Here is a 57239-nt window from a genome sequence, read left to right as displayed (position 1 = left end):
AGGTATTCGAAGTCGTCACCGGCGCCGGCCCGCTTGACCTCGAAGTCCAGGCCCTTGGTCCAGTCCTCGCGGGTGTTCGGCGGCGCACCCCACGGGTTGCCCTTGTTCTCCAGGTTGCGCAGCATCACGCCGGCCTCGGACGGGAACGACGACTCGATCAGCACCTGGTAGCGGCGCATGTCGACGATGTGGTCCACGTGCTCGATGTCGACCGGGCACTGCTCGACACACGCACCGCAGGTCGTGCACGACCACAGCACGTCCGGGTCGATGACGCCGCCGTCGGACGCGCCGCCGATCAACGGCCGGTCCGCCTCGGCCATGGCCAGCACGTCGACCCCGGCCAACTGCTCCTTGCTGGCCTTCTCCTCGCCGCTCAGGTCCTTGCCACCGCCGGCCAGCAGGTAGGGCGCCTTGGCATAGGCGTGGTCACGCAGCGAGAGCACCAGCAGCTTCGGCGACAGCGGCTTGCCGGTGTTCCACGCCGGGCACTGCGACTGGCAACGGCCGCACTCCGTACACGTGGAGAAATCGAGCAGACCCTTCCAGGTGAACTGCTCCACCTGCGCCACGCCGAACTGGTCCTTCTCCGGGTCGGCCTCCTCGAAATCGAGCAGCTGCCCGTTGGAGGTCATCGGCCGCAACGCGCCCAGACCCGAACCCGCCGGCTTGGCCGGGTCACGCTTGAAGAAGATGTTCGGGAACGCCAGGAAACGGTGCCAGGCCACACCCATCGTCACGTTCAGCGAGATCACGATCAGCCACGTCATCGAAATGACGATCTTGATCGCGGCGACCACCGGCGCGCCGGCCTCCCACGCCGGCAACACCGACCCCAGACCGTGCGACAACGGCGCCGCCCAGGTCGGGAAGTCCAGATGATCGTTGGCGGCCTTGAACCCGCGGATCAGGAACCCGCAGACCAGCACACCGACGATGACCCACTCGACGAAATAGCCCTGCCACATCGTCGAACCAGTGAACCGGGACAGCCCACGCCCCCGGCCCGGACGGTTCCGCAACCGCACCGAGATCAGATAGAGGATCCCCACGATGCCGAGGATCCCGATGATCTCCGTGACGAAACCGAAAACCACCCAACCCGACAGCCACGGGATCCCGCCCGCCGGCGAGGCCACCTCGAAATAGGCCTCCAGCACCAGCAACGACAGCACGACGAACGCGACCATCACGAACCAGTGCGCCGCACCCACCGCGGACCACTTCAACATCCGGGTATGCCCGGCCGTCTCCGTGAGCATCACCCTGGTCCGGGCGCCCCACGAGCCCAGCCGGGCCGGGTCGGGCTGCCCCTGCCGGACCACGGCGAGCATCCGCGTGACAGCGCGGGCCGCCAACGCCACAGCAACGAGCGTGATCAGACCAGCGATGGTCGTACAGATGATCTCGACGACGCCCATGCGCGCAGCCTCCGTTGGCCTAGGTGTGGCTGAGGTCCAGGCTACGGCACAGGTTACTGCTCAGTAACGTGAGGTGTGCCGCACCCGGGTCTCCCAGGTCACCTTAGTCAACAGATCATCAACGCCAGCGGCTGAACACCGCGAGCGAGGCGACCATCGCACCGAAGCCGATCGCGAGGTTCCAGTAGGTCCACGACGCCACCGGGTAGTCGGTGTCGGAGAGGTAGTAGACCACCAGCCATGCGATGCCGAACACGATGAGTGCGACGCCGGTCACAGGGAGCCAGCGCGGGCTCGGCTTGCGGCTCGCGGCCACCGACGACGGGCGTACGTCGGTAGGAGGGGTGTAGACCTTCTTCTTGCGAACCTGCGACTTGGGCACGACGCTCTCTCCTGGTTGTGGTCCTCGCTCGGGCCTGTCAACCGGCGACGGTCCATGGCCAATAATGTTCGCCAGCTAGCGTAATCAACGCGGCGCGTCGCGGCCATGGACGGGCGGCATCGGGTTGTGGGAATAATCCCGACCACCGGATTTGACCAGCTCGCACGGAGGAGGAGCCAGGTGCCCGACTCGACCTTCTGGCGGGCCGCACTGCGCCGGGCCGCGCGGGTCCGCAAGCCGCGTAATGCCTGGTCGGCGCTGGTGCCGTTGATCGCCTTGGCGGCCGGCCTGCTGTTCACCACGACGGCCAGGACCGCCGACGGCACAGCTCTGCGCGAAGATCGCCGGCCGCGGCTCGCTCAGGTGGTCAACGAGGAGCGCGATCGGGTGACGGCCAGCCAGCAGCGCGCCCGCGAGCTGGCCGACGCGGTCCGGAGCCAGACCGAGCAGCTGGCCCGCACCGACGGCCCCATCCGCGCCGAGAGCGAGCGGGCCAAGGGCATGGAGCCGGCCGCCGGGTTCACCGCCGTGCACGGGCCCGGGCTGACCGTCCGGCTCGACGACGCACCACAGCGCGCCGGCGACCGCCCCGACGGTGTCCGCCCCGACGACCTGGTCGTGCACCAGGGCGACGTGCAGGCCGCGGTCAACGCGCTCTGGGCCGGCGGTGCCGAGGCAATGTCGATCATGGGGGTCCGCGTGTTGTCCACCAGCGCGGTACGCTGCGTCGGCAACACCTTGCTCCTGCACGGACGTGTCTACTCTCCACCGTTCGTGATCACGGCGATCGGTGATCCCACCGCGATGCAACGGGCGTTGGGCGAATCCGACGGCGTACGTCTCTTCAAAGACGCTGTCGATCACTTCCAGCTCGGATATCAAGAGACGGTGGAGAAGGACGTGACGATACCCGCGTTCGAGGGGTCCAGTGCCCTCCGATCAGCGAAGGTGACTTCATGAGGCTTTCGCCGTCATGACGCGCGACCAGAACGGGCGGCATCGGGCGCCTGATGCCGAAGACGCGACCGCGGTCATACCGCGCGTGGCCGACGCGACCGCACGCCGGCCGCATCCGCGGCCACTCGAGTTCCAGGGCACCCGTCCCCAGCCGCCGGCGGCGACCGTGCACGACGTCCCGGTGACGCCGGGTCTGATGCTGCGACCGCCGGCGCCCGAGGCCGACAGCACGGCGATCATCCCCAAGGCGGTCGACACCACGGCCGTGATCCCGAAGGTCGCCGCGCCGACGCCCGACCAGACCGCGGTGATCCCCAAGGTCCCGACGCCCGGCCCGGCACCGGTGCCGCCCAAACCGGCGGCCGACGTGACCACGGTGATGGGCGCGGTGCCGCCGGCGCCGGAGAAGGTGGACCCGTCGGAGCTGCCGCCTCCGCCGAAGCCCCGCCGGGGTGAGCGGGTGGTGCGACTGCGGGCGGAGAACGTCGGCGACGACTACCGCAGCGTCTACTCCGAGCTGACCCGGCCCACCGTCTGGTCGCGGATCCGCACCGGCATCCGGGTCGGCGGCGAGCTGATGATCACCTTCGGCCTCGTGGTGCTGCTCTTCGCGGCTTACGAGGTCTGGGGCGTCGGCGTCGTCCAGGGCGGCAAGCAGGACGCGCTGGCCGGCGCGCTCGAACAGCAGTGGGCCAACGAGCCGGGCGACGACCCGACCGTCGGGCCGACCGCCGGCACCGGTGGGCTCGGCTCCAAGATCCACGGCATCGCGAAGCTCTACATCCCGGCCCTCGGCCAGCAGTGGGTGGTGGTCGAAGGGGTCACCCAGGCCGACATCCGCTACGCGCCCGGGCACTACCCGGACACCGCGCAGCCCGGCCAGGTCGGCAACTTCTCCGTCGCCGGCCACCGCAACCGGGCCACCTTCTGGCGGCTGGACGAGCTCAACAACGGCGACGCGATCGTCGTCGAGGACAAGTCCAACTGGTACGTCTACAAGGTCGTGAAGACCCGGATCGTGCTGCCCACGCAGGTCGAGGTGGTGGCGCCGGTGCCGATGCTGCCGGGGTCCAAGCCGACCAAGGCGATGGTCACGCTGACCACCTGCAACCCGAAGTTCGACAACTACCAGCGCCTGATCGTGCACGGTGAGCTGGCCCGGACCCAGCCGAAGTCGCAGGGCGACCCGGCCGAGCTGGGAGGCTGACCGATGTACGCGTGGATCTGGCGCAAGTTGCCGTTCGACGGCGTCGTGGGCAAGCTGCTGACCTCGCTCGTGCTGATCACGGGCATATTGGCACTGTTCTGGTTCGTCGTGTTTCCTTGGGCGGAGCCGCTGCTGCCGTTCGACGACGTCCAGGTGACGCAGGACGGCGGCGTCCCGGGGGCTCCGGGCGGCGCGGGCGTGGACGACCCCGGTGTCGGCACCGGGACGCCCGACCCGCGCGAGTCCGGGCTGGGCGACCACGACCTGCCGTACTCGACCACGACCGACAACCCGCTTCCGAGGTAACCACCGTGCGCGTGCTGGTGATCGACAACTACGACTCGTTCGTCTTCAACCTGGTGCAGTACCTGGGCCAGTTGGGGGTCGAGTGCGACGTGCGGCGCAACGACGAGATCGACGTCGCCGCCGTCGGCCGATCCGGAGCCGCGGGCGTCCTGCTCTCACCCGGCCCGGGTACGCCCGAGCGCGCCGGCATCTGCCTCGACGTGATCAAGGCGTACGCCGGTGAGCTGCCGATCTTCGGGGTGTGCCTGGGGCACCAGGCGATCGGTGCGGCGTTCGGTGCCACCGTGACCCGGGCGCCGGAACTGCTGCACGGCAAGACGTCGCTCGTGCACCACCGCGGCGCGGGTGTGCTCGGCGGGCTGCCCGATCCGTTCACGGCCACCCGCTACCACTCGCTGGCCGTGCTGCCAGAGACGCTGCCCGACGAGATCGAGGTCACCGGCACCACCGAGTCCGGTGTGGTGATGGCCATGCGGCACCGGACGCTGCCGATCGAGGGCGTGCAGTTCCACCCGGAGTCGGTGCTGACCGAGGGCGGCCACCTCATGCTCGCCAACTGGCTGGCGGCGTGCGGCCACACCGAGGCCCTGGAGCGCGCTCCGGAGCTGTCGGCCGAGGTCGACGCCCGGCGGCTGGCCGCTTTCGCCGCCGCCTGACGTCAGCTCTTGTGTGACCGGTCGTCGCCGACGATCGGGCGGCCGCCGCCGATGCCCGGGATGATGTCGCCGATCCCACCGTTGTTGCCGCCGGGCGGCTCTGAGGTCGGGTCACCCGTGGGCTCTTCGTCGGGCTCCTGGAAGACCGTCACCGTGATGGTGACCGTGGAGTCCACCTCGGCTTCCTTCTTGCCGTCCGGATCCTGCGAGGTGACCCGGTTGGCGAGGTTCTCGCTCTGGACGACCTGACCCTCCTCGACCTCCACGTCGAAGCCCGCCGCGCGGAGTACGGCTTCAGCCTCCACCCGCGTCTGGCCTACGACGTTCGGGACCTCCTTCAGCTTGCCGTTGGAGACTTGGACCTTGATCACGGTGTTGGGCTTCACCGAGCTGCCGGCCTTGTCGACGGCAAGCACGATGCCCTTGCGCTCCGAGCTGTTGACCTCGACGAAGTTTGGCTTGAGCCTCGCGTCCACGAGCGCCTTCTCGGCCGCATCGCGGGTCTGGCCCTTGAGGTCGGGCACCTCGACCGTGCCGGGGCCGGCGCACACGGTCAGCGCGACCGTGCTCGCCTTGGCCGCCTTGGACCCGCCCTCCGGGCTCTGCTCGATGACCGTGTTCTCCGCGCAGTCGTCGGCTTCCTTGCGGGTCGTCTCGACCCCGAAGCCCGCGGTGACGAGCGTCTGCTGCGCCTCCGCCACCGGCCTGCCGACGACCGAGACGACGTCGACCTTCTCGCCCCGGGCGTTCTGCACGAGCAGCCCGGCGACCAGCGCGATCACGGCGAGGACGCCGAGCACGCTCAGCACGGCCAGCACCCAGTTGGAGCGCTTGCGCCGCTGCGCGTCGCCCACCCGGGCGGCCGGGATCGCGCGCGTCGGCGGGCCGCTCTGCGGCCGCCGCACCGTGGCGGTGGCCGCGTTCGCCGCGCCCATCGGCATGGTCTCCTGGTCGCGCATCACCGGCGTGGCCATCACGGGCCGGCCGGTGGCCGCGCGGAGCAGGTCGGCGCGCATCTCGCCGGCGCTCTGGTAGCGGTTGAGCGGGTTCTTGGACAGCGCCTTGAGCACGATCGCGTCGATCGGCGGCGTCACGTCGCGGTTGATCTCGCTCGGCGCCCGCGGGTCTTCCCGGACATGCTGGTAGGCGACGCTGACCGGGCTGTCGCCGACGAACGGCGGATGGCCGCAGAGGAGCTCGAACAGCACGCAGCCGGCGGCGTAGACGTCGGACCGGGCGTCGACCGCCTCGCCGCGGGCCTGCTCCGGCGACAGGTACTGCGCCGTGCCGATCACCGCGCTGGTCTGCGTCATCGTGGTCGCGCCGCTGGCCAGGGCCCGGGCGATGCCGAAGTCCATGACCTTGACCTGGCCGTTCTGCGTGAGCATCACGTTGCCGGGCTTGATGTCGCGGTGGATGATGCCGTGCCGGTGGCTGAACTCCAGCGCGGCGCAGATGTCGGCCGTGATCTCGAGGGCGCGGCGCGGCATCAGCCGACCCTCGGCGGCCAGCACCTCCTTGAGGGTGCGGCCGTTGACGAACTCCATGACGATGAACGGCAGGGTCTCGCCGGTGGGCGCGATCTCCTCGCCGGTGTCGTAGACGGCGACGATCGCCGGGTGGTTGAGCGAGGCGGCGTTCTGGGCTTCGCGCCGGAACCGCATCTGGAACGTCGCGTCGCGGGCCAGGTCGGTGCGGAGCATCTTGATCGCGACGTCCCGGCCGAGCCGGAGGTCGCGGCCGCGGTGCACCTCGGCCATGCCGCCGTATCCGAGCAGCTCGCCGACCTGGTACCTGCCACCCAGCAGGCGGGCCTGCGTCATCTCGTCAACATTCCTTCGCTCGTCATCCCGATGTGGAGGATTCGCTCTCCAAGACGGTACGGGGCGATCGTCGCCTCGGTTCCACCGACGGGTAGATGAAGCGCGGTCGTTACCTTCCCCACGGGAGCCATGGAGGACGAACCGCCGCCGCCGTTGTTTCCGTCACTGTTGCGCAGACTGAGCATGTAGGAGATGACCCCGGCGCAGACGAGCACCAGCACGCCGAGTATCACTGCCAACACGACCAGTAACCGCCGCCCCCCGCCACCGGATTCGGCTGCGGACGGCACCGACGCATAACCGTATCCTGCGGGCGCCGGTGGCCGATTTGCCGGCGCGCTCGGATAGCCGCCCCGCGGCACCGGGTTACCCACGACGGGTGGCGGCTGCGGCGGACGGGCACCGGCTCGGGGCGGCGCCGGGTTGATCGGACCCTGCACCGTGGCCCGCCCGCTCGGCGCGAGCGCGGGCGACGCGGGGGCGCCCGAGATCGGCCCGGCCTTGGGCGGGATGGTCGGCGAGAGCGGCCGGTGGGGCATGACCGGCCCGGCCGTCGCCAGGGTCGCCGCGGCCTGCCGCGACACGGCCGAGAAGGCCGACGCCGTGGGCCAGCGGGCACCCGGGTCCTTGGCCATCGCCCGCTCGACGATCGACCTGATCGCCGGCGGGATGTCGCCCGGAAGTGGGCGAGCCGTCTCCCGCACGTGCTTCATGGCGATCTCGAGCGGGTTGTCGCCCTCGAACGGCCGGCGCCCGGACAGGCACTGGTAGGCGACCACGCCCAGGGCGTACACGTCGGAGGACGGTGTGGCGATGGCGCCGGCCGCCTGCTCCGGCGAGATGTATGAGGCGGTGCCGAGCACCGAGCCGGCCGCGGTGAGCTGGCCGACGATGTCCGAGCGGGCGATGCCGAAGTCGGTCAGCACCAGCGTGCCGTTGGGGCGCACCAGCAGGTTGCCGGGCTTGACGTCGCGGTGGACGATGCCCTTCTCGTGCGCCGCCTGCAGCGCGTCGGCCGCCTGGGCGACCAGGGCCATGGTCCGCGCCGGGGTGAGCCGGCCGACCCGGCCCAGCGTGCGGGAGAGCGCGTCGCCCTCGACGTACTCCATGACCAGGAACGCGATCTGCTGGTCGCTGCCGTAGTCGTAGACGTCGACCACACCGGGGTGGTTGATCGTGGCCATCGTGCGCGCCTCGCCGCGGAACCGCTCCGCGAACCCGGGCTCGTCGAGCAGCGCGGGCAGCAGGATCTTCACCGCCACCGTGCGGCCCAGCACCTCGTCGGTGCCGCGCCAGACGTCGCCCATGCCGCCGCCGGCGATGCGCTCGTCGAGGCGGTAGCGGCCGCCGAGCATGACCCCCGGGCTGATCACCTCAGCTGCCCTCCGCGTCGGTGACGACCGCCCGCATGATCTGGCCACCGATCCGGGCGGCCTCGCTGCTGCCGCCGGGGCCCGCCTCCTGGAGGAAGACGGCGACGGCGCTGACCGGCTGGCCGTTCTTGATCGCGAAGCCGATGAACCAACCGTGGTCCTTGCGGTCCGGCGCGGACTGGGCGGTGCCGGTCTTGCCGCCGACCTCGACGTCGTCGATCTGCGCGTTGCGGCCGGTGCCGTTCTCGACGACGTTGATCATCATGTCGCGCAGGTCGCCGGCCACCTGGCGGCTGACCACCGCGCCGTTGAGCTCCTTCGGCGTGGCGGTGTAGTGCGAGGTCGTGCGGTCCGGCCCGAGCAGCTTCTGCACGAGGTAGGGGCGCATCTGCCGGCCGTCGTTGGCGACCGCCGCGGCGATCAGCGCGCCCTGCATCGGGGTCATCCGGACGTTGTTCTGGCCGATGCCGCTCTGCGCGAGCGCGGCCGGGTCGTCGCCGCCGTCCGGGTTCTTGATGTCACCGGTCTCGCTCGGCGCGACCGGAATGCCCTCGGCGTTGAGCCGCCCGCAGGTGAGGTCGGTGTTGCCGAAGCCGAACTTGCGGGCTTCTTCCTTGATCTTGTCGGCGCCGAGCGCGACCGCGAGCTTCGCGAAGCCCGTGTTGCACGACTCGGTCAACGCCTCGCGGAGGGTGACCTGGCTCTCCGGGCAGATCGAGTCGGCCGCGTTGCGGATGTCGGTGCCGGAGGTCGGCGGCGTGTACGACGAGCCCGCCGAGATCTGGGTCTGCTGGGTGTAGCCGCTCTCCAGCGCCGCCGCCGCGTCGATCACCTTGAACGTCGAGCCGGGCGGGTACGTCTCGCTCAGCGCCCGGTTGACCAGCGGCTTGTCGGGATCGCGGTCGAGCTTGTCGTACGCGGACGAGGCCGCGTCGGTGTCGTGGCTGACCAGCGGGTTGGGGTCGAAGCTCGGCATCGAGACCAGCGCCTGCACCGCGCCGGTCTGCGGGTTGATCGCCACCGCCGCGCCCTTCTCGGCGCCCACCCGGTTGTTGCTCAGCTCCTTGTAGCCCGTCTCCTGAGCCCGCTTCGAGAGGCTCAGCAGCACGCTGCCGCCGGGCGTCTTCTCGCCGGTCCACAGGTCGGAGATGCGGTCGGCGACCAGCGCGTCGGCGGTGCCCGCGAGGAACTCGTCCTCGGTGCGCTCGATGCCGGTGGCCGCCAGGTTGACCGGGTTGTAGCCGACGACGTGCGCGTACGCCTCCGGGTTCGGGTACTGCCGGATGTACTTGAGCTCGCCGTCGGTCGGCTTGCTGGTCGCCAGCGCGGTGCGCCCGGCCTCGATGACGCCGCGCTCGCGCTCGTACTCGGCGACCTGGACCCGGCCGTTGTAGTCGCTGTTGCGATATTCGTCGGCCTTGTAGGCCTGCACCCAGTTCAGGTTGGCGAACAGCAGCGCGAAGAGCACCAGGACGACGACGCCGACCCGGCGCAGGGGTGCGTTCACGGCTTGATCACCTCCGTGGGCGCCCCGTGCAGCTGCGCGGGGGCACTTGCTGTCGCGCCGCCGCTCGGCCGGGCCGAGGCCGACCCGTCGACCGGCCGCCGGGCCGCGTCGGAGACCCGGAGCAACACCGCGATCAGCATCCAGTTGGCCATCAGCGACGAACCACCGGCGGACAGGAACGGCGTGGTCTGCCCGGTCAGCGGAATCAGCCGGCTGATGCCACCCACGATGACGAACACCTGCAAGGCCAGCGTGAACGCGAGGCCGCCGGCCAGCAGCTTGCCGAAGGAGTCCCGCACCGCGAGGCCCGCGCGCAGGCCGCGCTGGACGATGACCAGGTAGATGATCAGGAGCGCGGAGAGCCCGAAGAGGCCGATCTCCTCACCGATGCCGGCGAAGATGAAGTCGTTGTGCACCTCGGGGATCTTGGTCGGCTGCCCGCCGCCCGGCCCGGCTCCGAACAGCCCGCCGCTGCCCAACCCGAGCAGTGACTGGACGAGTTGGTAGCCGCGCTCGTACGGGTCGGAGAACGGGTCGAGCCAGATCTCGGCGCGCTGGTAGAAGTTGGCGAACGGGCCGCCGACCGAGGCGCCGAGCAGGTACGCGGCGTACGCACCGCCGAAGAACAGCAGCAGACCGATGATCAGCCAGCTCACCCGCTCGGTGGCGATATAGAGCGTGACCACGAACATGCCGAAGTAGAGCAGCGAGGTGCCGAGGTCCTTCTCGAAGATCAGGACCAGCAGCGAGACCGCCCAGACCGCGAGCACCGGGCCGAGGTCGCGGCCGCGCGGGAAGTCGACGCCGAGCACCCGGCGGCTGGCCAGCGAGAGCACTTCCCGCTTGCGCACCAGGTAGTAGGCGAAGAAGGCGAGCAGTGCCAGCTTGGCGAACTCACCCGGCTGGATCTGGAAGCCACCGATCTTGATCCACAGCTTGGCGCCGTTGATCTCGGAGAACTGACCGGGCAACAGGGCTGGGATCAGCACCAGGACGATGCCGCCGAGCCCCAGGGTGTACGCGTACCGGGAGATCGCCCGGTGGTCCTTGACCACGAGGAGCACCAGCGCGGCGAAGACGACCGCGATCAGCGTCCAGGCGAGCTGGCGGCCGCCCGTACCCGCGAAGATCGGGTAGTTGAGGCGCTCGGCGGCCGGCGCCTCCGCCAGGTCGAGCCGGCGTAGGAAGCCCACGCCGATGCCGTTGAGCAGGGCGACGGCCGGGATCAGGGCCGGGTCGGCGTACGGCGCCGCGTACCGGACCACCAGGTGCAGCCCGAGGAAGAGCGCGCTGAGCACGGCCGCCGGCACCCAGAAGTTGCCGGTGATCGTGTCGAACATGGTGAGCTGGATCGTCGCGCTGTACGCCGCGACGAGCAGCATGGCGAAGCCGAGCAGCGCCAGCTCGGCGTTGCGCCGCGTCTGCACGTCTCGGACGCGCGGCAGCTCACCCGTCGCTGCGGGTGTGTTAACCGGACCGGCCTGCGAACTCACGATGTCAGTCGGACGGCCGGCAGTCCGCCGGGTCGATGACCGGCGGCACGGTGTCGGTTGGCGGCGCGTCAGGCCCCGAGGTCGGCGTGCCGACGCCGGTCGCGGGCGCGCTCGGGGTCGCGGTGGCGGTCGCCGTCGGGCCCACCGACGGTGGGTTCGTCGGCGTCCCGGTCGGGTCGGCGACCGGGGTCGGGCTCGCCGGGCAGGCCGGCTTCAGGTTCGGGTTCGTGGGGTCGTCGGTGGTCAGCTCCGCGAGGCGGCGTTGGGCGTCGGCCTCGCTGTCGGCCTGGATGCCCTGCTTGACCCGCTCCTGCGCGACGGCCGTGAGGTCCTCGAGCGTGGTCGGGCTGGTCGACTGGACGCTCGACAGGTCGACGCCCGCGATCTGGCCCGGCACGCCGCGGAACACCGCGAGCTGGCCTTCCTCGGTGGCACCGACGTAGAACTGCTGCTGCGTCACCCGCCACCCGGCCCACAGGCCGCCGCCGAGGATGATCAGCAGGACGCCGAGGAGCACCGCGGTGCGCAGCGGCCGCCGGCGGCGCCGGTCGGACTCGTCCTCGTGCGCCCCACCCCGGCCGTTCGCGTCGGCCGGCAGGTTCTGGTCGGGCACCGGCGCGCGCGGGCCGGCGAGCGCCGCGGACGCCCGGGCGGCCGGCGTGTCCGGGCTGGCCGAGGTGCTGTTGCCCCGGTCGCGGGCCGCCGCGCCGCCGACGATCGGCGCCGCCTCGACGATGTCCTGGTCGGTCGCGTCGGCGACGACCACGGTGATGTTGTCGGGGCCGCCGCCGCGCAGGGCGAGCGCGACCAGGCGTTCGACGCACTGCTGCGGGTCGGCGAAGTCCCGCAGCGACTCGGCGATGGTCTCGGCGCTGACCACGCCGGAGAGCCCGTCGCTGCAGATCAGGTAGCGGTCACCGCGGAGCACCTGGCGCACGGAGTATTCGGGGTCGATGTCGCGCCCGTCGAGCGCGCGGGTGAGCAGCGACCGCTGCGGGTGGCTGCTCGCCTCCTCCGCGCTGATCCGGCCCTCGTCGACCAGCATCTGTACGTAGGTGTCGTCCTTGGTGATCTGCGCGAACTCGCCGTCGCGCAGCATGTAGGCCCGCGAGTCGCCGATGTGCACCATGCCGATCTTGCTGCCCGAGAACAGGATGGCGGTGAGCGTGGTGCCCATGCCCTCGAGCTGCGGATTGGCGTCGACGGTGTCGCGGAGCTGTTGGTTGGCGGTATCGACGGCCGTGCGCAGCGCGTCGACGAGGGCGTCGCCAGGGACGTCCTCGTCGAGCGGGGCCATGGCGCCGATGACGATGTTGCTCGCGACGTCACCGGCGGCCATGCCGCCCATTCCGTCGGCAACGGCGAGCAGCCGCGGTCCGGCGTAGACGGAGTCTTGGTTTCCGTCCCGGATCAGACCGCGGTCACTGCGGGCCGCGTAACGCAGTGTCAGTGTCATGGCCGTAACTCGAGTGAAGTGCGGCCGATGCGGATCGGCACGCCGAGGGGGACGGGGGTCGGTCCGGTGACCTTAGCGCGATCGAGATACGTCCCGTTCGTCGAGCCCAGGTCTTCCACGAACCACTGCCCTGACCTGGGAACAAGCCGGGCGTGACGCGCCGACGCGTAATCGTCGGTGATCACCAGTGTCGAGTCCTCGGCGCGGCCGATCGTGATCTGGCCGTCACCGAGCGTGATTCGCGTGCCGGCGAGCTGACCCGCGGTCACCACCAACTGGTGTGCCGCGCGGCCCCGCTTCACCTTGGCCGGCCGCTGTTGGCCGGTCGACGCACCAACCCCCCGTGGTGCGGCGACCAGCCGGCTGGATCGGGCCCCGGCGAAGAGGTCACGCCGGATCACACCCACCACCGTGAATACGAAGATCCACAGCAGAATGATGAATCCGATCCGGGCGACTTCGACGACGAAATCTCCGGCCAACGGGCTAACCGTCCACGCGGAACGTCAGCGTCGTCGTGCCGAGCTGGATCATGTCACCGGGGTTGAGGGCGACGGCCGAGACGCGCTGGCCGTTGACCATCGTGCCGTTGGTCGAGCCGAGGTCGGTGAGCACGACCTGCGCACCGTCGAAGTCGAGCCGGGCGTGGCGCCGCGAGATCCCGACGTCGGGCAGCCGCAGGTTGGCCTGGTCGCCCCGGCCGATCACGGTCGAACCCATCTGCAGCGGGTACGTCCGGCCGTCGCCGGAGACCAGGCGGATGTTGCGCCCGCCGGGACCACCGCCACCGCCGTGCATGGGCGGCTGGCCGTATCCCTGGTCGTAGGGCTGCTGCTGCTGGTAGCCGCCGCCCTGGTCGTATCCCTGCGGGACGGGCGCGACGTCGCCGCCCGTGTAGACCTCGGCCGTGACCCGGAACATGCCGGTGTCGAGGCCGTCGCCGCGCTCGATCTCGACGATCACGTCGCCGTAGACCGTCCACGCCTGCTCACCGATGAACTCGGCCTGCGACTGCGCGAGCTCCTGGGCGAGCGCGGCCGCGTACGGCGCGAGCCGGCTGTGGTCATAGGGGGATAGGTCGATCACGTAGCGGTTAGGCACCAGAGTCCGCCCGCCGGCCAGGATAGCCTTGTGCGCCTCCGCCTCCCGCTGCATGGCGTTGAGGATCTCCACAGGGTGGACGACCCCCTTGAACACCTTCGCGAAGGCCCCTTCGACCAGGCCTTCCAAACGCTTCTCGAAGCGTTGCAGCACGCTCACCGGCTCCTCCTCGGGTTCCGAGGCCATGATGGTATCCGGCCGGGGCACCTGCAGTCCGCATGGCGACCGGCCGACGGTCAATACCGGTCTCCGTGGAACGCCGTGGGAGCGCTGCCGCACGTGACGACTGGGAGACCGACGCCCGCCACCGGAGTGGCGGAAACGCCGTGTTAGTCTTCCCAGGCGCCGCGAGCGGCAACCGCCCACGGCCACCGGCAGGGATAGCGTAATATGTGCCGGCAGCTGTTCCCGGGGAAGTGGCGGAATGGCAGACGCGCACGGTTCAGGTCCGTGTGCCCGAAAGGGCGTGGGGGTTCAACTCCCCCCTTCCCCACCATGACGTTGGGCTCCGCGACTAGCGGAGCCCTAACGTTATGCCCACCCGTCGCCGAGCAGCCCTGGAGTAGATGCGTGTCCGTCGCGTTGGTGACCGGTTCCGGAGGCTTGATCGGCTCGGAGGCCAGCCGGCATTTCGCCGGCCTCGGCCTGGAGGTCGTGGGCATCGACAACGACATGCGGCGCTACTTCTACGGCGAGGACGGCTCGACCGCCTGGAGTGTCGCGCAGCTCGGCGCCGACCTCGGCACCGCCTACACGCACTACGACACCGACATCCGGGACCGTGCGGGGCTCGAGCAGATCTTCAAGAAGTACGGCTCCGACATCGCGGTGGTGATCCACACCGCCGGACAGCCCTCGCACGACTGGGCCGCCAAGGAGCCGTTCACCGACTTCGACGTCAACGCCGTCGGCACGCTCAACGTGCTGGAGAACACCCGGCACCACGCGATCGAAGCCCCGTTCATCTTCTGCTCGACCAACAAGGTCTACGGCGACCGGCCCAACAGCCTGCCGCTGGTCGAGCAGGAGACCCGTTACGAGATCGCTCCCGACCACCCCTACGCGCAGGGCGTGACCGAGGACATGTCGATCGACGACTGCCTCCACTCGATCTTCGGGGTGAGCAAGGTCGCCGGCGACGTGATGGTCCAGGAGTACGGCCGCTACTTCGGCATGAAGACCGCCGCGTTCCGGGGCGGCACGCTGACCGGCCCGGCCCACTCGGCCGCCGAGCTGCACGGCTTCCTCGGCTACGTGATGCGCTGCGTGATGGAGGAGCGCACCTACAACCTCTACGGCTACAAGGGCAAGATGGTCCGCGACGCGATCCACTCGCACGACGTGCTGACCGCGTTCGAGGCGTTCTTCCGGGCACCCCGCTCCGGCCAGATCTACAACCTGGGCGGCGGCCGGCACTCGAACACCTCGCACATCGAGGCCTTCGCCCTGGCCAAGGAGATCTCGGGCCGCGAGCCGAAGATCAACTATGTCGAGCAGGCCCGGATCGGCGACCACCAGTGGTGGATCAGCAGCATGGCCCGCTTCCAGGAGCACTACCCGCAGTGGAAGCAGACCTACGACGTACCGATGATCCTGCGGGAGATCTACGAGGCGAACGTCGACCGCTGGGTGCCCGGGTCGTGATCGACAAGGGCCGGCACAGCGTCCTCGGCGTCCTGGTCGACGCCGTCGACTACGAGACCGCGACCGCCCGCGTGATCGAGGCGGCACACGAACGCCGGCCGCTCGCGCTGACCGCGCTGGCCGTGCACGGGGTCATGACCGGCGTGCTCGACCCGCCGCACAACGCCCGGCTCAACTCGTTCGACCTGGTCACCCCCGACGGGCAGCCCGTGCGCTGGGGGCTCAACCTGCTGCACGGCACCGCGCTCACCGACCGGGTCTACGGCCCGACGCTGACCCTGCGGGTGCTGGCCCGGTGCGCGGACGAGGGCCTGCCGGTCTATCTCTACGGCTCGACCGACGAGACGCTCGGCCGGCTCGTGCCGGCGCTGGAGAAGATGTTCCCGGCCCTCAAGTTCGCCGGCTGGGAGTCGTCGAAGTTCCGCACCGCCCGGCCCGGCGAGGCTGTGGAGATCGCCGACCGGATCCGGGCCTCCGGCGCCCGCGTGGTGCTGGTCGGGCTCGGCTGCCCACGGCAGGAGATTTTCGCGTACGCCATGCGCCCGTTGCTCGACATGCCCCAACTGGCCGTCGGCGCCGCCTTCGACTACCACGCCGGGCTGCTCCGCAAGCCGCCGTCGTGGATGCAGAAGCGCGGCCTGGAGTGGCTCTGGCGGCTCGGGCTGGAACCGCGCAGGCTGTGGCGCCGCTACGTGATCCTGAATCCCGCCTACGCGTCGCGCCTGCTCGCGCAGCGCACGGGGATGTGGAAAGCGGCCCCGCCGCCACCGGCGACGGAGCCGCTCACCGAGTTCCCGGTCTAGAGGGTCAGGCTCCACGTGTTGATGTAGCCCGTGTCCGTGCTGTAGACGTCCCGGACCCGGAGCTGCCAGTTGCCGTTGGCCGACTCGCCCGACAGGTTGACCGTGTAGGTCGCGTTGACGTTGTCGGCGCTGTCGAGGGCGCTGCTGTTCTTGAGCCGGAAGGCGGTGCCGTCCGGCGCGACGAGGTCGATGACCAGGTCGCCGCGGTACGTGTGCACGATGTTGACGGCCACGGTCGACGAGCTCGACGGCGCGCGCCCGCAGCCCGCGATCGCGATCGTGCTGGCGATGTTGGTGTTGTTGTCCGGAATGGCGACGTCGGTCCCGTTGGTGCCCGCGCAGCCGCCGCCCGTGCCGCCGGTGACGGTCAACGAGTAGGTGGCCGAGCGGGTGCCGGACGCGCCGGTCCCGTTGACGCTCACCGCGTAGGTCCCGGACGGGGTCGACGCCGACGTGCTGATCGTCATCGTCGACGAGCCGCCCGACGTGACGGTCGCCGGGCTGAAGCTGGCCGTCGCACCGGACGGCAGTCCGCTCGCGGTCAGTGACACCGACTGGGCCGACCCGGACGTGGTGCTGGTGCTGACGCTGGCCGTCGCGGCCGAGCCCGCGGTGACGGAACCGCTGGCCGGCGAGACCGATACGGCGAAGTCGTTCGCCGGCGGTGTGCCGTCGTTGACCACGAAGAGCAGCCGGTTCGGGGTCCCGGTGCCAGGGTTGGTCACGACGTTCGGCGTCGCGTTGTTGACCAGGTAGTCGCGGACCTGCTGGTTGCTCCAGCCCGGGTTGGCCGAGAGCACCAGCGCGGCCACGCCGGCCACGTGCGGCGTCGCCATCGACGTGCCGCTGATGGTGTTGGTCGCGGTGTTGCTGCTGTACCAGGCCGAGGTGATGTTGACGCCCGGGCCCAGGATGTCGACGCAGGTGCCGAAGTTCGAGAACGAGGCCGCGGCGTCGTTGTTCTGGGTGGCGCCGACGGTGATCGCGTTGGGCACCCGGGCCGGCGAGTAGTTGCAGGCGTTCTGCCGCTGCCCGAGGATGTTGCCGTTGCCCGCCGCGATGGCGAACGTGACGCCGGAGTTGATGGCGTTGTTCACCGCGTTGTCGATCGCGGTGTTGGCGCCGCCGCCGAGGCTCATGTTGGCCACGGCCGGCTTGATCGCGTTGGCGGTCACCCAGTCGATGCCGCCGATCACCTGAGCGTTGGTGCCGCTGCCCTGGCAGTTGAGCACCCGGACCGCGACGAGTTGCACGCCCTTGGCCACGCCGTACGCGTTGCCGCCGACCGTTCCGGCAACGTGCGTGCCGTGCCCGTTGCAGTCGTCCGCCGCGCCGCCGTCGACGGCGTCGAAGCCGCTGGTCGCCCGCCCACCGAAGTCCTGGTGGGTGGTCCGGATCCCGGTGTCGACGATGTACGCGTGCACGTTAGGGGCCGTGTTCGGGTACGTGTACGACTGGTTGAGCGGCAGGTTGCGCTGGTCGATGCGGTCCAACCCCCAGGACGGCGGGTTGGTCTGCGTGCCGAGCGCGTGCACGGTGTGGTTCTGCTCGACGTACGCGACGTTCGGGTGCGCCGCGATCCGGGCCGCCTGCGCGGCGGTGGCCCGCAGCTCGAACCCGCGCAGCGCGGTGCGGTAGGTGCGGACCACCTTGCCGCCGTGCCGGCCGGCCAGCGTCGTCGCGCTGCCGTCGACCGCGGACCGGGCGACCGCGCTGTCCTTGAAGACGACGATGTAGCTGTCGGCGACGGCGGTCTCGCCGCCGGCGCTCAGGACGGTCCCGGACGGTTCGGCTGCCGCCGCGGGTGCGGCGAACGCGAACGCGGTCAGCGCGGCGACACCGACCAGGATGGACTTTCGTGGGAGCTTCATCTCCCTCCTCCCCTCCGATCGGTGGACCCGCCGTCCCGTTCGTGACGGGATATCGGCGTCCACCGATCTTTGGGTGAGGCTATGCCGCGTGGGGAGATGTGAATAGATGTCGAATTTTCTATATCACCCGCCTGCCCCCTACGGGTGACCTATGCGGGTGTGACCGGGGGCGGCCCGGATGTGCTGGGGTGGTTCGCCGGCGAACCATGTATCCCATGGGGACCGATCTGGCACTGACCGCCGCCATCGCCGCCGCCGCGCTCGCCGCGGCCGGGCTCGTCGACCTACTGCCGCGCGCCACCACCGCCGCACAGCTGCGCCGCCGCGCGGCACGGCTCCAACTGTTGGTGGTGGGTCTGCTCGTGGTCCTGGCCGCGATCGGCCTCGCGGGACTGGCCGGTTACGACGACCTCATGCCCGCGGTGCTGCCGCTGTGGGTGCCGGCCCTGGCGGTGGCCGCGGTCTCGGCGCGCCGGCTGGGCCGGGTGCGGCGCGGAGCCGCCGCCTTCGCGACGGCGCCGCACACTCCCGCGCCGCCCGGTCTGCGCGCCGCGGCCGCGCATCCGTTGCTCGCCCTGCCGATCCAGGTCACCGCGCTGGCCGGGGTGGCGGCCGTGCTGGCCGCCGCCGGCCTGGTCGCGCTGACCGTGCCCGCGGTGCTCGGTGTGGTGCTCACGGCGGCCGGGCTGATGGTCACCGGCATCGGTGTGCGCGACGCGCTGCGGCACAGCCGTCTCGCCGAGGGTGCCGTGGCCCAGCCGGAACGCCTCCGCCTAGCGCGGCCGGTTGGCGTCCTGCAGGTATAGCAGCTCCAGGATGGAGCGCGCGGCCTCGAACCAGCGGTCCAGCCAGCCGGCGGTGGGGATGCTCCCCTTCGGCGGCAGCTCCAGCAGCAGGCCGCGGAGCAGCGGGTGATCCGCGATCAGGGCCTCCTGCTCCGGGTTGGCCCACTGCACCGGGTAGACCGGCTCGAGGGACGGCAGCGCCGGCCGCTCCCCCGCGCCGTTGCCGGCACTGAGGTCCGACGGCAGGCCCTGGCGGACGACCCGCTCGGGCTCACGCTCCGCCGGCGCCTCGATGGTCAGGGAGGCTTCGCGCCGGGTCTTGCGGTACGGGCCGGTGAAGCGCTCCTGCGTCGCCGAACCGTTTCCGAGATTGTCGGGCATGGTCATTCCTTGTCGCCTGCCTGCTCGTTCGGATTAACCCGCTCGGCGGGTTGACCTGGCGTCTGCCGTGTCTTCTGGTACAACGACGGTGCCGGGTTCCCTGTAACGAACCAGGCGCCCTCCGGGGCTGGAGAGCGCCTGGCGCAGGTCGAATCGGGGCTTTTTCGTACTGACTTACAGGTCGAACTCGCCGTCCTTGGCACCGCCGACGAAGGCGTCCCACTCGTCGATGGTGAACAGCAACGCCGGGCCGGTCGGGTTCTTCGAATCCCGCACGGCTACGGCACCGGGCACGAAGGCGACCTCGACGCAGTTGTCGCAGTTGGGCCCGCTACGCGTGCTCTTCTGCCAGACCGCGCCGGTCAGGTCGACAGCAAACCCCTTGGTCTCGCCTTCCACAGTGGCTCCTTAGCTAGCTTTTCGATGTAGGCGACCGACTCCTCGGGGCGGAGTGCGGCCGCACGGATGTGGTCGAAGATGAAGACGTACTTCCGCAACTCGTCGCTCTTCTCGATGAAGAGGCCCCCGGTGGCGTTCTCCGCGTAGACCACCTCGGGGTCACTCGGCTCGGGGAACTCCAGAATGGCGAACGTGCCGTCCATGCCGGCGTGAGCACCTGCCTCGAACGGCAGGATCTGCAAGGTCACATTTGGAAACTCTGCCGCCTTCACAAGCCTTTCGAGTTGGGCCCGCATGACGGCGTCACCGCCTACAGGCCGGCTCACCACAGCCTCATCCAGAACGAACCACAGGTCGATCGGGTCGTCCTCGTTCAATAACGACTGACGTGCGCGACGGACACTCACCCGACGGTCTACATCATCTGCCGTGAAGTCGGGTCGCGCAGCGCGGATCATCGCCTTGGCATAGTCCTCGGTCTGCAGGAGGCCGGGCACGACCTGGTGTTCGTACGCGCGGATCGAATGGGCGGCGGCCTCGAGGCCGACATAGGCGCCGGCGAGCACCGCGCCGTACGGATGCCACCAGCCTTTCTGTCTCGCCTCACGGGCGATCTGCACCAGCTCTTCGCATTCCGGGCCGGTGATGCCATAGATGGCCAGCATGTCCCGGACATCGCGCGGGGTCGCCGACGTGTGGCCGGTCTCGATCCGCGAGATCTTCGACGCGGAACATTCCAGCCGGTCAGCGACCCCGTCGATGGTGACGCCCGCCGCCTCGCGGCGGCGACGTAGCTCGGCGCCTAGCCGCCGGCGGCGGATGGTCGGGCTCCGGCGTTCGGTCACCGGGTCACCTCCGGACAGGTGCGGATTTGGGTAGCGTCCGCACCCGCCGCAGGAACGGACCAAATCGGACGAACGCGGCGAGTTGCGCGATTGCGACGGTCGCTGAGTGATGCAACCTCAGTCTGACGCGCTGATCGGTCGGACATCAAGGACCATTGCGGCCGCAAGAGGCCACGAAAGCACTACCAAAGTGCAACTTGCATTGATCATGTTGTTGGTGCACTCTCTACGTATGCCGCGGGTTACTCAGCGTTTCTGAAAGATCAGCTCTGCCCCGGCGGTCCTTTTCTGAGTCCTCCCGATCATTCGGCTTCGGAACAGGAGTAGATGTGCTTCCCCGCTCCGGTGACGTGCTGCACGTGACGCGCGCGGCGAGCGTCCAGTTCATCGACCCGCTTCTCTTCCGCGTGATCCGCGTGCACGACTGGCCGACGTACGACGGCTGGGTCTGGCTCGACGGCTACGAGCTCAACGCGGCCGGCGACGCGGTCGAGCGGCGCTCGATCTTCGTCCAGGTCAACGGCCTCCGGCAGCTGCGCTCGCCGAATGACCTACGCGCGGCGCCCCGCCGCATCGGTGCGCCGGTGCCGGCGCGGGTGGGCTGACGCTTTCGCGTTCCGGGCCTGCGCGCAGCCGCGCGGGCCTAGAGTGGACATACCCACCGAACAGTTCTTCCCGGGCGTGACCAGGACCCCTATTCCTGGGGGTCACACATGGTCAAGCCACCGGCGCGACCGCTGATCCGCTGTGTCCAGGTGCATCTCGCGGCCGCCGCTTTCATCATCGGCGGCGTCGTTTTGCCCGGCGCCGCTCTGCCTGGCGTCGCGCTCGCCACCGCCCGCGCCGCGGCGGAGCCGGTCGTGCCCGGCACGCTGCCGGGCATCGCGGGCGTGCCCGATGTGGAGAGCCTGGCGCCGCCGGTGACCTCGCTGCTCCCGTCGCCGGCCTGGCGCTACCTGGACCCGCTGCGTCCGGTCGCGGTGCCCGGGCTGCCCGCGACGGGGCTGGTCAGGCAGCCGGTCGACCCAGGCGGGTGGTACGACCCTGAAGAGCCGGACGAGCCGGCCCCCGACGATCCCCGACCCGGCGACGAGCCCGCACCGGCCGAGCCGGCGCCGGGCGTGGAGGCGCCCGGCGGTGCCGCGCCCGTGCCGCCCGGCGGTGCGGCACCCGTGCCGCCCATGGTGCCGGCGCCACCGACCATCGCTCCGCCACCACCGACCGCCGTCGCGCCGGAGCCCCAGCCGCGGCCGGCATCGCCGTCGCCGTCGCCGACGATGCGGCATCGCCGGACACCGACGCCGTCGCCGGCGGACACCAGGGGTTTGGACGAGCTGTTCCCGGACCGTCCGTCGACGGCCGCGACACCGGGCGCGGGTGTGCCGGCCGGCGCGACGACCGACCCAGAGCCGGTCGCTTATGCCCAGCCGCTGATCTACTCGGGAATCGTCGGCATGCTTATCTCCGCGATCGGCATCGCGGTAGTCCTCAACCGCCGCCGCGGCTGGTAACCCAGGGGTGTCTCGCCGTCCGGGGCGCCCGTCCGGCGAGGCACGCGGTCGTGGCGACCCGGACGAATCCCGCGGTCCGGGGAACGCTCGTGCGATCCGCGCGGGGGGCGGGGCGACCCGAGCAAGTGCGGCCATCCTGCACACCGCTTCCGGCAACGCGCGCTGTCCTCGCGACCCAAGCGACTCCCGCCGTCCGAGGCAGCGCTCGTGCCAGGGTTACGCGAGGGCGCGGCGACCCGAGCGAGTGCGGCCATCCCGCACCGCTCCGGCAACGCGCGCGAGGCAACGCTCCCGCCAGGCTCGCTCGGTCGGCATTCCAAGCGAGTCCCGGGCATCTGAGCCGACGAATCCTCGCGGTCGTGGTCCCACCACCCGAGGCAGCGCTCCCACCACATCCGCGCAGTCGTGGCTTTCGACCCGGTATCCGGTGTGTATGTGCGTCGTGGCGCCAGGCCCGATCGTGGGTCGGCGGAGTGGCCGCGCGCGACCAGGAGTGGCCCGCGCTGCTAATCGAACTGCGCATACTGCCGCAAGGTTCGACGTCCCTGTGGCAGGGCTGGCGCCCGCGGCGCGCAGGCTAGCGAGCAGGTCGACCGCCGACGGGTCGCGCACCATCCGACCCTGGGCTGGGCCGATCGGACCGGGACCTGTTACGGACCGGGCGGGATGCTCGGGGAAGAGGTCAGGGTCGGGTTCACCGTCGGCGACGGTGGCTCCGTGGTCGGGCGCGGGCCCGACGAGACGTCCATGGTGACCGCCGTGCCGCTCGGGACCTGGGCGTTGGGTGCCGGGTTTGACCCGACGACCGTGCCGGCCGGGCGGTTGGAGTCGACGTAGTTCAGTCGCGCCGACAAGCCCAGCGCGGAGAGGCGCTGGGTCGCCTCCTCGACGGTCAGCCCTTCGAGGATCGGCACGGTCACCGCCGCCGGTGTGGTCGCGGTCGGTGTGGGCGCCGGCGTTGTCGGGGCCGCGGTGGTCGGGGCCGGCGTGGTCGCGGCCGGGGTCGTGCGGGTCGGCTCCGAGGCCGGCGTGTCGTCGCCGCGCAGGATCAGCCAGAGGCCGAACGCGAGCACGCCGAGCAGGACCAGCGCGATGATGCCGATCAGGATCGGCATCCACCAGCGGGAGCCGCCGCCGGGCGCGGCCGGTTCGTAGCCGTCGGGTGGTCCGTCGTCGGGCGGCTCGCCCGGACCGCCGCGCTCCGGCACGCCGGCGCGACCGGCCCAGGCCGGGTCCTCCGGCGGCGTCGCGTTGCGCGGTGTCGACTGCTGGATCCGGGTGGTGCGGTCGTCCTCGGGTGGCACCCCGCGGTCGACCGGCGACATCTGCGTGGTGCGGTCGTCGGCGGTGGGCTCGATCCGCGCGGTGCGGTCGGGATCGTCCGGCAGCCGCTGGGTCTCCGCGGCCGCGTCGTCGGTCCGGCCGTCCGTGGCCGGCTCGTCGTCGTCGCGGATCGGGTCGAACGGTGCTGTCCGGTCGAGCGGCTGATCCTGGTCGTCCGAGCCGGCACCACGCCGCGCGGGCGGGTCCTCGGGCTGGTCGGCCATGCTCGATCCCTTCGCCGCCGGGTCCTGTCCGGCACAGACCCTAGCCTGCCGGGTGCGAACCCGCCTCCTGCTGGCCCCGGGGGCCAGCCAAGACTCGCCCACCATGCGGGTGGACGCTACGCTGCCCCGCATGGCCGTACGAGGCTGGGGAGGATCGATCGCCGCGGCGATCGGCGTTGCCGCCTGCGCCGGCGCCGCGCAGCTCGGCCTCGGCTACGGCCTGGGCATCATCACCTGGCTGCCGGCGTCCGACCGGGTCGGCGAAGCAGCCTGGGCGGCGAGCCTCGCCTGGGCGGCGTGGATCGCGGCGACCTCGACCGTCGCTGGCGCGATCGGTGCACACCGGCTCACCGAGGAGGCCGATGCCGAGGGCGAGCCGCCCACGGCCGCGTTCCTCGGTCGCCTGTCGCTGGTCGTCGCCGCCGCGGTCGGTGCGCTGGTCACCGTCGCGCTGGTGGCCGTGCCGGCCCGCGCCGCCGTGCGCGCCGACACGTTCTCGCCGCAGACCATCGCCGCGGGCTACGCGGTGATCGGTGTCCTGCTCGGCCTCATCTTCGCGCTCTGGTCGCTGTCGTCGCGCGCGGCCGCCCGCAACGTCATCGCGACGGTCGGCTGGCTCTGGCTGCTGGCGGTGGTCTCGGTGATCGAGGGGGTGGTCTCGGGCGGCGACCAGCCGCCGGCCCAACTCGGCGTCTGGCAGATCACCAGCGGCAGCGAGGCCTTCTGGTTCCGCGACTACCTCTACTGGCCCGGTGCGGCGCTCGCACTGGGCGCCGCGTTCGTGATCGGCGCGCTGGTCGCCCGAGGCCCGGCGCGCGACCCGTTCCACCGCGTCGGCGCGGCCGTTTCCGGCATCGCGGGCCCGCTGGTCGTGGCGGCGGCCTACTTCCTGGCGGCACCAAGGCTGGCCGGCATCCGGCCGGAACAGATGTCGGCACACCTGCTGGCGCCGTACGCGGTGCTGGCGGGCCTGGCCGGTTCGGTGCTGGTCACCACCCTCGCGCAGCGGGCCGACCGCACCGGGGTCACGGTGCCGGCCCAACGCGACAGCGCCGCCGACGACAGCCCGGGCGAGCCCAGCTACAAAACCCACGCGGCGGCAAGCGACGAGGACGACCTGGCGCGCACCCCCGTCGCCACTCCACTGTGGCCGGAGGGCACCGCGCCGGGCGAGACCCCGGCGCCGAAGCCGGAACGCAAGCGCCGCTTCGGGCGCCGCAACGAAGAGGAAACGACCAGCTAGTCGATCGGCCAGGTGTGCACCGGATCGTTGGTGCGCTGTAGCTCACCGTAGCGGGTGAGCATGTGGTGCAGGGCCGTCGTGCGGTCGAGACCGCGCTTGCGTTCGGCCGCGCGGACCATCGCCGTCTGCCAGGCCGCGCCGTTCTGCCCGGTGCGACACCGCTCCGCGATGACGGTCAGCAGCTGGTCACGGTAGTGCGGGGCCACGCCGAACCGGTCGAGCCCGGCCGCCGCCCGCGGCAGGAGCACGTCCGGCACGAGGTCGGCGATGCGGACCTCGCCGTGCCGCGGCCAGTAGACCCGGGCGTCGAGGCCACGCCGGGCCGCCGCGTGGAAGTTCTCCTCGGCCTTAGTGAACGGCAGTTGGCTCCAAATCGGACGGTCGGCCTCGGCCAGGTCGCGGACGAGTCCGAAGTAGAACGCCGCGTTGGCCAGCATGTCGACCACGGTCGGGCCGGCCGGCAGCACGCGGTTCTCCACCCGCAGGTGCGGGCGACCGTTGGTGATGTCGTAGACGGGGCGGTTCCAGCGATAGACGGTGCCGTTGTGTAGCCGCAGCTCGCCGAGCCGGGGCACACCGCCGTTGTGGAGCACCTCGACCGGGTCCTCGTCGTCGGTGATCGGCAGCAACGGTGGAAAGTAGCGCACGTTCTCCTCGAACAGGTCGAAGATGGACGTGATCCACCGCTCACCGAACCACACCCGCGGGCGTACACCCTGTGATTTCAGCTCGTCCGGACGCGTGTCGGTGGCCTGCTCGAACAGCGCGATCCGGGTCTCCGCCCAGAGCTGCTTCCCGTAGAGATAAGGGGAATTGGCCCCGATCCCGACCTGGATGCCGGCGATCGACTGCGCGGCGTTCCAGTAGTCGGCGAACGTGTCCGGCGCGACCTGCAGGTGGAACTGCACGCTGGTGCACGCCGACTCCGGCGCGATGGAGTCCGTGAACGTCTGTAACCGTTCGACACCACGGATGTCGAGCCCGATGTCCTCACCGCGGGCCGCGACGATCTGCTCGTTGAGCGCCCAGTAGCGCTCGTTGCTGGACAGGTTGCCGAGCACCAGGTGGCGCGGTGTGAGCGTGGGCAGGATCCCGATCAGCACGATGGTCGCGTCGGCCTTGTTGGCCCGGTCCTCCGCGCGTCCGATGCTCGCCTGGATGTCGTGCTGGTAGTCGGCGAAACCGTCGCCCTCGATCAGTCGCGGCCGGGCGTTCAACTCCAAATTGAACTGTCCGAGCTCGGTCTGGAACGTCGGATCCGCCAGGTTGGCGAGGATCTCCGCGTTGCGCATGGCTGGCTCGGCGTCTTTGTCGACCAGGTTGAGCTCGATCTCCAGACCCGTCGTCGGCCGTTCGGCGTCGAACTCGAAGTCGTCGAGCATCAGCGCGAAGACATCGAGACACCGCCTAACTTTCTGCCGATACCGGACGCGGTCCTCGCGAGAGAAAGGAACCGGCGACACATCCTTGCCCATGTGCCCTCCCCGGCGCACGGCCCCGTTTGACTGGCGACTGGACCCTTCACGGTAGGAGGGCCGAGAGCGCTCGGCCAGGGACAAAACAGATACTTATCACCCTTTGTAAGCGGATCAAAGCGTTCAGTTCACGATACGCCAAGGCCCCGGCGCCTGTGATCAGCGCCGGGGCCTTTGTGAATGTGGTTCAGCTAACGCGTCACGCCTGGCGGACGGCCTCGCCCTCGAGCTCGATGCGGACCTTCTTGCCGACCAGCACGCCACCCGTCTCCAGGTTGACGTTCCAGGTCAGGCCGAACTCCTCGCGGTCGATCTCGGTGCTCGCCGAGAAACCGAAGATGTCCATGCCGTACGGGTTGCGGCCGGCACCCTCGAACTCGACCTTCAGGTCGACCTTGCGGGTCACGCCGCGGATGGTCAGCTCGCCCGGCAGCACGAACTCGTTGCCGTTGACCTCCTTCACGCCACCGAGGCTCTGGAACTCGATGGTCGGAAACTCCTCGGTCTTGAGGAAGTCGGGGCTGCGGAGGTGGTTGTCGCGGTCCGCGACGCCGGTGGTGATGCTGGCGGCCTTGATGCTCGCGGTGACGGAGGACTCGAGCGGGTTCTCGCCAACCGTGATGGTGGCCGTCGCTTCCTCGAAGTGACCACGGACCTTCGCGACCATCATGTGCCGAGCGACGAAACCGACCAGCTTGTGCGCCGGGTCCATCTCGTAGGTGCCGGCGGTCGGGATGGTCAGGCCGTTCCAGACCCGGGTGTTGTTGGTGGCGGTGTCGGTCATTGGAGCTAGCTCCTTTGGGAGGGTGGACGGTTTTCCGTACTCGGTTGCGTAAGCAACTATATCTCCAGCAATATTCCGCGTGTCAAGGACTGCTACACTCGATCTCGTGGCTGAGCTGCACGAAGATCAACGGATCACCGCTGTCGGGTTGCTCGCCGAGACGTTCACCGGACTCTCGGCGCGCTTCGCCGCGCAGTTGGCTGGGCACAAGCTTTCCGCGGTCGAGTTCGAGGTGCTGATGCGACTCGTCCGCTCACCGGGGCACGAGTTGCGGATGACCGACCTCGCGGCCCAGACGTCCCTGTCGACCAGCGGCGTCACTCGGGTCGTCGACCGGATGGAGCGCGACGGCCTGCTCCGGCGCCGGGCCTGCCCGACGGACCGGCGCAGCTCCTACGCGGGCGTCACCAGTGCCGGCGTGACCAGGCTCACCGAGACGCTGCCGGGCCACCTCGAGCTGATCGAGCAGTGGTTCACCGGCCAGCTGGCCCCGGCCGAGCTGGAGCAGTTCCTCGACTACCTGCGGCGGATCCGGGACGCGGTCAACCCCTGCGCCACCGCCGGCGCGGACGGGGACGCGGATGTCGACCCGGACGCCGAGCCCGTCAGCGCCTGACCACTTCGCCCACGACGGTGGCACCGGCAGAAAGACCGGCAGAACCGTCTGCGCTCCTCGCCAAAAGCCACATTTGGTACGCCCAGCGCGCGACCCCCGATACGGTACTCATGAGCAACGATCCACGGGGGAAGAAAGCGAAAGCGCCACGGGGGCGCGACGCGGACATTTACCGAAGGTCCGTCGGGGGGCGGGCTGGTCCGCGTCGAGCGGGGGTGGAAGGCAGCCGGTGCTGACTGGTTTGGGAGGGCGGTCAGCGCCGGCTGTCTTCATGTTCAGCCCTGGCCCGCTCTGACGGCAGCAGCGTGATCCCGCCTTCCTTGCACACCGCGTCGAGCCGCTCGATCACCGCCGCGCGGTTGACCGGGTCGTCCGTCGCCGACGCCAGTCCCACCAGCGCCTCGGCCACGTCCCGCAGGTCCCGCCCGCCGGCGTAGGACTGCACCGCGACACCGAACCACTCCGCGGCCAGCACGCGGTCGCCGCGCCGGAACGCCAGCGTCGCCTCGATCATCGCGCTCGGCCCCTGCACGTCGTTGACCGGCGCCTCACCGACGCCCGGGTCGGCGCCCGCCGCCAGCGAGCGCAGCTGGGCCAGCACCCGGAGTGCCTCGTCGGACCGGTCGGCCAGGGCCAGCGCGAGGCCGATCGTGCCGAGCACCCGCGCCCGGTGGCCCGGGTCGCCCAGCCGCTCCAGCGGCGTGATCGCGCGGCGACCCATCTTGACCGCGTCCTCGTAGCGGCCGTCGAGCCGGTTGACCTCGGCCACGTTGGCCAGCGCCAGCGCGCGCAGCCGGTCCTCGCCGCACTGTGCCGCGAGCCGGTCGACAGCGGCCATCCGTCGCCGGGCGGCGGCCAGGTCGCCGGCCCGGATCTCGTGCCAGGCGAGGTTGCTCTGCGCCACCGCCATGTCCCGGGTGCGCCCGGTGCGGGTCGCCAGCGACAGCGCCGCGGCACCGTGCCGGCGGGCCTCGTCGTAGCCGCCGGTCGACATCCACAGTCCCGACAGCTGGTTGCGGGCGGCCAGCTCGCCGGTGACGTCGCCCTGCTCCCGGAAGGTCGCCAGGGCCGCCTCCGCGGCGGGCAGCTCGGTCGACGCGGCGCTGTGCTCGGCGGCGAGCTGGGCCACGCCGAGCTGGGCCCACGCCCGCAGCACCGGGTCGGCGTCGGCACTGCGCGGATCGTCAAGCAGCCGGCGCAGCCACTGCCGGCCCGCCGCGTCGCGGCCTCGGAACCGCCACCAGCGCGGCAGGTTGGCGGCCAGCAGCAGCGCCGTGTGCGGGTCGTCGATCGCCGAGTACGCGAGCGCGCCCCACAGGTCGCTGCTCACCTCGTCGAGCCGGGCGACCGCGCCGGGCAGGGTGCCGCCCGCCAGGTCCGGCGCGACCCGGGCGGCGAAGCGGGCCATCACCAGCGCGTGCCGGCGCCGGATCGCGGCCAGCTCACCCTCGGCCGCGGCCTGCTCCTCCGCGTAGTCGCGGACGACGTCGAGCAGCCGGAACCGCATGGAGCCGGAGCCGCGCATGCCGAGCAGGCCGAGCGCGACGAGCCGGTCGAGCAGCGGGACGGGGTCGCCGTCCAGGGCGCCGCCCGGCGTGGCGGTGTCGGCCAGCATCGCCTCGCCCAGCTCGACGGACCAGCGGTTGCGGAACGGCGAGAGCCGGCGCACGGCCACCTGCTCGTCGGGATCGAGCAGCCGGTAGCTCGCCGCGACCGCGTCGCGCAGGGTCACCGTGTCCGGTGCGCTGCCGGGTGTGGTCTCCGGGCCGGCCAGGTCGAGGAGGCGGTGGCCGTAGCGGTCGAGGATCTGGTTCATGTCGAGGACGCGGCCGCGGGCGGCGGCCAGCTCGATGGCCAGCGGCAGGCCCCCAAGCCGGCGCACGAGCCGGACCAGCGCCCCCACCTCGCCGGGCTCGAGCGGGTCGCGGCGGACCCGGCGCAGGCGGTCGAGGAACAGCGCGACCGCGGGGAACTTCGACACCGAGGACAGGTCGAGGTCGTCGTGCGGCGGCACCTCGAGCGGCACGACCGGCCAGACGCGCTCGCCGGGCAGCCCGACCGGGTGGCGGCCGGTGGCCAGGATGCGCAGTGACGGCGCGACGCTGACCAGCCGGTGCAGCGCCTCGGCGACCGCGCCCGGCGCCCGCTCGACGGCGTCGACCAGCAGCAGGCTCGGTGCGCCGGAGAGCCGGCCGGCCAGCTCGTCGGAGCGGGCCACGCCCAGCACGGTCGCGGCGGCGGTGAGCACGTCGCTCTCGGTCGAGCCTTCGGTGATCACGATGCCGGCCACGCCGGCCGGGTGGCGCTCCTTGACCCGCTCGATGACGGCGAGCGCGACGCTGGTCTTGCCGACGCCGGCGAGCCCGACGAGGCTGACCAGCCCGTCGCCGCGGAGCAGGGTCAACGCCACCTCGGCCACGTCGAGGTCGCGGCCGACCAGCGGACCGGGCGGTGGGAGGCCGCGGCCGCGGCTCGCGGCCACCGAGGCCGGTGTCAGCGGGGTGAACGCGGGCACCGCCGGCCGCTCGTCGGTGGCGGCGGGTGCGGTGATGCCGCGGGCGACCGCGGCGAACTCGGCACGGGCGGCGCCGGCCAGGTGCAATGCGTCGGCCAGCAGGTCGACAGTGGTGCGCTGCGGCCGGGACGCCCGGCCGCGCTCGAGGTCACGAACCGTCCGGACGCCCACACCGGCCCGGGTCGCCAGCTCGTGCTGGGTCAGCCCGGCCTCCCGGCGGTGGGCTTTGAGCAGGGCGTCGAAACCCTGGTCAGCGCCGTGATCCGCGGTCATGGCCACGAAGATTACGCAGCGTCGGGCCCGACCGGGACCTCAACGTCGCGTCACTGACCGGTGAACGCCGGATTCCCGACAGACGCCTGAATGTTTGTTAGGTCGAAATCGTTTCCGTCGGTACGGCCGCGGTCGCCTTGACCGGAGCCCCGCTGGCGGTGGCGAACCAGCGCTGGTGCAGCCGACGCAGTGGGGCGGGAGCCCACCAGTTCCACTCGCCGAGCAGGCTCATCAGCGCCGGCAGCAGGAGGCCGCGGACGACGGTCACGTCGAGGACGATCGCGACCACCATGCCGAAGCCGATCTCCTTGACCGCGGTGAGGCCGCCGATCAGGAAGCCGAGGAAGACGACCGAGATGGCGAGTGCGGCCGTGGTGACCACCGGGCCGGTCTTCGTGATGCCGGCGAGCACCGCGCGGTCACTCGCGGCCGCGTCGTCACCGTGCCGGCGGCGGCGTACCCGGCGGTCCCATTCCTCTTTGATCCTGGCCAGCAGGAAGACCTCGTAGTCCATCGAGAGCCCGAAGATGAACACGAAGAGCAGCACCGGCGTCGTCACGTCGACGGCACCCCAGGAGTCGAAGCCGAGCAGCACGTCGCCGACGCCCCACTGGAAGACCACGACCAGCACGCCGAGGGTGCCGAGCAGGGTGAGTGCGTTCATGAGCAGGGCCTTGACCGGAATGACCAGCGAGCCGGTGAGGATGAAGAGCAGGATCGCGGTGGCCAGGAAGAGCACGAGCACCGCGATCGGCAGCCGGCTCGCGACCGAGGCCTGGTAGTCGACCCGCTCGGCGGCGGGACCGCCGACCAGCAGCGGGACCGGGGTGTTGAGGGCGCGGATCCGGCGCACCAGATCGCGCGAGGTCTCGTCGCCGGTCGCGCCGGTGGGCGTGACGTCGATGACCGCCGCCTGCCCGGTGATGTCGGGCCGCGGCTGCATCAGCACGACGCCCGGCATGGTGTTGAGCTGGTTGAGCAGGTCACGGACGGCGGCGGTGGCGGGGTCGGCGTCGACCACGACGACGACGGGCTCGGCGCGGCCGACGTTGAAGTCGCGCTGGACCGTCTCGTAGAGCTGGCGGGCCTCCGCGCTGGCGGGCAGCGCCCGGGCGTCGGAGTTGGCCAGGTTGGCGCCGAGGACGAACGGCAGCGAGAGGACGACCAGGCCGACGGAGACGGCGAGGGCGACCGGGCCGGGCTTGCGTTGGGCGGTTTGCGCGAGCCTGGGCAACAGGGCCGTCCTGGCCCGCGGCAGGAGTCTGATCCCGTGTTCGCCGATCCGTCGGTGAGCCACGGCGATCAGTGCCGGGACGGCGGTGAGCCCGGCCGCGGTGGCGAGCACGACGACGACCGCGCCGCCCAGCGCCATGCTGGCGAGCAGGGGCTCGGCGAACGCGAACAGCCCGAGCATGGCCGCGGCGACGGCGAGCCCGGAGATCAGCACGGTCCGCCCGGCGGTCGTCGTGGTCCGGGCGAGCAGTTCGTCGAGGCGGGCATCGCCGTCGGCCGCGCGCTCCTCCCGGAAGCGGGCGATCAGCAGCAGGGCGTAGTCGACGGCGAGGCCGATGCCGAGCAGGGTGACCACGTTGACCGTGAACTCGCCGACGTCGCCGAGCGCGGTGAGCAGCAGGAGCCCCAGCAGGGTCGCGGCGACGGACGCGAGCGCGGCGACGAGCGGGATGAGGCCGGCGACGAACCCACCGAGGATGACGACGAGCACGAGGAGGAGTACGCCGAGCGCGATGCTCTCGCCGATCGCGGCGTCCTTGATGGCCTGGTCGGCGAACTCCCGCTCGGCCAGTTTCTCGCCACCGACGAGCACCTGGGGCGCGTCGATGCGGTGCAACGCCGCGGCGACGAGGTCCTCGGCCTGTTCGCGCTGGGCGTCGGGCAGCCCGGGCCGCAGCTCGACCTCGACGAGGGAGCTGCGGTTGTCGGCCCCGATCCGCCCGCCGGGCGCGCTGTAGAGGTCCTCGACGGCCTTGACGCCGTCGATCCCACGGATCTCGTTGGCGATCTTCTGCACGTTCTCGACGAGCGGCGGGTCGTAGATGTCGCGGTCCCGGATGACGGCGACGACCTTCTCACCCTCGGGCTTGAGCTCCTGGACGCGCCGGTCGGCCCGCTGCGACTCGGCATCGGGCCGCAGGTTGTCGGTGGTGGTGAGCCGGTCGAACACCTGGCCGCCGAACGCGACGCCCGCGATGACGAGCACCAGCCAGGCGGCCAGCACCGACCACCGCCACCGCACCATCGCCCGACCGAGCGCAGCGAACATTGGTGTGACCTCCCCGGGATTCGTACCGGGGAATGCAAGCACCTGGACCCCGCCCGGCGCCACCAGACGTTCGGCCGTCCTTCACGTCAGATATCCGCGCCGCACTCTTTTCCTTCCCGCGCGGATGCGGAGCGCTAAGCGACGATGCCCAGGTCGCGCGCGATCACCAGGCGCTGGATCTCCGACGTGCCCTCGCCGATCTCCAGGATCTTCGAGTCGCGCCAGAAGCGGGCCACCGGGAACTCGTTCATGAAGCCGTAGCCGCCGTGGATCTGGGTGGCGTCGCGGGCGTTGTCCACCGCGCTCTCGCTCGCGTAGAGCTTGGCGATCGCCGCCCGGCGCTTGAAGTCGCGGCCGGCGAGCATTTCCGCGGCGGCGTCGTGGTAGGCCAGGCGGGACAGGTGGGCGCGCTTCTCCATGTCCGCGATCTTGAACTGGATCGCCTGGAAGCCCGCGATCGGCTGCCCGAACGCGTGGCGCTCCTTGGCGTAGCGCACCGACTCGTCGACACAACCCTGGGCTAGGCCCACCGCCAGCGCGGCGATGGCGATGCGACCCTCGTCGAGGATGCGGAGGAACTGCGCGAAGCCGCGGCCGCGTTCGCCGAGGAGGTTCTCGGCCGGGACACGGACGTCTTCGAAGCTCAGCTCGTGCGTGTCCGACGCACACCAGCCGACCTTCGAGTAGCCCGGCGCCACCGTGAAGCCCGGCGTGCCCGACGGGACGATGATCGTGGACAGTTCCTTGCTGCCGTCGGGGCGCGTGCCCGTCATCGCCGTCACCGTGACGAACGACGTGATGTCGGTGCCCGAGTTGGTGATGAACGCCTTGGCTCCGTTGATCACCCACTCGTCGCCGTCGAGCACCGCGCGGGTCGCCGTGCCGCCCGCGTCGCTGCCGAAGCCCGGCTCGGTCAGGCCGAAGGCCGCCAGGGCCTCGCCGCGCAGCAGGGGCGGCAGCCAGCGGCGCTTCTGCTCCTCGGTGCCGAAGCGGTAGACCGGCATCGCGCCCAGGGAGACCGCGGCTTCCAGGGTGATCGCCACGCTCGAGTCGACGCGGGCGAGCTCTTCGAGGGCCAGGCAGAGGGCGAAGTAGTCGCCGCCCATGCCGCCGTATTCCTCCGCGAAGGGCAGGCCGAAGAGGCCCATCTTGCCCATCGCCGCGACGATGTCGTACGGGAACGTGTGGTTGTCGTAGTGCTTGGCGATCACGGGTGCGACGACGTCGTGGGCGAACTCCCGCACGCTCTCGCGCAGCGCCTCGTGCTCCTCGTTGAGCATGGCCGGCTCCTTGGGGTTAGACGGGTGTCACGCCGTGGCGACGGCGGGAGAAGTGGCGGTCCTTGTCGCGGGCCGTCGAGTAGCGGGCGATCAGCTCCGTACGCAGCCGGTCCGGCGGCACGATCGCGTCGACGACCAACTCACTCGCGAGGTGCACGATGTCGATGTCGCGCTCGTAGGCCGCACGCCGCTCGGCGACGAACGCCGCCCGGTCGTCGGCGTCCTCGATCGCGGCGATCTTGTTGGCGTAGACCGCGTTGACCGCGGCCTCGGCGCCCATCACCGCGATCTTCGCGGTGGGCAGGGCGATCGTCGCGTCGGGCATGAAGCCCGGGCCGGCCATCGCGTAGAGGCCCGCACCGTAGGCCTTGCGGACGACGACGCAGATCTTCGGCACCGTGGCCTCGGAGATCGCGGTGATCATCTTGGCACCGTGCCGGATGATCCCCTGCTTCTCCACGGCGGTGCCGACCATGAAGCCGGGCACGTCGGAGAGGAACAGCAGCGGCACGTTGAACGCGTCGCACAGCTGGACGAACCTGGTGGCCTTGTCGGCGGAGTCGACGAACAGCACGCCGCCCTTGAACATCGAGTTGTTGGCGACCACGCCGACCACCTCGCCGTCGAGGCGGCCGAAGCCGATCGTCAGCTCCTTGGCCCAGAGCGCCTGGATCTCGAAGAACGAGCCCTCGTCGAGCAGGCCCTTGGCGAACTTGCGCATGTCGAACGCCTGCCGCTCGTTGGGCGGCACCATCCCGGCCAGGTCGGCGGCCGGCGGCGCGACGGCCTCCGCGACCGGCGGCTTCTGCGTGTAGTTGGCCGGCAGGTAGGACAGGTAGCGCCGGACCGTGTCGAGCGCCTCGTCCTCGGTCTTGCAGAGGAAGTGGCCGACGCCGGACTCGCGGGTGTGCACCGCCGCGCCGCCCATCGCCTCCAGCGTCGTCTTCTCGCCGGTGACCATCTCGACCATGCGGTCGGAGCCGAGATACATGCTCGCGTTGCCGTCGACCATGGCCACGACGTCACAGAACGCCGGAATGTACGCACCACCCGCGGCCGACGGCCCGAACAGCGCGCAGACCTGCGGGATCGAGCCGGACGCGCGGACCTGGTTCCAGAAGATGTGGCCGGCACCGCGCCGACCGGGGAACAGGTCGACCTGGTCGGTGATCCGGGCGCCGGCCGAGTCGACCAGGTAGACCATCGGCAGCCCGGACTGGTAGGCCCGCTCGATGATCCGGATGATCTTCTCGACGGTGCGGGCGCCCCAGGAGCCGGCCTTCACCGTCGAGTCGTTGGCCATCAGGCAGACCGGCCGGCCGTCGATGGTCGCCTGGCCGGTGACCACGCCGTCGGCGGGCAGCCCTTCGGCCAGGGCGTTGGCGTAGAGCCCGTCCTCGACGAAGGAACCTTCGTCGACCAGGCGGGCGACCCGCTCGCGGGCGAACAGCTTGCCCCTGGCGGCGTTGGCCGCGTGGTAGCGCTCCGCGCCGCCGGCCCGGACGCGCTTGCCGAGCTGCTCGAGCTCTTCGTCGTCGAGTGCCACACCGACCCCTTCGCCAACGTGACTGAACGATCGTTAGGGTACTACACCGAAATGACGAAGGGGCCCCCGCGGGTAGCGGGGGCCCCTTTTGGTGCCGTGGTGCGGTTGTTACGAAGATCAGCCGTTGATGGCCGCGGCCCCGCCGCCGGCGGAGGCGAAGGCACCACCGATGATGCCGATCGCGTTGCCCGCGACGTTGATCGGGATCTGCGGGTCGATCGCGACCTGGTTGCCGTTCAGCAGCCCGAAGTTGTTCGAGCTGATGAACGTCTTGCCGCCTTGGACCGCGACGGCGCCGCTGAACCCGTTGCCGTCCCGGCCGTCCTTGCCGTGCTTCTTGTTGCGCTTGTCGTGCCGGTCGCCGTCGTAGTCGTCACCCTCGGTGGCACCCGAGCGGGCACCCGGAGCGGTGTCCATCTTCGGGGCGACCGGAGCCGCACCCTGGCCGGCCAGCGAGCCGACGACCGGGAGACCGGCGACGGCCGGGAGCGACCCCACGAGCGGCAGCGCCTCGTCGCGAGCCGACTCGGTCGTGGCGCTCTCCTGGATCGCAACCGCCCCACCGCCGCAGGAGGCCTGGGCCAGCGCCAGCACCGCGATCGCGTTGCCGCAGATGTTGATCGGGATCTGCGGCGAGAACTTGACCTGGTTGCCGTTGAGCAGGCCGAAGTTGTTGGAGGTGTACCAGAGGCCCTCCTCGGCACCGGCGCTCTCCTGGACGGCAACCGCGCCGCCGCCGCAGTGGGCGAACGCGCCACCGACCAGGGCGATCGCGTTGCCGCAGATGTTGATCGGGATCTGGATCGGCGCGTGAATCTGGTTGCCGTTGAGTGCGCCGAAGTTGTTGGTGCTGATCCAGGCGCCCTCGGCCCCGCCGTCGCGGCCCTTGTCGTAGCCCTCGGTCCGAGCGCTCTCCTGCACCGCGATCGCGCCACCGTCGGCCGAGGCGAAGGCACCGCCGATGAGGCCGATGGCGTTGCCGGCGACGTTGATCGGGATCTGCGGCGAGATCTTGATCTGGTTGCCGTTGAGGATCCCGTAGTTGCCCGAGGTGATCCACGCGGACCCCGCGTCACGGAAGTCCTTCTTGCCGTGCTTCTTGTCCTTGCCCTCGGCCATCGCCGCGAACTCGTCGTCGTGGTGCTTCTTGCCGTAGCCGTCGTGCTTACGGTCGTCGGAGTCGTGCCCGCCGCCGTTGATCGCGACCGCGCCACCGCCGCAGTGTGCGAACGCCCCGCCGACGAGCGCGATCGAGTTGCCGCACAGGTTGATCGGAATCTGCGGGTCGAGGACGATCTGGTTGCCGTTGAGCGCACCGAAGTTGTTCGTCGTGACGGCGTCCGCCGCGTGTGCCGCAGCCTGCGTCGCCAGCAGACCACCAGCCGCCATGACGCCGACGCTGATGGACTTGCGAACCCAAGTCTTCATTGGGTGAAGTGACCTTTCAATAAATGTCAGTAAGAGGGTGTTGCGAATTGCGTTGCGCGTCCGGGGCGCGACGGTGTCCCTGACTCCGCCTGTCGACATGCGCCCAGGTGTGGTTCGTGATGAGTGCCAGGGTTTCGCCGCTAGTCAGAGCGGTCGTCGGATTCCCTGGTCCGCCGCACTACCGCGGGCCGTGTGGCCCGGGCGGGGCTGTGGCTCCTGCCCGTCGCCGACGGTGCAGGTCCTTCATCACTAGTCAGGTGAGACGGTCGGTTCCTCGGCGTCGTGCCGTGGTACCGCGGTGTCGGCCGGTTTCGGCAGCAGCTGGAAGGCCACCATGCTGCCCACGACCGACGAGGGAACGGTGGCGAAGGCACCACCGCCCACCGGGGAACCCGACGCGCTGGCCGGGATACCCGACGCGCTGCCATCACCCCGTGTGGGAGCGGGGTACGGCAGGCGCGGCGCCTCGCCGGAGTCCCGGGACGTCGCGGCCGCAGCCGCGGGTTCCGGCCGGCCGGCGGGGAGCCGGATGGTGCTCGTCTCGGAGTGAGCGGCCCGCGGTGCGGCGACTGTTGCCGCACCGGGAACGGTCGTGCCGGATGAGGTGCCTCCGTGCACGCCGCGGTAGCCGACGGGCGTGACTGCCGAGGTTGGCCGGCCACGGGGGCCGGGCAGGACACCGGTCACCGTCCTGGCCACCACGCCGACCGCGCCGAACAGCGGTGCCGCGAAGGTGCGCAGCATCGAGCTCATCGGACGGAGGAGCGCGGTGACCGGCGCGAGGACCGGCAGGGCGACCTGAGCCACCGGGGTGAGCAGGGCGCCCGGGACGGCCAACGCACGGGTGACCCCGAGCGGATCGGCCTGTCCAGGTGTGCCGGCCAGCCCGCTGACGCGGGTTGCGGGCCGGTCCGCCGAGCGGTTCGACGGCCCCGCGGGGACGCCGGCGCGGTCGGCCGTACGGGCGGCGGCGTGGTCCGGCCGGTGTGCCGGTGCCGCGTCCGCGATCGTGGTGGAGCGGTCCGCGGTCGTGCGGGGCACGACGACGGCAGCGGGATCAGTGATCGCCCGCCCTACGGTGGCCCGGCCGGTCGGCACCGGCTGCTCGACGGGCGTGCGCGCCGTCGCCGGCGGCAACACGTCGCCGAGCAGGCCGGTGGCCGTGCTCAACACCGGCGTCGCGGTTTCCAGCACGCCGCCCAGCGGTGCGAGGACGGACCCCGCACCCCGTTCGACCGCCGGCTCCGCCATGGCGGCCTGCGCCGCCGACGCGGAGAGCAGCCAGGCCGCTCCCGCGAGGCCACCGACGACGAGCGTGCGCACCAGGACCTGTCGCGAAGTCCTGCGCGTGGTGCGCGTGACTCCCGACCGAATCATGGCCCGCCTTCCGCTCGCCGGTTCGTTAGTAGTGGCGGTCCGGACTAATTTGACCGGTTATGACCGCCACTGCTCTAGGTAACGAACCTGCCTGAAGAGGGTCACGCGGGTGAATGGGAAAAAGTGGTCATATCGCCACTTATCGCATGCGAGCCACGATCCCGGTGTCGTAGTCGCCGGAGCGGAACTCGGCGTTGTCCAGCAGTTCTGCGAAGAACGGCAGGTTCTGCTTGGGACCCACGATCTCGAACGCGGCGACCGCCGCCCGGGCCCGCTCGAGCACCTGTGCGCGGTCGTCGCCATAGACAACGAGCTTCGCCAGCAACGAGTCGTAGAAAGGCGTCACTGTCGTCCCGGCGGTGTACCCCGAGTCGACCCGGATCCCCTCTCCGGCGGGCTCGACCCAGGTCGTGATCGCGCCCGGGCCGGGCAGGAACCGCTTCGGGTCCTCGGCGTTGATCCGCAGCTCGAGCGCGTGCCCGCGGGGCGTGAGCGCGGCGGGGTCGAACGTCGGTGCCAGGCCGGCCGCCACGCGCAGCTGCTCCTCGACCAGGTCGACGCCGTACACCAGCTCGGTGATCGGGTGCTCGACCTGGAGGCGGGTGTTCATCTCGAGGAAGAAGAACTCGCCGGTGGTGGGCTCCAGCAGGCACTCGACCGTGCCGGCGTTGCGGTAGCCGACGGCCTCACCGGCCCGCGCCGCGGCGGCCAGCAGCCGCTCCCGCAGCTCCGGCGACACCGCGGGCGACGGCGACTCCTCGGCGAGCTTCTGGTTGCGACGCTGCACCGAGCACTCCCGCTCGCCGAGCGCCACGACGGTGCCGTCGGCCAACCCGAGAATCTGCACTTCCACATGGCGTACGCGGGGGAAGTAACGCTCGATCAGCACGGCACCGTCGCCGAACATCCGCTCGGCGAACGTCCGGACCTTCGCGTACTCGGTGAGCAGAGCGGTCTCGTCGGCGGCCACGGCCATGCCCATGCCACCACCGCCGGCCGCGGCCTTCACCATCACGGGGTAGCCGATCGCGTTCGCCGCCTCGGCCGCCGCCTCCACCGACTCCGCCGGATCCGTCGTGCCGGGCGCGACCGGGACGCCGGCGGCGGCCATCAGGTTGCGTGCGTTGATCTTGTCGCCCATCGCGGCGATCGCCTCAGGACCCGGGCCGACCCAGATCAGCCCGGCCGCCTGGACCGCCCGGGCGAACTCGGCGTTCTCGGAGAGGAAGCCGTAGCCGGGGTGCACCGCCTGGGCGCCCGTGTCCTTCGCGGCCTGCAGGATCGCGTCGACGTTGCGGTAGCTCTGTGCGACGTTGGCCGGGCCGATCAGCACCGCCTCGTCGGCCTCGGTGACGAACGGAAGGTCCGCGTCCGCCTCGGAGTGGACGGCGATCGTGCGGACGCCGAGCCGGCGGGCCGTGCGGATCACCCGGCGGGCGATCTCACCACGGTTCGCGACCAGCAGAGACTCGATCATCAGGACTCCCCTCTCGGCGGGCGGCACTGCCCGGCTGGAGAATATGCGTCCTGGCGTGTCGATTCAGGCGTTGGGGCCGGCCGGTGTGGGCTGGAGCGCCGCCATGGTCGCGGCACGCAGGAGCTCGGCGAGGCGATCCCGGTGGACCTCCTCGCCCAGGAACGGGGTGGAGTTCATCAGGCCGAACGCGGCGTGGGCAAGCGCGCGGGCCTCGGGCGCGGTCAGCTCTGGGCGGATCGAGAGCAGCACCTTGACCCACTCCTCGACGTAGAGGCGCTGCAGCCGGCGGATCTGTCGCCGCGGCTCGTCCGGCAGCCGGTCGAGCTCGTGCAGGTGCAGCGCGATCACCGCGGGGTTGGCCAGGGCGAAGTCGACGTGGAACTGGACCAGCGACGGCAGGGCGGTTTCCCCCGGGTGCTTGGCGACCCGCTCCCGGCCACCGGCCAGCAGGCCTTCGCTGACCGGGATCAGCGCCGCGGCCAGCATCGCCTCCTTGCCGGCGAAGTGGTGGTAGAGCGCGGGGCCGGTGACCCCCGCCGCCGACCCGATATCGTCCATCGACACGCCGTGGTAGCCGCGGGCGGCGAACAGGCCGACCGCGATCTCCAGGATCTCGTCACGCCGCGACCGGCGCTTGGGCGGTGTGGACGCGGCGCTCAGGGTGGCGGGGTCCGCTTGTTGTTCCAGCGTCACGTCGCCAGCCTAGCCAGGTGTCAAGACCAACAAGGTGTCGTGATCTTGAATTTCTCCTGGTGTTTTGAGGGTTTTTGCGGGGATATGTCCTAGCCGTCCGGCGTGCTGGACGTCACTATCCGCGCTTCCCGCCGCCCGGTTCCGCGCCCTTGGCGATCGGCGACCGCACCAGGTTGCCCCACTCGGTCCAGGAGCCGTCGTAGTTGCGGACGTGCGTGAACCCGAGCAGGTGCTGCAGCACGAACCAGGTGTGGCTGGACCGCTCCCCGATCCGGCAGTACGCGATGACGTCGTCCCCTTCGGACAGCCCCAGCTGGTCCTCGTAGATCACCCGCAGCTCGTCGGTGGGCTTGAACGTCCCGTCGTCGTTGGCCGCGGTCTTCCAGGGCTTGTTGACGGCGCCCGGGATGTGCCCGCCGCGCAGCGCGCCCTCCTGCGGGTAGTCCGGCATGGCGAGCAGCTTGCCGGTGTACTCGTCGGGCGAGCGGACGTCGACCAGTGGGCGGCCGGCCTGCACGTGCGCCAGCACCTGCTCGCGGAACGCCCGGATCCGGGCATCGTCCCGGCGCGGCACCGGGTATGGAGTCGGCGGTCGCTGGGTCTTGTCGCGGGTCAGCTCGCGCCCTTCGGCGGCCCACTTCTGCCGGCCGCCGTCGAGCAGCCGCACGTCCGGATGACCGAACAAGGAGAACACCCAGAGGGCGTACGCCGCCCACCAGTTGAAGTTGTCGCCGTAGAAGACGACCGTGTCGTCCCGGCTGATGCCCTTGGCCGCACACAGCGCCGCGAAGGTCTCCGGGTCGACGTAGTCGCGGGTGACCTCGTCGTTCAGCTCGGTGTGCCAGTCGACCTTGACGGCACCCGGGATGTGGCCGGACTCGTAGAGCAGCACGTCTTCGTCGGACTCGACGACCACCAGGCCGTCGCGGCCCAGGTTCTCCGCCAGCCACTCCGTCGTAACCAGCGACTGCGGGTGCGCGTACGCCTGCAGCCGTGGATCCGGGTCGTTGGAAACGGGCATAAGCGCAACGCTATACCCGTAACCGTCAGACGAGGCCTTGAACGGCGCGCACCGCCGCGTCGACGTGCTCCTCGGTGTTGGCGATGCCCGGACCGAACCGCAGGTACGTCGTCCGGTAGGGCGTCGCGGTGGCGACCACCTTGGCCGCGGCGAGCCGGCCGACGGCCTCGTCGACCTGCAGGTTGCCGACCGTGCAGCAGACCAGGCCGGCGGACAGCCCAGGATCGCGCGGCGTGACCAGCGTGACCCCGCCGATGCCGGCCAGCCCGTCCTTGAGCCGGGTGGCCAGCTCGCGGACCCGGCCGGCGACCCGGTCGCGGCCGATGCTGTCGTGGAGCTGCAAGGCCTCCGCGAGCGCCCAGCGGTGCTCGAAGCTGTGGTAGCCGCCCGGGGTGGCCGCCGGGCCGGGCGGGATCGGGACCCGGCCGGCGGTCAGCCAGCTCGTGATGCCGCGCGGGTCGAACGTCGGCACGCTCGGTGTGTAGCCGGCCCAGCCGCGGGTGGAACCCCAGATCAGGCCGGTGCCGCGCGGGCCGTGCAGCCACTTGTGCGTGCCCGAGACGAGGAAGTCGCAGCCCAGGGCCGCCGGTGTCGCGTCGACCGCCCCGAAGCCGTGCACGCCGTCGACGCAGAGCAGGACGTCCCGACCCGTCAGCGCGTCGGCGATCTCGCGGATCGGCATGCGTACGCCGGTGCTCGAATGCACCCAGGTCACGGCGACGACCCTGGTCCTGGGCTGGAGCGCGGCGGTCAGCTTGCCGACGATCTCGTCGACGCTGGCGCTGGCCGGGTCGGCGTAGACCGCGACCTGGCGCACCGCGACGCCGTCGCGCTCGGCGCGCAGCCGCAGGGCCTCGTGGGTCGCGTAAAAGTCGTGCGTGGTCGTCAGCACCTCGTCGCCGCTGCTCAGGCGCAACCCGCTGTAGAGCAGGCCGAGGCCCATGGTTGTCGAGTCGGTGAACGCGACCCCGTCGGCGCCGGTGCCGAGGTAGCGCATCGCCGCGCCGGCCACCCGGCCCTCCTCGATCGCCTCGTTGGCGTGCAGGTAGCCGATCGGGTCGCGGTCGAAGCCCGCCCGATGCCGCTCGATCGCCGCCCGCACGGGCGCGGGGTGCGGCGCGAAGACGAACGTGGACAGGTGCGCGACGGCGGGGTCGAGGGCGAACTGGGCGCGGACGCTGGCCCAGTCGCGCGGGTCGAACGTCGGCGCCTGGGTGTCCGCACCTTCACATGCCGCGACGCCGAGCAGGCCGACCGCGGCGGTGGCTCCCAGGAGTCCCCGGCGGCTCAGCTGTGCCATGCGACACAGTGAACACCGTCGAGGTCACACCCGGGTCACTCGGTCTGGACCTCGGTGTACGGCGTGAGGTCCGGTCGCTTCGCGGTGATCAGGTCGCCCGACGAGCGGCCGGTCAGCCGCCGCTTGATCCACGGTGCCAGGTGCCGGCCGGCCCAGCGGGCGTCGGCCGCGCGGGCGGCGAGCCAGCGCCCCGCCGGCAGCCACTCGGGCGGGACCATCCACTGCGGATCCGACTGCACGCCCAGGGCGGTGAGCACGTGACCGGCGACCCGGCGATGCCCGGCAGCCGACAGGTGCAGGCGGTCCGGGCCCCACATGACCGGGTTGCGGAACTCGTCGTCGGCGAACAGGTCGATGAGGTGGGCGCCGTGGCGGTCGGCGGTCTCGCCGACGGCCTGGTTGAGCATCGCCGCCCGCGGGCCGATGATCCGCTGGCCGGGCAGGCGGGCGGTGACGTCGGCGAACCGGAACACCACGACGTCGGCGCCGGTCCCGCGCAACTCCCCGACGACCGTGTCGAAGCGGGCCATCAGCGTGGCCGGGTCGAACGAGCGCCGCAGCACGTCGTTGCCGCCCGCGGCGAAACTGATCAGATCGGGCCGCATCGCCACGGCGGCCGGCACCTGCTCGGCGACGACGTTGGGGAACAGCCGGCCACGGATGGCGAGGTTGGCGTAGCGGAAGTCGGGCCGGTCGGCGGCCAGGCGGGCCGCGACCAGATCGGCCCAGCCGCGGTACGTGCCGTCCGGGTACGGATCGTCCATTCCCTCGGTGAAGCTGTCGCCGATCGCTACATAGGTACCCCAACGCACGTGCCGCATTGTGGCACTGGGGACCTTGAACGCCACCCGTCCGTGTCAGAAACATCACTGCATCATGCAGGTAACAAACTGGGTCGACGGTGCCGTTTCGGCGGGCCTACGCTGCCCGAATGCTGCTCCGCATGACCACGCTGTTCCTCCGCACCTTGCGCGAGGATCCGGCGGATGCCGAGGTCGCGAGCCACCGCCTGCTGCTGCGGGCCGGATACGTCCGGCGGGCCGCGCCGGGTGGCTTCACCTGGCTGCCGCTCGGCAAGCTGCTGGTCGACCGGGTCACCGACCTGGTCCGCGCCGAGCTGGCCGCCGTGGGTGCGCAGGAGGTGCAGTTCCCGGCGCTGCTGCCGCGGGAGCCCTACGAGACGAGCGGGCGGTGGACCGAGTACGGCGACGGGATCTTCCGGCTGGCCGACCGGCGCGGCGCGGAATACCTGCTGGCACCGACGCACGAGGAGATGTTCGCGCTGCTCGTGCGCGACCTGTGCGGCTCCTATCGGGACTTTCCGGTGCTGCTCTACCAGGTGCAGACGAAGTTCCGGGATGAGGCGCGGCCCCGGGCCGGGTTGCTGCGGGGGCGCGAGTTCCTGATGAAGGACGCGTACTCGTTCGACCTCACCGACGCCGGGCTCGACGCCTCTTACGCGACCATGCGCGGCGCGTACCAGCGGATCTTCGATCGGCTCGGGATGAGCTATGCCATCGTCAAGGCGTCGTCGGGGCTGATGGGTGGGTCGGCGTCCGAGGAGTTCCTGGCCACGACACCCGTGGGCGAGGACACCTATGTGGCGTGCGCCTCCTGTGGCTACGCGGCCAACGTGGAGGCGGTGGTGACGCCGCCTGGTGTGGCTGTCGATCCGGCGCTGCAGCCGGCGGCGTCCACGCACGACACGCCGGACACGCCGACCATCGAGTCGCTGGTGGCGCTGGCCAACGCGCGGGAGCTGGGCGGACGCTCCGATTGGACGGCGGCCGACACGCTCAAGAACGTCGTCGTCACGGTCACGCCGCCCGGTGGCAAGGGTGCGCCGCTGGTGATCGGGGTGCCCGGTGACCGGGAGGTCGACCTCAAGCGGCTGGCCGCGGCGGTCGAGCCGGCCACGGTGGAGCTGTTCGACGACTGGGCCGCGTACCCGGCGCTGGTCCGGGGTTATATCGGTCCGCAGGTGCTGGCCGGGCTCGGCATCCGGTATCTCGTCGATCCACGGGTGGCGGTCGGCACGGCCTGGTTGACCGGTGCGAACGCGCTCGGGCGGCATGCGGTCTCGGTGACCCATGGGCGCGACTTCGTCGCGGACGGCACGATCGAGGCGGCGGCGGTGCACGAGGGCGATCCGTGCCCGGAGTGTGGTGCGGGCACGTTGACCATGCGGCGGGGCATTGAGATCGGGCACATCTTCCAGCTCGGGCGGCGGTTCACCGACGCGTTCGGGGTCGACGCGCTGGGTGCCGACGGCAAGCCGGTGCGGCCGACGATGGGCTCGTACGGCATCGGGATCTCCCGGGCCGTCGCAGCGATCGCTGAACAGCACCACGACTCGCGGGGGCTGGTCTGGCCGGCCGCGGTGGCGCCGGTCGACGTGCACGTGGTCGCGGCGGGCAAGGGTGAGCAGGTGGCGGGGGCGCTGGAGTTGGGTGCGCGGCTGTCGCGGTCGGGCCTGCGCGTGCTGGTCGACGACCGTCCTGTCTCGCCCGGGGTCAAGTTCACCGACGCGGAGCTGCTGGGCATGCCGGTGGCCGTCGTGGTCGGCCGTCGTTTCGGTGAGGGCGTGGTCGAGGTGCGGTCCCGGGCGACCGGATCGCGGGTCGAGATGTCCGTCGAGGAGGTTGCTGACGCGATTGCGACTGGCAGAGCTATTTCCGGCGTACCGTCGGCTTAGCTGAGCGGGCCTGGGGTACCGCTGGTGTCACGAGGGGGAGCGGGGAGGCGTCGTGGCCATTGTGCGAGTCGCGGACGTGATGACAAAGCGGATCGTGTACCTGCCGTCGGAGACCCCGCTCGACGAGGCGGCCCGGGCGATGGCTGAAGCCGACATCGGTGACGTGGTGGTGACCGAGGGCGCCAACCTGGCTGGGATGGTCACCGACCGCGACATCGTGACGCGGTCGGTCGCGACCAACAAGAAGCCGTCGTCGGTGACGCTGGGCGAGGTGGCGGTGCGGGAGATCGTCATCATCGAGCAGTCGTCGACGCTGAAGGAGGCGGCCGACCTGATGCGGCAGCGTGCGGTGCGCCGGGTCCTGGTCGCGGATGCCGATCGGCAGTTGGTGGGGATCATCGCGCTGGGTGATCTGGCGCTGGTCCATGAGACAGCGGTCACGGCGCAGCGCAGCTAGCTGGCCGGCGGGCTGTCTTCGCGCACGGCGGCGGCTCGACGCGGGTCGATCGGCCGGAGAGGCTCTAATCTTGAGAGATGCCGCCCAAGCTGGCCGAGATCGTCGAGGAGTTCCGCACCGCGCCACGTGACGTGGTGCTGGAGATGCTGCTCGAATTCTCGGACGCCGTGCCGCCGCTGCCCCCTGAGATGGCGGGGCACGCCGGGATGGAGCCTGTGCCCGAGTGCCAGACGCCGTTCTTCCTCAAGGCCACCGTCGCCGCGGACAAGACCGTGACGGCGTGGTTCGACTGCCCGCCCGAGGCGCCGACGACACGGGCGTTCGCGGGCATCCTGGCCGAGGGGCTGTCGGGGGCGAGTGCTGACGAGGTGCTGTCCGTACCCGACGATCTTTATCAGCAGATGGGTCTGGCACACGCGATCAGTCCGCTGCGGGTCCGCGGCGGCGGCGCGATTCTGGCGCGGCTCAAGCGGCAGGTGCGGGAACAGACTTCCTGAGCGGCGGGTTGCCGTTGGCGTGGAAATCGAAATCTACGCCGATGTCGTCTGCCCCTGGTGCTACATCGGCAAGCACCGGTTCGAGAAGGCGCTCGCGTCCTATGCCGGGGACGTGACCGTCCGGTACCGGCCCTTCCAGCTCGACCCCTCCCCCGTAACCCGTCCGGAGCCGACCGTCGAGGCGCTGGCCCGCAAGTTCGGCGGCCCGGAGCGCGCCCGGCAGATCACGGAGCAGACGGCGCAGACCGCGGCCCGTGACGGCCTGGAGATCAATTTCGCGAAGTCGCTGACGGCCAACACCTTCGACGCGCACCGGCTGGTCCGGCTGGCCGACCAGGTGGGCAAGTCGGGCGAGCTGGTCGAGGCGCTTTATCAGGCGCACTTCGTCGACGGCGTGGACGTGGGCTCGCACGCCGAGTTGGCGCGGCTGGCGGGCACGGTCGGCCTCGACTCGACGGAGGCGGCGGCTTACCTGTCGTCGGGCGAAGGCACGGACGAGGTGCGTGCGGCGCTGGCCGAGGCACGCGACCTCGGCATCACCGCGGTGCCGATGTTCGTCTTCGCCGGGAAGTACGGTGTGAGCGGCGCTCAGGAATCAGAGACGCTGCTGCAGGTCCTGGCCGAGGTGGAGAAGCGCGAGGCTAGTTGATCTTCGTGTTCCACGTGGAACATCAACGGGCAAGGTCCTCGACGACCTGCGCGTTGGGCAGCAACGGCAACGCGGCACCCGGCAGCTCGATCTTGCTGTGCCGCACGCCGGACCCGATAATCACCCGCGCCGTGCCAGCGACGCGGGCGTCGACCAGGACCGGCCAGTCAGCGGGCAACCCGATCGGCGTGATGCCGCCGTACTCCATCCCGGTCAAGGCGACCGCCTCGTCCATGGGGGCGAAGCTCGCCTTCCGCACGTCGAGCATCTTCCGCACAACGCCGTTGACATCGGCGCGAGTGGTCGCCAACACCAGGCAGGCGGCGTAGCGCACGTCCCCACCCCGCTTACCGGCCACGATGACGCAGTTGGCGGAAACATCAAGGCCGACGTCGTACGCCTCGCAGAAGGCGGCGGTGTCGGCCAACTCCGCGTCGATCGGCGCGACGAGGACGTCGTCAACAGCCACAGCGGCGGCGTCGGGCCAGCGATCGAGTGCCTCGATAACAGGCTTGGCCAGCAGATCCACCCGGCCCAGAGCCGGCTCAGTCTTCAGCGTTCCCAACACACCGCCGATCCTGCCACGAAGCGCCAGCTATGCCCGCCCCCCGACCACCCGAAGCCGTAGCCAAGCGCCGGCCCGTGGGGAAGGGTTCCTGGCTTGATCAGCGCCATTTGAGTCTTGGCGGGCTGATCACTGCCCCGCGCGTGTCTCCGCAGGCGGTCGCGGGGCAGTTCACGCTTCGCCCGGCGAACGCAACCCGACCTCGTCGTGCCCGAGGCGATGAATGGTAGGCGCGCCGCAACGGCATCGAGTGCCCGGCGGTTAACGCGACACCCATGTGGGCGGCGCCGTTGCTGAACAAGTGGCAATCACCCCCCACTTGCCGCGACATGACCTTGACGAGGGTGGCCGACGACGCCCGCATCTGCCGCGCTCACTTGCCGCTATGAACCGCGGGGGCAGGACGCCACCTGCACACAAGGCAGGCCGCAGTTGCCGCGAAGCCGCACACCGTGGTTGCCGCAACCCCCCACAGCGCAACGCGCGGTCCAACCCCCGGCCAGAGAGCGCGTGTCGGCCAGGTCGGAGCTTCCCCACGGCGCCAGCCAGCCGCCGGGTGCCGGTGCGACGTTGCCGGCGCTGGTGCCCCGCGGCCGTGCATCGGGTTGGTCCTGGTTCTGTCCCATGCCGCGTCGACGAGGGCCAGTCGCTGCACTGGGGCTCGCGAAGCGTGCCACCCCACATCGCCGCGCCCCGTCCAACCGCACGGTCGCGCGCCGTTGCCGCAACGCCTCCCCCACTAGCACAGCCGGCCGGTACACCTCCCGCACTGACCGCGGCGCCACATCACCTCCCGCACTGACCGCAGTGCCGCACCACCTCCCGCAGTAGACGCCCGCGCCGGAACACCTCCCGCACTGACCGCGGTCGCCGCAAGGCATCGCGCTGAACGCGGTCGCCGCACGACGTCGCGCACTGGGCGCCGCGCGCCGCAACGCCTCCCGCGGTGGGCGCGGTCTCCACAACACCGCCAGCAGTAGGGGCCACCGCGCCACGACAACCTCCCCGCACCGACCGCTGTCGCCGTGCCTCGCGCAGTCGGCGCCGCCGCGCCACAACAACTCCCGCACTGAGCGCGGTGCCACAACACCTCGCGCACTGGGCACCACGCGCCGCGACGCCTGCCGCGGTGGGCGCGGTCGCCGCACCACCTCCCGCGCTGAGCGCGCGGCTTGCACCAGATCGCGCCGTGGGCGCCGCGCGCCACAGCAACTCCCGCGGAGTAGGCGCTGCGCGCCGCAGCGCCTCCCGCAGTCAGCAACGGTCGCCACAACAACTCGTGCGTTAGGCGCTGCGCGCCGCAGCACCTCCCGCAGTCGGCGCGGCCGCCGCGCCACCGCCCGCAGTAGGCGTTCCGCCGCGCCGCCTCCCGCGGTGGGCAGGGTCGCCGCAACACCTCCCGCGCTGAGCGCAGGGCCGCACTAGGTCGCGCATTGGGCGCCGCGCGCCACAACGCCTGCCGTAGTGGTCGCGGTCGCCGCCCACCTCCCGCAGTAGGTGCGATCGCCGCAATCCCACGGGCGGAGAGTAGTTGGCGTCACAGCTGTCGACGATCGCGGTTGCACGACCCACCGGACGCTTCCATCGCGGAAGTCCCCAACAAGATCAACCAGCGATCGGTCGGGACAGGCAGACTGTGGTTGCCGCGCACACCCACCGGGCAGAGCGCGCTCGCCGCGACTCCGCCCAGGCACGACAGGGTCCCGCAGCCGGCGCCCGGCACGGCAGTTGCCGCAACGGCCGGCCAGTGTGGTGGTGGGCGACGCGCCCAAGAACCGGTTGGCTGCTCGGCCTCCGACTAAGAGGCCTCAGTCGGCAGCCTGCTGTTGGTCGAAACGCTCTTCAACCCCACCACGAGGCGCAATCGGGGAGCAGATCGCCTGCTGCCCGGACTGAGGGAGCAGAGCTCGAGCCCGACCCACGCGCAGGTGGCCGCGTGGCTGAGTGTGGGTCCGTCTAAAGGGCGCGAGCCCGGACCGCAAGTCGGCCATCCCGACCTGTTCACGCTCGTCCATGTCCGGCACTCCAGCCGGTACGCTGCGCGCGTGGGCTATGACCTTCTGTTCATGCGCCGGCAGCCGGGGCAAACCTGGGACGAGGCGCTCGAAGTCGCCGAGGACTACCAGGACTTCGGTGCCGGGCCCGACGAACAGGTCTGGCAGCGCGTCACGAAGCGGGCCAAGCTGCTGCTGGGCGACCTCGTCACCACGCTCAGCGACGACAACGGACAGCTCACCCACGAAGGCACCGGCATACAGCTCATCCTCTGCGCCGACTCCGCCGAGATGACGGTCCCCGACAGCGCCACCGCCGTACTCCGGACCATGTTTCTCCTCGGTCAGGTCGTCGAGGAGGAGACCGGGCTCCAGGGGTACGACCCGCAGGCCGGCCAGCCCATTCGCGAAGCCGCCGCCGACCTTGATCTCGGTGCCGCGTCCTTCGAGATGGTCGCTCGCGTACTCAGCAAGCCCAGCTAGGGCGCCTCGATCTGCCACCGCTTCGCCAGCTGGCGGCGGCCCTCGTCCGTGATCCGGAGTGCGCGGCCGCCCGGTGCGCGCCGCACGAACCAACCCTCCGCCAACGCGTGCGTGCACACCGCCGCGCCCAGTGCGCCCGCCAGATGCGGCCGCCGCTCCGTGAAGTCCAGGCATGAGCGCGCGAAGGAACGCCGTGTCGACCGCGCCCCCGCCACGTCCACGCCGGCGTCGGCCAGCGCCGAAGCGCCCGCCGGCGTCAGGACGAAACCGTCACCGCCGGCGACCAGCAGACCATCCGCCACGAACGCGTCGACCAGGGCCACCGCGACCACGCCGGCTAGGTGGTCGTAGCACGTGCGGGCCAAGGTCATCGCTTCGTCGGTGCGCGACTGGCGTAGCGACCGCACCGGCCGCGGCGGGCTGATCGCGCCCAGTGCCTCCAGCGCGTGCGCCACATCGGCCGAGGCCAGCCGGAAGTACCGGTGCCGGCCGCTGTGCGTGACCTCCACCAAACCGCCGGAGACCAGCTGGGCCAGGTGCCCGCTCGCCGTCGACGGGCGGACCCGGGCCGCGCGGGCCAGTTCGCCCGCCGCCAACGCCGAGCCGGACAGGAGCGCGTCGAGCATCGCCGCCCGGGCCGGCTCCGCGATCAGCCGGGCGACCGCCGCGAGGTCTACGTCGGTGGTCATCGCCCAACGGTAGGCCCGCGACAGTTCGGGCGGCACCGAAGCGTCCCGCGCCTACGGTCGCTGCATGATCACCGAACTGATCCAGGAGTCCGTCGACGACGTGCTGGCCCGGGCCGCCACCTGGCTCGGCTGGGACGGGACGCCCGTCTACCGGGACGGCAATGCCTGGACCCCGCACAAGGCGATTCGCCGCGTCGCCGACCACCTGCTCGACCACCTCGCGGAGATCGACTGTCGCGTCGCCGGGCTGCCGACGATCCCCGACGAGTGGCACGGCCGCACGGTCACGACCCACGCCGACTTCGCCCGGTTCACCGAGACCGACCTCGACGAGGCGCGCAGCCGGCTGACGAGGCTCGCCGCCTGCTACCGGGCCCGGCTCCAGCACATCGACCCGCAGACCCTCGACGAGAAACCACAGGACGGCGCCTGGTCACTGCGCGAGGTGATCGAGCACGTCGCGAACGTCACCTACTACGCCCGCATGCTCGACCAGGCCGAAGCGAGCTAGCTCGGTGCCTCCGACGGCGCATCAGCATCCCCATCACCAGACGGCGACGGCGTCGGCGAAGGGCTCGGCGGCGTCGGAGAGGGCGTAGCTGACGGCGGCGGCGTGGTCACCCGCGGCGACGGCGGCCGGGTAGGAGTAGCGCTCGGCGAAGGGCGGTGCGTCGTCGTTGAAGGCGACGGCGTCGTGGTCGGCGGACGAGTCGAGCGCTCCTCGCGCTGCTCCGACCCCGCCGGCCGCCCCGGCTGCTCCGTCGACTGCGCCGGGTCAGGCCGCAGCAGAAGATAGAAGACGAACGCCACGACGAAGACCAGCCCGAGTACGACCGTCGACAGCCGCACCTTCCCCAACAGCCGGCGGCTCACGAGGCCGCCATCGGCTCGGCGGTGTCCACGGCCGCGGCGACCCGGATGCCCTCGTGCTGGAACGCCAGAGCCACCCGCGACCGCAGTTCACGCCCCACGTCGAACTGCTTCCCGGGCAACGTCCGGGCCACGATCCGCAGATGCACCGAGTCGACCTCGAGGCTCTGCACACCCAGCACGGTCGGCGCGTCCAGCAGCATCTGGCCGAGGTCCGGGTCCTCGACCGCCGCCGCGGTGACCTCCTGCAGGATCTCGCGCGCCCGGGTCAGGTCGACCGAGGCCGGCACCGGCACGTCGACGACCGCCCGCGCCCAGTCCCGCGACATGTTGATGACCTGGACGATCTGGCCGTTGGGCACAATCACGACCTCGCCCTGGAGCGTTCGCAGCCGCGTGATCCGCAGCGTGACCTCCTCGACCGTGCCGGTCACGCCGGCCTCCGAGCCCAGCGTGCCGATCCGGATCACGTCACCGAACCCGTACTGCCGCTCGAAGATGATGAACGTCCCGGCCAGGATGTCCTGCACGATCCGCTGGGCGCCGAAGCCGAGCGCGACACCGAGCACCGCCGCGGGCGCGACCAGGCCGGTGATCGGGATGCCGAGGCGCGAGAGCACCAGCACGGCCGCGATCGAGTAGATCATCACGATGACGACCCAGGTCAGGCCCTGCGTGACGACGTGGCGGTGCTTGGCCGCCTCGTCCGCGATCTGCTCGTTGCCGGCCGGCCGGGCGTCGATGCGCTGGTAGATGCGGCCGCTGATCCAGCGAGCCAGACGCGACAGCAGGATCGCGCCGGTGACGAAGAGGACGATCTCCAGACCACTGCCGCGGAGCCAGTCGGTCAGGTCGTCCAAAGGAGCCATCGCCACCACCATGGCAACCCATCCTGACACGGGCGCCGCGGCCTCGCACCAGCCGAGCGGCCGGATCGGGCGCGGCGAGAATCACACGATTCGGACGTGTGGCCGCCGACGGAGCCGCACACCGAAGGCCACGGCGACGACTGCGAGGAGTAGTCCCGCGGTCACCGCGCCGTGCAGCAGCCCGCGATCGAGGTAGCCCGCCGACGTGTGGTCGATCGCGTACGTGCCGATCTCCCGGCTGTACCAGAACGGCAGCAAGCGGGCCGCGTTGCCGGCCGGGTCGAGGATCATCTGCAGCCCGACGACCGTGAGCAGCACGAGCATGCCTTCGAGGTCGCGGGGCAGCAGCGCGCTGACCGCGAGCCCGAACAGCGGCGCCACGAGCACGCCGATCAGCATGATCACCGCGATCGCGCCGTACCGCACGTCGTGCTGGTCGAACCTGATCAGCAGGAAGTACGGCGCCGACAGCCCCAACCCGAGTGCCCAGAGCGCCGCCAGCCGACCGAGGAACAGGTCGTGCGTCCGGTAGCCGGACAGCCGCAGCCGCGGTTCGAGCGACCGCGCCGCCGAGCCCACGAACAGCGCCGCCGTGCTCAACGCCCAGCTCAACCCGAGGCACACGAACCGGATCGACTGGCCGAGATGGTCGCCGCGGCGGGCGAGATAGAAGGCCAGGGGCAGGACGAGCAGCATCAGGAGTACGCCACGCCGCCGCGCCGTCTCGCGCAGCGTCATCTCCGCGACCGTCAGGGTCCGGGTCATGCCGCCACCCCCGTGTCGCCGGCCGACAGGTCGAGCACGACGTCGACCCGGTCGAGCTGGTTGAGCAGGTGCGTGACCACCACGACCGCCCGCCCGGCGTCGCGCCAGCGCCACACCTCGTGCCAGAAGTCGAGATAGGTGCCGCGGTCGAAGCCCTGGTACGGCTCGTCGAGCAGCAGGATGTCGGGGTCGCCGAGCCCGGCGAGCACCAGGTTGAGCTTCTGCCGCGTGCCGCCCGACAGCTGCCGCGCCTGCTCGTCGCCCGGCGCCCAGTCGAGGGCGGCCGCCTGCCGGGCACCGTCGCGGGCCGCCGCACCGCGCGGCACACCCCGGCCCGCGCCGATCAGCGCGAAGTGCTCGTCGGCGCGGAGGAAGTCGGCGGTCCCGCCCGCCTGCGGGCAGTAGCCGACCGTCCCGTGCAGCTCGACCCGACCGCCGTCCGCACCGGTCAGCCCGGCGCAGATCCGCAGGAACGTCGACTTGCCGGAGCCGTTGGCGCCCACGATCGCGGCGACCTGGCCGGCGTGCACGGCCAGCGAGACGCCGGAGAGCACGGTGCGTCGCCCGTACCGCTTGACGATGTCGATCGCCCGCAACCGCACCGGGCCGACGGCCGCGCGCGCCGGGCCGACCGGGCCGCCCACGCTGTCCGCGACCGCCGCCGCGTACGCGGCCGGCGGACCGAACGCCCGCAGCGGCGGCTCGCCGCTGTCGCGCAGGTGCCCGGCCGCCTCGGCGACCACGTGCCCCGCCAGGTCCGGCCCGACGCCGTGCCGCCGGAGCTCATCGGTGAGTGCGGCCAGCCAGATCTCGTATCTCACCGCGCCGTCCTTTCCTGGAGTATCGCGCCGACCCCGCCGGCGAACGCCGCCCACTGGCCCGAGGCCTCGGAGAGCACCGCCCGCCCGGCGGGGCTGACCTGGTAGTACTTGCGGGCCGGGCCGCCGCCGCCCTCACGCCAGTAGACGGTCACCAGGCCGGAGCGCTGCAACCGCAACAGCACGGGATAGAGCGTGCCGCCCTGGATCGCGCCGAGCCCGGCGGACTGCAGCGACTGGGCCAGCTCGTAGCCGTAGGAGTCGCCGCGCGCGAGCAGCCCGAGGACGCACAGGTCGAGCACGCCCCGTAGCCACTGCGCCCGGCGATCCTGATCCATGGTCGAGCACGCTAGCACGGCTATCTAGATAGCGGAACCATCTAGCTACGGCGCGGCCAGTGCTTCCGTCGGCGCGAGCCGGGCGGCGCGCACGGCCGGATAGAGCCCCGCGATCGCACCGATCAACAGGGTCGCCGCGACGGCGCCGAGCGAGGCCCACGCCGGCACGACCGCGGGCCAACCCTGGGTCACCGCGTACGCCGTGGTCACGCCGATGCCGAGCAGCACGCCGCCGATCCCGCCGAGCGCGCAGAGCAGCAGCGACTCGGCGAGGAACTGCGTCCGGATCTGCCCCCGGGTGGCGCCGAGCGAGCGGCGCAGCCCGATCTCACCCCGCCGCTCGAGCACCGAGATGACCATCGTGTTCGCCACGCCCACGCCGCCGACCAGCAACGCCACCGCGCCGAGGCCCAGCAGCAGCCCGGTGAACGCGTCGTCGGCGGCCCGGCCCGCGGCCAGCGCGTCCGAGGGCCGCGACACCTCGACCTCCGCCGGCGACTCCGGGTTGGCGGTGTTGGCCAGCACCGCCGCCACCGCTTCCACGGACGCCTCGTCGGCCCGCGTGTAGATGGTCGTCGCGTGCCCGTCGAAACCCAGGTAGTCGGTCGCCGCCGACCAGCCGACCAGCGCCGACGTGTCCAGCTCCGGCGCGAGCGGCACCGGATCCAGCACGCCGACCACGGTGAACCAGGCGTCGCCCAGCCAGACCGGCTGCCCGACGGACGCACCCAGCCGGTCAGCCGCAACGCGGCCCAGCACCACCGCCGGGTACCGCGCGGTCCCCGCGTTGAGCCACCCGCCGCGGGCCACCGTCGCCCCGACCGTCGCCGGCAGGTCGAGATAGCTGGCGACCACCGCGATGCTGCCGTTCTCGGCGGCCGGGACGCGATCGGTGCGGTAGACCTTCGCGTCCACCCGGCCGGTGGCACTGACCGAGGTCACGGGCCCGATCCGCCGCACCATCGCGACCGCCTCGTCCGGCAGCGTCGCGGGCTCGTCGGCGAACAGCTTGTTGCCGGGGCCGACCGTCAGCAGGTTGGTGCCGAGCTGGTCGAGCGTGCGCTGCAACTCGGCCCGCGACGAGGCGGACACACCGACGACCGCGGTCATCGCCGCGATGCCGATCGCGATCCCGAGCGCGGCGAGCACGGCCCGCAACGGCCGGGAACGCAAGCCGGTGGCGCCGAGCCGGGCGACGTCCGTGAGGCGGAGCCGAGGCTCAGTTCGCATGGCTCACCGTCCGGCCGTCGCGGATCTCGACCCGGCGCGGCAACCGCGCCGCGATCTCCCGGTCGTGCGTGATCACGATGATCGTGGTGCCGGCCGCGTTCAGCCCGCGGAGCAGCTCGAGCACCGCCGCACCCGACGCCGAGTCGAGGTTGCCGGTCGGTTCGTCGGCGAGCAGCAGATCCGGGTCACCGACCACCGCCCGGGCGATCGCGACCCGCTGCCGCTCCCCGCCGGAGAGCTCGTGCGGCCGGTGCCGGAGACGGTGCGCGAGCCCGACCGTGGTCAGCGCCGCCCGGGCCCGGTCGAGCCGCACCGATCGGCGTACGCCCGCGTAGAGCAGCCCGTCGGCGACCGCGTCCAGTGCCGGCACGCCGGGTGCCAGGTGGAACTGCTGGAAGACGAACCCGATCCGGCTGGCCCGCAGGGCGCTGAGCCGGCGGTCGGTGAGCCGGGCGATGTCGTGGCCCGCGATCTCGACGGTCCCGGACGTCGGCCGGTCCAGCGTGCCGACCAGGTGCAGCACGGTCGACTTGCCCGAGCCGGAGGGCCCGACGATCGCGACCAGCTCGCCCGCCTCGACGGAGAGCGAGATGCCGTCGACGGCGACGACCCCGCCCGGGTACACCTTGCGCACGTCGCGCAGCGCCACCAGCGTCATGACGGCATCCCCACGGCCATCCCCTCGGCGACGCCCGCGCCGCTGACCTCGACCCGGCCGCTCGCGAACAGCCCGGTCTCGACCGCGACGAAGTGGCTGGTGGCGCCGTCGAGCACCTGCAGGCCGTAGCCGCCCTCGGCCAGCGCGACCAGGGCGGCGACCGGAACGGTCAGGACGTCCGCGCGACTCTCCGCGGTCAGCTCCACGTCGACCGGCGCCTCACGAAGGTCACCGAGCGCCTTCTCGTCGGCGACCGTGACGGTCACCTCGACCGTGGGTTCGGCGTCGGGCTGGGCGGCGGTCGCGACCGCGCCGACCGTGGCGACCTTGCCCCGCGCGGTCTTCCCGTCGGGGAGCTGGATCGTCGCCGCCGCGCCGGCCACCGCGAGGTCGCGGTCCGCCACCGGCAGGTCGATCGTGACGAGCCGCCGGGTGCCGGTGTAGCTGAGCACCGCGCCGCCGGCCGGCGCGCCGACCTCGGCATTGTGCGCGGCGACCCGGATCGGCCCGGGCGCGTACGCGACGAGCGTCGCGGTGACGGTCCCGGTGACCGGGGCGCCGAGGTCCTCCTGCCAGGAACGGACGGCGGACGCCGTCGCAGACGTGTAGTCGTCGTCGACGGTGAACCCGTCGTACCCCAGCGCCGCCAGGTTCTGCTCGAACTGCCGCACGTCGGCGCCCTCGACGCCCGACGCGAGCGGCCGGTACACCGGCAACGGGCCGTAGAGCAGCACCACCGGATCCCCGTCGACCCGGTAGATCGGCTTGCCCCGGGTCACCGTCGCGCCCTCGGCGGCCAGCCAGGTGACCATCCCGCCGGCGCCGCGCAGTGCGACCGGGTCGCCGTAGCCGAGCCGGCCGTCGACCTCGTCGGTGGCGACCAGC

General features: G+C 71.3%; 52 protein-coding genes, 1 tRNA gene and 1 pseudogene (1 of these 54 running past the window's edge). 18 read left to right on the top strand and 36 right to left on the bottom strand.

Features of this window, described 5'->3' with window-relative positions:
- On the bottom strand, positions 1 to 1421 hold the 5' portion of the coding sequence (locus AB0H87_RS02075) for a (Fe-S)-binding protein (RefSeq protein ID WP_360138092.1). Its footprint begins 775 nt before the window's first position; 1421 of the gene's 2196 nt are visible here — the first part of the coding sequence; it begins with the start codon at positions 1419 to 1421; its stop codon lies off the left edge, out of view.
- Between the two features lie 118 nt (positions 1422 to 1539).
- Positions 1540 to 1803 carry a cell division protein CrgA gene (locus tag AB0H87_RS02070; protein ID WP_360138089.1) on the bottom strand — a complete coding sequence of 88 codons (264 nt, stop codon included), beginning with the start codon at positions 1801 to 1803 and terminating at the stop codon, positions 1540 to 1542.
- 180 nt (positions 1804 to 1983) lie between these two features.
- On the opposite strand from AB0H87_RS02070, the gene AB0H87_RS02065 reads away from it, so the two are divergent.
- From AB0H87_RS02065 to AB0H87_RS02050, 4 genes and pseudogenes are all read left to right on the top strand, one after another.
- Entirely contained in the window at positions 1984 to 2763 is a 780-nt protein-coding gene (locus AB0H87_RS02065; RefSeq protein WP_360138086.1) for a DUF881 domain-containing protein, read from the top strand.
- Between the two features lie 436 nt (positions 2764 to 3199).
- Positions 3200 to 3967 (top strand): annotated as a pseudogene (locus AB0H87_RS02060) (class E sortase); the annotation flags it as partial.
- A gap of 3 nt (positions 3968 to 3970) precedes the next feature.
- Positions 3971 to 4273 (top strand): hypothetical protein, encoded by a 303-nt coding sequence (locus tag AB0H87_RS02055; protein WP_360138083.1) that lies wholly within the window; start codon positions 3971 to 3973, stop codon positions 4271 to 4273.
- A 5-nt stretch (positions 4274 to 4278) separates the two neighbouring features.
- Positions 4279 to 4929, top strand: coding sequence for an aminodeoxychorismate/anthranilate synthase component II (locus AB0H87_RS02050; protein ID WP_360138080.1), 651 nt, complete (start codon positions 4279 to 4281; stop codon positions 4927 to 4929).
- A 2-nt stretch (positions 4930 to 4931) separates the two neighbouring features.
- On the opposite strand, the gene pknB is transcribed toward AB0H87_RS02050, so the two are convergent.
- The 7 genes from pknB to AB0H87_RS02015 form a co-directional block, all read right to left on the bottom strand.
- Positions 4932 to 6752, bottom strand: coding sequence for a Stk1 family PASTA domain-containing Ser/Thr kinase (gene pknB / locus AB0H87_RS02045; RefSeq protein ID WP_360138077.1), 1821 nt, complete (start codon positions 6750 to 6752; stop codon positions 4932 to 4934).
- Complete coding sequence (locus AB0H87_RS02040) at positions 6749 to 8125, bottom strand: protein kinase (protein ID WP_360138074.1); 1377 nt, start codon at positions 8123 to 8125, stop codon at positions 6749 to 6751. The genes pknB and AB0H87_RS02040 overlap by 4 nt, the downstream gene beginning before the upstream one ends.
- Before the next feature lies 1 nt (position 8126).
- Positions 8127 to 9632, bottom strand: coding sequence for a penicillin-binding protein 2 (locus AB0H87_RS02035; protein WP_360138071.1), 1506 nt, complete (start codon positions 9630 to 9632; stop codon positions 8127 to 8129).
- Complete coding sequence (locus AB0H87_RS02030) at positions 9629 to 11014, bottom strand: FtsW/RodA/SpoVE family cell cycle protein (protein WP_360138137.1); 1386 nt, start codon at positions 11012 to 11014, stop codon at positions 9629 to 9631. The genes AB0H87_RS02035 and AB0H87_RS02030 overlap by 4 nt, the downstream gene beginning before the upstream one ends.
- A 115-nt stretch (positions 11015 to 11129) precedes the next feature.
- Positions 11130 to 12581, bottom strand: a complete 1452-nt coding sequence (locus AB0H87_RS02025; RefSeq protein ID WP_360138068.1) for a PP2C family serine/threonine-protein phosphatase — start codon at positions 12579 to 12581, stop codon at positions 11130 to 11132.
- Positions 12578 to 13063, bottom strand: a complete 486-nt coding sequence (locus AB0H87_RS02020; RefSeq protein WP_203718311.1) for an FHA domain-containing protein — start codon at positions 13061 to 13063, stop codon at positions 12578 to 12580. The genes AB0H87_RS02025 and AB0H87_RS02020 overlap by 4 nt, the downstream gene beginning before the upstream one ends.
- Positions 13064 to 13067: 4 nt before the next feature.
- Positions 13068 to 13868, bottom strand: coding sequence for a DUF3662 and FHA domain-containing protein (locus AB0H87_RS02015; protein WP_360138064.1), 801 nt, complete (start codon positions 13866 to 13868; stop codon positions 13068 to 13070).
- Positions 13869 to 14092: 224 nt separating this feature from the next.
- On the opposite strand from AB0H87_RS02015, the gene AB0H87_RS02010 reads away from it, so the two are divergent.
- The 3 genes from AB0H87_RS02010 to AB0H87_RS02000 all read left to right on the top strand — a co-directional run bounded on the left by AB0H87_RS02010 (position 14093) and on the right by AB0H87_RS02000 (position 16129).
- A tRNA-Leu gene (locus AB0H87_RS02010) sits at positions 14093 to 14178 on the top strand.
- Between the two features lie 74 nt (positions 14179 to 14252).
- The gene (locus AB0H87_RS02005) at positions 14253 to 15326 is read left to right on the top strand and encodes an NAD-dependent epimerase/dehydratase family protein (protein ID WP_360138061.1); all 1074 of its coding nucleotides are present in this window, start codon (positions 14253 to 14255) and stop codon (positions 15324 to 15326) included.
- The gene (locus AB0H87_RS02000; RefSeq protein WP_360138134.1) at positions 15308 to 16129 is read left to right on the top strand and encodes a WecB/TagA/CpsF family glycosyltransferase; all 822 of its coding nucleotides are present in this window, start codon (positions 15308 to 15310) and stop codon (positions 16127 to 16129) included. The genes AB0H87_RS02005 and AB0H87_RS02000 overlap by 19 nt, the downstream gene beginning before the upstream one ends.
- Here AB0H87_RS02000 and AB0H87_RS01995 read toward each other — a convergent pair.
- Positions 16126 to 18000: a S8 family serine peptidase gene (locus tag AB0H87_RS01995; RefSeq protein ID WP_360138058.1), complete on the bottom strand. Its 1875-nt coding sequence runs from the start codon at positions 17998 to 18000 to the stop codon at positions 16126 to 16128. The genes AB0H87_RS02000 and AB0H87_RS01995 overlap by 4 nt on opposite strands.
- Before the next feature lie 215 nt (positions 18001 to 18215).
- Here AB0H87_RS01995 and AB0H87_RS01990 point away from each other — a divergent pair, with 215 nt between their 5' ends.
- Positions 18216 to 18806 (top strand): hypothetical protein, encoded by a 591-nt coding sequence (locus tag AB0H87_RS01990; RefSeq protein ID WP_360138055.1) that lies wholly within the window; start codon positions 18216 to 18218, stop codon positions 18804 to 18806.
- Here the strand turns inward: AB0H87_RS01990 and AB0H87_RS01985 are convergent.
- From AB0H87_RS01985 to AB0H87_RS01975, 3 genes are all read right to left on the bottom strand, one after another.
- Positions 18774 to 19172 carry a hypothetical protein gene (locus AB0H87_RS01985; RefSeq protein ID WP_360138052.1) on the bottom strand — a complete coding sequence of 133 codons (399 nt, stop codon included), beginning with the start codon at positions 19170 to 19172 and terminating at the stop codon, positions 18774 to 18776. The two genes, AB0H87_RS01990 and AB0H87_RS01985, sit on opposite strands and share 33 nt — an antisense overlap.
- A gap of 168 nt (positions 19173 to 19340) precedes the next feature.
- The gene (locus tag AB0H87_RS01980; RefSeq protein WP_360138049.1) at positions 19341 to 19565 is read right to left on the bottom strand and encodes a DUF397 domain-containing protein; all 225 of its coding nucleotides are present in this window, start codon (positions 19563 to 19565) and stop codon (positions 19341 to 19343) included.
- On the bottom strand, positions 19529 to 20410 hold the full coding sequence (locus AB0H87_RS01975) for a helix-turn-helix transcriptional regulator (protein WP_360138046.1): 882 nt from the start codon (positions 20408 to 20410) through the stop codon (positions 19529 to 19531). The genes AB0H87_RS01980 and AB0H87_RS01975 overlap by 37 nt, the downstream gene beginning before the upstream one ends.
- Before the next feature lie 329 nt (positions 20411 to 20739).
- On the opposite strand from AB0H87_RS01975, the gene AB0H87_RS01970 reads away from it, so the two are divergent.
- Together AB0H87_RS01970 and AB0H87_RS01965 are read left to right on the top strand one after the other, a co-directional pair.
- Entirely contained in the window at positions 20740 to 21015 is a 276-nt protein-coding gene (locus AB0H87_RS01970) for a hypothetical protein (RefSeq protein ID WP_360138043.1), read from the top strand.
- Between the two features lie 108 nt (positions 21016 to 21123).
- The gene (locus tag AB0H87_RS01965) at positions 21124 to 21921 is read left to right on the top strand and encodes a hypothetical protein (protein WP_360138040.1); all 798 of its coding nucleotides are present in this window, start codon (positions 21124 to 21126) and stop codon (positions 21919 to 21921) included.
- A gap of 650 nt (positions 21922 to 22571) precedes the next feature.
- Here AB0H87_RS01965 and AB0H87_RS01960 read toward each other — a convergent pair.
- A complete protein-coding gene (locus AB0H87_RS01960) occupies positions 22572 to 23468 on the bottom strand; it encodes a PASTA domain-containing protein (protein WP_360138037.1) in 897 nt (298 codons plus the stop codon).
- A gap of 130 nt (positions 23469 to 23598) precedes the next feature.
- Between AB0H87_RS01960 and AB0H87_RS01955 the strand changes: the two genes are divergently transcribed.
- Entirely contained in the window at positions 23599 to 24711 is a 1113-nt protein-coding gene (locus AB0H87_RS01955; RefSeq protein ID WP_360138034.1) for a hypothetical protein, read from the top strand.
- Here AB0H87_RS01955 and AB0H87_RS01950 read toward each other — a convergent pair.
- The gene (locus AB0H87_RS01950; RefSeq protein WP_360138031.1) at positions 24708 to 26186 is read right to left on the bottom strand and encodes a glutamate--cysteine ligase; all 1479 of its coding nucleotides are present in this window, start codon (positions 26184 to 26186) and stop codon (positions 24708 to 24710) included. The genes AB0H87_RS01955 and AB0H87_RS01950 overlap by 4 nt on opposite strands.
- Positions 26187 to 26385: 199 nt before the next feature.
- The gene (locus tag AB0H87_RS01945) at positions 26386 to 26970 is read right to left on the bottom strand and encodes a YceI family protein (protein WP_360138028.1); all 585 of its coding nucleotides are present in this window, start codon (positions 26968 to 26970) and stop codon (positions 26386 to 26388) included.
- Between the two features lie 106 nt (positions 26971 to 27076).
- Between AB0H87_RS01945 and AB0H87_RS01940 the strand changes: the two genes are divergently transcribed.
- The gene (locus AB0H87_RS01940) at positions 27077 to 27586 is read left to right on the top strand and encodes a MarR family transcriptional regulator (protein ID WP_360138025.1); all 510 of its coding nucleotides are present in this window, start codon (positions 27077 to 27079) and stop codon (positions 27584 to 27586) included.
- A 253-nt stretch (positions 27587 to 27839) separates the two neighbouring features.
- Here AB0H87_RS01940 and AB0H87_RS01935 read toward each other — a convergent pair whose 3' ends face one another.
- From AB0H87_RS01935 to AB0H87_RS01885, 11 genes are all read right to left on the bottom strand, one after another.
- Positions 27840 to 30374, bottom strand: coding sequence for a helix-turn-helix domain-containing protein (locus AB0H87_RS01935; protein ID WP_360138022.1), 2535 nt, complete (start codon positions 30372 to 30374; stop codon positions 27840 to 27842).
- Between the two features lie 97 nt (positions 30375 to 30471).
- A complete protein-coding gene (locus AB0H87_RS01930; RefSeq protein ID WP_360138019.1) occupies positions 30472 to 32655 on the bottom strand; it encodes an MMPL family transporter in 2184 nt (727 codons plus the stop codon).
- Positions 32656 to 32789: 134 nt separating this feature from the next.
- Positions 32790 to 33935 (bottom strand): acyl-CoA dehydrogenase family protein, encoded by a 1146-nt coding sequence (locus AB0H87_RS01925; RefSeq protein WP_360138016.1) that lies wholly within the window; start codon positions 33933 to 33935, stop codon positions 32790 to 32792.
- A gap of 16 nt (positions 33936 to 33951) precedes the next feature.
- Positions 33952 to 35481, bottom strand: coding sequence for an acyl-CoA carboxylase subunit beta (locus AB0H87_RS01920; protein WP_360138013.1), 1530 nt, complete (start codon positions 35479 to 35481; stop codon positions 33952 to 33954).
- Between the two features lie 117 nt (positions 35482 to 35598).
- Complete coding sequence (locus tag AB0H87_RS01915; RefSeq protein WP_360138010.1) at positions 35599 to 36909, bottom strand: chaplin; 1311 nt, start codon at positions 36907 to 36909, stop codon at positions 35599 to 35601.
- Between the two features lie 249 nt (positions 36910 to 37158).
- Positions 37159 to 38232, bottom strand: a complete 1074-nt coding sequence (locus AB0H87_RS01910) for a hypothetical protein (RefSeq protein ID WP_360138007.1) — start codon at positions 38230 to 38232, stop codon at positions 37159 to 37161.
- Positions 38233 to 38425: 193 nt separating this feature from the next.
- Positions 38426 to 39763 carry a biotin carboxylase N-terminal domain-containing protein gene (locus tag AB0H87_RS01905; RefSeq protein ID WP_360138004.1) on the bottom strand — a complete coding sequence of 446 codons (1338 nt, stop codon included), beginning with the start codon at positions 39761 to 39763 and terminating at the stop codon, positions 38426 to 38428.
- Positions 39764 to 39826: 63 nt separating this feature from the next.
- Positions 39827 to 40450: a helix-turn-helix domain-containing protein gene (locus AB0H87_RS01900; RefSeq protein ID WP_360138131.1), complete on the bottom strand. Its 624-nt coding sequence runs from the start codon at positions 40448 to 40450 to the stop codon at positions 39827 to 39829.
- Between the two features lie 121 nt (positions 40451 to 40571).
- Positions 40572 to 41477 (bottom strand): sulfurtransferase, encoded by a 906-nt coding sequence (locus AB0H87_RS01895; protein WP_360138001.1) that lies wholly within the window; start codon positions 41475 to 41477, stop codon positions 40572 to 40574.
- Between the two features lie 25 nt (positions 41478 to 41502).
- Positions 41503 to 42777 (bottom strand): aminotransferase class V-fold PLP-dependent enzyme, encoded by a 1275-nt coding sequence (locus AB0H87_RS01890; protein WP_360137998.1) that lies wholly within the window; start codon positions 42775 to 42777, stop codon positions 41503 to 41505.
- A 35-nt stretch (positions 42778 to 42812) separates the two neighbouring features.
- The gene (locus AB0H87_RS01885; RefSeq protein ID WP_360137995.1) at positions 42813 to 43589 is read right to left on the bottom strand and encodes an SGNH/GDSL hydrolase family protein; all 777 of its coding nucleotides are present in this window, start codon (positions 43587 to 43589) and stop codon (positions 42813 to 42815) included.
- A gap of 119 nt (positions 43590 to 43708) precedes the next feature.
- Between AB0H87_RS01885 and AB0H87_RS01880 the strand changes: the two genes are divergently transcribed.
- The 4 genes from AB0H87_RS01880 (at position 43709) to AB0H87_RS01865 (ending at position 47075) form a co-directional block, all read left to right on the top strand.
- On the top strand, positions 43709 to 45472 hold the full coding sequence (locus AB0H87_RS01880) for a proline--tRNA ligase (protein ID WP_360137992.1): 1764 nt from the start codon (positions 43709 to 43711) through the stop codon (positions 45470 to 45472).
- A 52-nt stretch (positions 45473 to 45524) separates the two neighbouring features.
- Positions 45525 to 45929, top strand: coding sequence for a CBS domain-containing protein (locus tag AB0H87_RS01875; protein ID WP_360137989.1), 405 nt, complete (start codon positions 45525 to 45527; stop codon positions 45927 to 45929).
- A 77-nt stretch (positions 45930 to 46006) separates the two neighbouring features.
- Positions 46007 to 46426 (top strand): SufE family protein, encoded by a 420-nt coding sequence (locus AB0H87_RS01870; protein ID WP_360137986.1) that lies wholly within the window; start codon positions 46007 to 46009, stop codon positions 46424 to 46426.
- 19 nt (positions 46427 to 46445) lie between these two features.
- Complete coding sequence (locus AB0H87_RS01865) at positions 46446 to 47075, top strand: DsbA family oxidoreductase (protein ID WP_360137983.1); 630 nt, start codon at positions 46446 to 46448, stop codon at positions 47073 to 47075.
- A gap of 22 nt (positions 47076 to 47097) precedes the next feature.
- Here AB0H87_RS01865 and AB0H87_RS01860 read toward each other — a convergent pair whose 3' ends face one another.
- On the bottom strand, positions 47098 to 47640 hold the full coding sequence (locus AB0H87_RS01860; RefSeq protein WP_360138128.1) for a YbaK/EbsC family protein: 543 nt from the start codon (positions 47638 to 47640) through the stop codon (positions 47098 to 47100).
- Positions 47641 to 49685: 2045 nt separating this feature from the next.
- Here AB0H87_RS01860 and AB0H87_RS01855 point away from each other — a divergent pair.
- Positions 49686 to 50117, top strand: a complete 432-nt coding sequence (locus tag AB0H87_RS01855; protein ID WP_360137980.1) for a hypothetical protein — start codon at positions 49686 to 49688, stop codon at positions 50115 to 50117.
- On the opposite strand, the gene AB0H87_RS01850 is transcribed toward AB0H87_RS01855, so the two are convergent.
- Positions 50114 to 50806, bottom strand: a complete 693-nt coding sequence (locus AB0H87_RS01850; protein ID WP_360137977.1) for a helix-turn-helix transcriptional regulator — start codon at positions 50804 to 50806, stop codon at positions 50114 to 50116. The two genes, AB0H87_RS01855 and AB0H87_RS01850, sit on opposite strands and share 4 nt — an antisense overlap.
- A gap of 64 nt (positions 50807 to 50870) precedes the next feature.
- On the opposite strand from AB0H87_RS01850, the gene AB0H87_RS01845 reads away from it, so the two are divergent.
- The gene (locus AB0H87_RS01845) at positions 50871 to 51317 is read left to right on the top strand and encodes a DinB family protein (RefSeq protein WP_360137974.1); all 447 of its coding nucleotides are present in this window, start codon (positions 50871 to 50873) and stop codon (positions 51315 to 51317) included.
- A 358-nt stretch (positions 51318 to 51675) separates the two neighbouring features.
- Here AB0H87_RS01845 and AB0H87_RS01840 read toward each other — a convergent pair whose 3' ends face one another.
- From AB0H87_RS01840 to AB0H87_RS01810, 7 genes are all read right to left on the bottom strand, one after another.
- Positions 51676 to 52545, bottom strand: coding sequence for a mechanosensitive ion channel family protein (locus AB0H87_RS01840; protein WP_360137971.1), 870 nt, complete (start codon positions 52543 to 52545; stop codon positions 51676 to 51678).
- 81 nt (positions 52546 to 52626) lie between these two features.
- On the bottom strand, positions 52627 to 53310 hold the full coding sequence (locus AB0H87_RS01835; protein ID WP_360137968.1) for a hypothetical protein: 684 nt from the start codon (positions 53308 to 53310) through the stop codon (positions 52627 to 52629).
- Positions 53307 to 54131: an ATP-binding cassette domain-containing protein gene (locus AB0H87_RS01830; RefSeq protein WP_360137965.1), complete on the bottom strand. Its 825-nt coding sequence runs from the start codon at positions 54129 to 54131 to the stop codon at positions 53307 to 53309. Before AB0H87_RS01830 ends, AB0H87_RS01835 begins: the two co-directional genes overlap by 4 nt.
- Entirely contained in the window at positions 54128 to 54466 is a 339-nt protein-coding gene (locus tag AB0H87_RS01825) for a PadR family transcriptional regulator (RefSeq protein ID WP_360137962.1), read from the bottom strand. The genes AB0H87_RS01830 and AB0H87_RS01825 overlap by 4 nt, the downstream gene beginning before the upstream one ends.
- 45 nt (positions 54467 to 54511) lie before the next feature.
- A complete protein-coding gene (locus tag AB0H87_RS01820) occupies positions 54512 to 55696 on the bottom strand; it encodes an ABC transporter permease (RefSeq protein ID WP_360137959.1) in 1185 nt (394 codons plus the stop codon).
- Positions 55686 to 56354: an ABC transporter ATP-binding protein gene (locus AB0H87_RS01815; protein ID WP_360137956.1), complete on the bottom strand. Its 669-nt coding sequence runs from the start codon at positions 56352 to 56354 to the stop codon at positions 55686 to 55688. The genes AB0H87_RS01820 and AB0H87_RS01815 overlap by 11 nt, the downstream gene beginning before the upstream one ends.
- On the bottom strand, positions 56351 to 57239 hold an 889-nt coding region (locus tag AB0H87_RS01810), incomplete at its 5' end, for a peptidoglycan-binding domain-containing protein (RefSeq protein ID WP_360137953.1). The genes AB0H87_RS01810 and AB0H87_RS01815, both read right to left, overlap by 4 nt.

Origin of the sequence: Asanoa sp. NPDC050611 (genome assembly GCF_040654855.1) — a bacterium.
Classification (GTDB): Bacteria; Actinomycetota; Actinomycetes; order Mycobacteriales; family Micromonosporaceae; genus Asanoa.
Note: the sequence above shows the minus strand (reverse complement) of the source record. Positions and strands in the feature narration are given on the sequence as shown.

Excerpts from the sequence above, each read along its gene's own strand:
- AB0H87_RS02055 (WP_360138083.1), top strand. The coding sequence starts at position 3,971 with ATGTACGCGTGGATCTGGCGCAAGTTGCCGTTCGACGGCGTCGTGGGC.
- pknB (WP_360138077.1), bottom strand. The coding sequence starts at position 6,752 with ATGACGCAGGCCCGCCTGCTGGGTGGCAGGTACCAGGTCGGCGAGCTG.
- AB0H87_RS02030 (WP_360138137.1), bottom strand. The coding sequence starts at position 11,014 with ATGCTGCTCGTCGCGGCGTACAGCGCGACGATCCAGCTCACCATGTTC.
- AB0H87_RS02025 (WP_360138068.1), bottom strand. The coding sequence starts at position 12,581 with ATGACACTGACACTGCGTTACGCGGCCCGCAGTGACCGCGGTCTGATC.
- AB0H87_RS02015 (WP_360138064.1), bottom strand. The coding sequence starts at position 13,868 with ATGGCCTCGGAACCCGAGGAGGAGCCGGTGAGCGTGCTGCAACGCTTC.
- AB0H87_RS01995 (WP_360138058.1), bottom strand. The coding sequence starts at position 18,000 with ATGAAGCTCCCACGAAAGTCCATCCTGGTCGGTGTCGCCGCGCTGACC.
- AB0H87_RS01990 (WP_360138055.1), top strand. The coding sequence starts at position 18,216 with ATGGGGACCGATCTGGCACTGACCGCCGCCATCGCCGCCGCCGCGCTC.
- AB0H87_RS01985 (WP_360138052.1), bottom strand. The coding sequence starts at position 19,172 with ATGACCATGCCCGACAATCTCGGAAACGGTTCGGCGACGCAGGAGCGC.
- AB0H87_RS01965 (WP_360138040.1), top strand. The coding sequence starts at position 21,124 with ATGGTCAAGCCACCGGCGCGACCGCTGATCCGCTGTGTCCAGGTGCAT.
- AB0H87_RS01960 (WP_360138037.1), bottom strand. The coding sequence starts at position 23,468 with ATGGCCGACCAGCCCGAGGACCCGCCCGCGCGGCGTGGTGCCGGCTCG.
- AB0H87_RS01955 (WP_360138034.1), top strand. The coding sequence starts at position 23,599 with ATGGCCGTACGAGGCTGGGGAGGATCGATCGCCGCGGCGATCGGCGTT.
- AB0H87_RS01950 (WP_360138031.1), bottom strand. The coding sequence starts at position 26,186 with ATGGGCAAGGATGTGTCGCCGGTTCCTTTCTCTCGCGAGGACCGCGTC.
- AB0H87_RS01945 (WP_360138028.1), bottom strand. The coding sequence starts at position 26,970 with ATGACCGACACCGCCACCAACAACACCCGGGTCTGGAACGGCCTGACC.
- AB0H87_RS01935 (WP_360138022.1), bottom strand. The coding sequence starts at position 30,374 with ATGACCGCGGATCACGGCGCTGACCAGGGTTTCGACGCCCTGCTCAAA.
- AB0H87_RS01930 (WP_360138019.1), bottom strand. The coding sequence starts at position 32,655 with ATGTTCGCTGCGCTCGGTCGGGCGATGGTGCGGTGGCGGTGGTCGGTG.
- AB0H87_RS01925 (WP_360138016.1), bottom strand. The coding sequence starts at position 33,935 with ATGCTCAACGAGGAGCACGAGGCGCTGCGCGAGAGCGTGCGGGAGTTC.
- AB0H87_RS01915 (WP_360138010.1), bottom strand. The coding sequence starts at position 36,909 with ATGAAGACTTGGGTTCGCAAGTCCATCAGCGTCGGCGTCATGGCGGCT.
- AB0H87_RS01905 (WP_360138004.1), bottom strand. The coding sequence starts at position 39,763 with ATGATCGAGTCTCTGCTGGTCGCGAACCGTGGTGAGATCGCCCGCCGG.
- AB0H87_RS01895 (WP_360138001.1), bottom strand. The coding sequence starts at position 41,477 with ATGCCCGTTTCCAACGACCCGGATCCACGGCTGCAGGCGTACGCGCAC.
- AB0H87_RS01890 (WP_360137998.1), bottom strand. The coding sequence starts at position 42,777 with ATGGCACAGCTGAGCCGCCGGGGACTCCTGGGAGCCACCGCCGCGGTC.
- AB0H87_RS01880 (WP_360137992.1), top strand. The coding sequence starts at position 43,709 with ATGCTGCTCCGCATGACCACGCTGTTCCTCCGCACCTTGCGCGAGGAT.
- AB0H87_RS01870 (WP_360137986.1), top strand. The coding sequence starts at position 46,007 with ATGCCGCCCAAGCTGGCCGAGATCGTCGAGGAGTTCCGCACCGCGCCA.
- AB0H87_RS01850 (WP_360137977.1), bottom strand. The coding sequence starts at position 50,806 with ATGACCACCGACGTAGACCTCGCGGCGGTCGCCCGGCTGATCGCGGAG.
- AB0H87_RS01845 (WP_360137974.1), top strand. The coding sequence starts at position 50,871 with ATGATCACCGAACTGATCCAGGAGTCCGTCGACGACGTGCTGGCCCGG.
- AB0H87_RS01840 (WP_360137971.1), bottom strand. The coding sequence starts at position 52,545 with ATGGCTCCTTTGGACGACCTGACCGACTGGCTCCGCGGCAGTGGTCTG.
- AB0H87_RS01835 (WP_360137968.1), bottom strand. The coding sequence starts at position 53,310 with ATGACCCGGACCCTGACGGTCGCGGAGATGACGCTGCGCGAGACGGCG.
- AB0H87_RS01825 (WP_360137962.1), bottom strand. The coding sequence starts at position 54,466 with ATGGATCAGGATCGCCGGGCGCAGTGGCTACGGGGCGTGCTCGACCTG.
- AB0H87_RS01820 (WP_360137959.1), bottom strand. The coding sequence starts at position 55,696 with ATGCGAACTGAGCCTCGGCTCCGCCTCACGGACGTCGCCCGGCTCGGC.
- AB0H87_RS01815 (WP_360137956.1), bottom strand. The coding sequence starts at position 56,354 with ATGACGCTGGTGGCGCTGCGCGACGTGCGCAAGGTGTACCCGGGCGGG.